Source organism: Rhodococcus sp. Z13_19A, from assembly GCF_058133575.1.
In genome coordinates this window covers 1-55838 of the sequence record NZ_JBYUNN010000002.1, presented here as the reverse complement: position 1 = coordinate 55838, position 55838 = coordinate 1, and the positions used below count along the sequence as shown (strand labels likewise).

Genomic DNA, 55838 nt, shown 5'->3' with positions numbered 1-55838 from the left:
GGCGCGCAGGTCGATGTCGTTGTCGGTGTACCAGTCGACGGGGTTGAGGTAGATCTCCGAGGTGTCGTCGGAGCCGGCCAGCACGTTGGACAGCAGGATGCGGTTGTAGTTGCCGTAGGGCTCGTCGCCGAAGACGGTGATGGCGAACTGCCCGGCACCGTCGCGGGCCAGGACCTCCTCCACGGCGCGCACCCCGGCCATCCCGTTGCCCACCACGACCAGGCGCGAGCGCGACGGCTCGTGGCCGTTGCGGGCGGCTGGGGCTTCCTCGAGCAGCGTCATCAGACCTCCACCAGCCCCAGGTCGACCACCACGGTCCCGCTGCACCCCTCCGGAGCGGCCACGTGGATCTCCAGCACGGTGTCGCCCAGCAGGTCCTCCACCACGCGCAGCGGCACGTGACAGGCGCCGGAGGCGGCGATCGGGAAGTAGCGCATGGGCGCTCCGTCGCGCACCAGCACCACGGTGATCATCTCCGGCGCGCTGTTGCCGCCGCGGAAGTAGACCGGTTGGGTGGTGGCTCCCGGCGGCACCGTGTAGCGCAGCTCGGGAGACAGCGGCAAGGGGCTGTCCAGGCCCTTGCCGTCGAAGGCGAAGACGCCCTGCAGGAATCGGGGAGTGCTGCTGTCAGGCATGGCTCGGCTCGCTCTCGGTGTCGGTGGGGCGGGCTGGGTCAGCAAGGTCGGCACGGTCCAGCGCGACGGCGCAGACCTTGAACTCGGGCATGCGGGAGTACGGGTCCAGGACCGGGTTGGTGAGCAGGTTGGCGTTGGACTCCCCGCCCCAGTGGAAGGGTGCGAAGACGGTGTCCGGGCGGATGCCCGCCACCACCTCCACTGCCATCACCGCCTTGCCCCGACGGGTGCGCAGCTGGACCAGGGCTCCGTCGCCCACGCCCAGGCGCTGGGCCAGGTCGCGGTGCAGCTGCACCGCGGCACCGGCCCCGTCGGCGGCCAGGGACGGCACTCGCCGGGTCTGGGTTCCCGACTGGTACTGCCGGGCCAGGCGGCCGGTGGTCAGGTAGTAGGGGTACTCCTCGTCGGGCACCTCCGCGGTGCCCTTGTGCTCCACCGGGTGCAGGTGGGCACGCCGGTCCGGCGTGGGGAAGTCCACCGTGAACAGCCGCGGGGTGCCGGGGTGCCGCGGGGAGGGACACGGCCAGAACACGCCCTGGTCCTGGGCGAGGCGCTGGTGGCTGAGCCCGGAGTAGTCGGCCTTGCCGCCGGCGCTGGCGCGGCCGAGCTCGGCGAACACCACCTCCGGGTCGTCGGAGAAGAACGGCCGGCCGAGGCGCTCGGCCAGCTCACGCATGATCCACAGGTCGGTGCGCGCACCGTCCGGGGCGTCGATGGCCTGCTGTCGCAGGATGACCCGGCCCTCCAGGTTGGTCATGGTGCCGGTCTCCTCGGCCCACTGGGTGGTGGGCAGCACCACGTCGGCCAGGGCCGCGGTCTCGGAGAGGAAGAAGTCCGACACCACCAGCAGGTCCAGCGCCCGCAGCCGCTCGGTGACGTGCGCGGCCCGCGGGGCGGACACCACGATGTTGGACGCGGTGACCAGCAGCGCCCGCACCCCGCCGTCGGTGCCCAGGGTGTCGAGCATCTCGTAGGCGGAGACCCCCGGCTGCGGCAGCTCGTCGGGGTGCACGCCCCACACCCCCGCCACGTGCGCCCGCGCCGCGGGGTCGTCCAGGCGGCGGTAGCCGGGCAGCTGGTCGGCCTTCTGTCCGTGCTCTCGACCGCCCTGCCCGTTGCCCTGGCCGGTGATGGTGCCGTAGCCGGAGTAGGGCCGTCCGGGCAGGCCCAGGGCCAGCGCCAGGTTGATGTAGGCCATCACCGTGTCCGAGCCGGAGCTGTGCTGCTCAGCACCGCGGGCGGTGAGGATCATCGCCCGCGGCGCCTCGGCCAGCAGGTGCACCGCCGCCACCAGGTCGGCCTCGGGGACGCCGGTGATGCGCTCCACCCGGTCGGGCCAGTACAGCCGCACCGCCCGGCGCACCGCCTCGAAGCCGGTGGTGCGCTCGGCGAGGTAGTCGTGGTCGACCAGGCCCTCGCGGATGGCGATGTTGAGCATGCCGTTGGCCAGGGCCAGGTCGGTGCCGGGCACCGGCTGCAGGTGCAGCTCGGCGCGACGGGCGGTGCCGGTCAGGCGGGGGTCGACGACGACGTGGCGGGCGCCGCGCTCGCGGCCGGCGTCGAAGAACTGCATGGCCGGGGGCATGGTGTCGGCTGGGTTGCTGCCCACCAGCAGCACGGCGTCGGCGTGGGCGACGTCGGCCAGCGGGAAGGGCAGGCCGCGGTCGATGCCGAAGGCCCGCCCGGCGGCGTTGGCGGCCGAGGACATGCAGAAGCGGCCGTTGTAGTCGATGGACGCCGTGCCCAGCGCCACCCGGGCGAACTTGCCCAGCTGGTAGGCCTTCTCGTTGGTGAGGCCGCCGCCGCCGAAGCAGCCCACGCTGTCGCGGCCGTGGACGTCCTGGCTGCGGCGGATGCCGGCCACCACCCGGTCGAGCGCGTCGTCCCAGGTGGTGGGGCGCAGTGGTTCGTGCCGGGAGTCACGCACCAGCGGCTGGGTGAGCCGCTCGGGGTGGGCCAGCAGCTCGGCGGAGGTCCAGCCCTTGGCGCACAGCCCGCCGAGGTTGGTGGGGAAGTCCTCCTGCGGCGCGACCGTGAGCGGCAGGGCGTCAGCCGGGGCGTCGGGAGCCGGGGCGGTGAGGGTCATGCCGCACTGCAGCGAGCAGTACGGGCAGTGCGTCTTGGTCGGCATGCTCCCCCTGCGTCGTGGCGACGACCTGGCCCCACGAACCTAGGAGGGCAAGGTTTCCTCGGTGTTGCTCCGAGGAGTCAGGGAGGAAGCCATGCGTTCACCGCCACCGCCCCGACACGCTGAGGTGCCGGGGCCAGCGGCTAGCCCGCGTCGGCGGCGAGCTTGCGGAACTTGCTGCCGTGGAAGACGATCGGCGCCACGTCCTGCAGCACCTCGAAGGAGTTGACCGCCATCAGCACGATGGCGTGGTCACCAGCGGGGACCTCCTCGGTGACGGTGGTGTCCAGCCACGTGGTCGCGCCCTCGATGAACACCGCACCGTCGTCGCTGGTGCGCAGGGTGAGCCCGGCGAAGCGGTCGCCGGTCTTGGCGGCCAGGGTGCGGGCGGCGCCGTCGTGGGCCTCCCCCAGCACGCTGATGCCGATGCGCTGACAGGCCCGCAGCCGCGGCCAGGTGGACGAGGTGTTCTGCACGCAGAAGGCCACCAGCGGCGGCTCCAGGGACACCGCGACGAAGCTGCTGGCGGCCATGCCCACGGGGGTGCCGTCGATCTCGGCGCACACCGCCACCACGCCGCTGGGGAACTGTCCGAAGGCGTTGCGCAGCTCGCCCTGGTCGAAGGTGCTGGGGGTGGTCATGAAGTCTCCGTTCGTGAGCTGGCGGCGGCGGTGAGCACAGCTCCCCACCGGGCCGCGTAGTCGGCGACTCGAGTATCGCTGCTGTACGTCGAGTCAAGCAGGAACAGTCCCGGTGCCGGCGCAGTGGCCCCCAGCTCGACCAGCACGTGCTTGAGGAACAGGTCCGGCGCCATCGCGTGCGTGGGTCCGGCCCCGAGCATCAGCGGGACCACCACCACGCCCCGCAGCCCGTCGCCGGTGGCGAACTGGTCGAGGAAGAGCTTGAGCACCCCGGTGTAGGTCGCCTTGAACGTCGGGCTGGCCACCACCACCAGATCCGCCGCCTGCACGGTCGCCACCGCCGCCTGCACCCCGGCGTCACCCCAGCCGAGCAGACCCGGCCCCAGGGTGATGACGTCGATGACCTCGGCGGGCTCCTCGCCGGTGAGCGCGCTGGCCACCATGGTTGCCGCCTCGAGCGTGCGTGAGCCCGGCTTCGGGTTGCCCGCGACCACCACTACCTTCATGTTCGTCCTCCGCGCTGCGTGTGTCGGTGTACCTGCCAGTGTTGCTCAGCGCACTGAACGCCACGCTGATGGCCGGATTGCTACCGGCGAGTGGCCGGAGTGTTTCGCCGGCGCCCGAACCACCCTCTTGTGGCGGCGATCACTCGGCGCATCGGCGTCGACGCGAGTGAGCGCACCGATCCCGTGGTCACCGGCACGTTCGCCGTGGCGCGCAACCCCATCTTCACCGCCATGAGCCTGACCGGGCTCGGCCTGGTGCTGCTCACCCCGAACGTCGTCGCCGTGGCCGGGCCGGTGCTGCTCCTCGTGGCCCTGCCAGCTGCAGGTCCGGGTCGTCGAGGAGCCGTACCTGCTGGCTGTGCACGGCAGCGCCTGTGCCGAGTACGTGGCCCGGGTCGGCCGGTTCGTCCCGGGGATCGGTCGCCTGGCCCGCCGCCAGGCTGCGCTGGACCGACCTGCGCTGGACTGACCTGGGCAGCCCTGTCCGGGTCAGACCGAGCCGGCTCCCACCTTCGGATAGGCCGAGCGCAGCTCCCCCTTGACGACCTTGCCGCTGGCGTTGCGCGGCAGCGCGTCCACCACCACCAGGTCCTTGGGGTGCTTGAAGCGCGCCAGCCGGGTGTCCAGCCACGCGCAGAGCTCGGCGATGGTCAGCTCACCGCCGGTGACCGCGGCCACCGCCACCGGGACCTCGCCCCAGCGCTCGTCGGGTCGGCCGATGACGGCGACCTCGGCGATCTGCGGGTGCTCGTAGAGCACGTTCTCCACCTCGGCGCAGTAGACGTTCTCCCCGCCGGAGATGATCATGTCCTTCTTGCGGTCGACGACGAAGACGAAGCCCTCCTCGTCCTGGCGCACCACGTCGCCGGAGTGGAACCAGCCGCCGTGGAACGCATCCGCGGTGCCCTGCGGGTTCTGCCAGTAGCCCTGCATGAGCGTGGGGCCGCGGTAGACGATCTCGCCGACCTCGCCGGGGCGGACGTCGTTCATCTCGTCGTCCACCACCCGGGCCTGGATGGTGGGGATGACCCGGCCCACCGAGCCCAGCTTGCGCAGCGCGTCCTCGCCGTCGAGCACGCAGGTGATCGGCGACATCTCGGTCTGGCCGAACACCGCGACGTTGAGCGCCTCCGGGAAGGTCTCCGCCATCGCTCGCAGCACCGTGTCCGAGGCCGGGGCCGCGCCCCAGGAGATCACCCGCAGCTGCAGCTGCCTGGGCCGGGCCGCCTGCTCGGCACACACCGCCTGCCACTGCACCGGCACCAGGAACAGCGTGGTCACGCCCTCGGCCTCCAGCACGTCCAGCAGCTGACCCGGGTCGAACGCGCCCGTCGGGTGCACCACGGTGGGCACCCCCAGCAGCAGCGACGGCGCCAGGCTGCCCAGCGCGGCGATGTGGAACATCGGCGCGGCGCAGAAGCCGACCTCGTCGGTGCCGTGCATCTGCAGGGCCCGGATGCAGGTGAAGGCCTGGGCCTGCAGGTTGGCGTGGGTGAGCACCGCACCCTTGGGCCGGCCGGTGGTGCCGGAGGTGTACATGATCAGCGCTGGGGTGTCGTCCGGGACGTCCACCGGGGCGTGCTGCGCACCGGTCTCGGTGAGCAGCTGCTCGTAGCCGAGCACGTCGCCCTCGGCGGGGCCACCGACGGTGATGCTGACCTCCAGCTCGCTCACCTGCTCGCGGACCTTGGCCACCAGCGGGGCCAGCAGGGCGTCGGCGACGACGGCCCGGGCACCGCTGTCCTGCACCAGGAAGGCGATCTCCGGTGGGGTCATCCGGAAGTTGACCGGCACCGCGATGGCCCCGAGCAGGTTGGTGGCCAGCACCACCTCGAGGTACTCGGGGCGGTTCAGCATCACGATGAGCACCCGGTCGCCGAAGCCCACGCCGCGGCGGCTGAGCGCGTCGGCGAAGGCGGTGACCCGGCCGTCGAGCTCGCTCCAGCTGGTGGCGGCACCCTCGAAGCGCAGCGCCACCGCAGCCGGGTTCATCAGGGCGTGCCGGCGGACCTGGTTGTTCCAGTTGCTGCGCCGCGACCGCAGCGGCTCGGCGGTGAGATCAGCAGCGGGGTCGGCAGTGAGGTCGGCAGTGGGGTCGGCGGAGACAGTCATCGAGGGGTTCCTCTCACCAGAGCTGACCGGCGCGAGAGCGAGCCCGCACCCGGCCGTGATTGTGACGAGTATTACACAACCATGACCACCGGGCGTCCGCTCTTGTTAACCATGATTCTTCGCACGAAGCGTGATCCTTCGCCGCGAGACGTGCTGAAGTTTGCCGCTGCTCGCTCAGGCGAACCGAGTGCGCCGGTGCTCGAGCACCGCGGCGATGCCCTCGGCGAAGTCCGGGGACCCCAGCAGCTCCCGCTGCCCCACCGACTCCCGCTCCAGCGCGTCCTCCAGCAGCGCCAGGGTGGACGCGGTGAGGGCGCGCTTGGTGAGCTCGAGGGCACGCCGTGGCCCGCGCGCCAGGCGGCGGGCCACCTTGTCCACCCGCTCAGCCAGCTCCGCCGCCGGGAGCACCTCGTTGATCAGTCCCGTCGCGCAGGCGTGCTCGGCCGTCATCGGCTCGGCCAGCAGCGCCATCGCGTTGGCCCGCGCCCGGCCGAGCGCTGCCGGCACCAGCAGGCTGGCGCCGCCGTCGGGCATCAGCCCGACGTTGGCGAAGGCCAGCAGGAAGTAGGCCTCCTCGGCCGCGTAGACCAGGTCGCAGGCCAGCGCCAGCGACACCCCGAGCCCGGCCGCGGGGCCGTTGACCGCCGCGACGACCGGCAGCGGCAGCTCGATGATGGCCCGCACCAGCCGGTTGGCGGTGTCCATCGTCTGCTGGGCGCGGGCGTCCGCCTCCGCCTGGTCGGCCGGGGGCTCGGCGCTGGCGATGGCCAGCACGTCCGCACCGGTGCAGAACGCGCCGCCGGTGCCGGCGATGACCACCACCCGCACGTCGGGCTGGACGGCGTCCTTGGTCAGGGCGTCGGCGAGCGCCAGGGCGGTGGGCCCGTCCAGGGCGTTCATCCGCTCCGGCCGGTCGATGGTCAGCCGCAGGACGCCGCCCTCCCGGCTCACCAGCAGCCCGCTCACGCGCGGCCGACCCACGTCAGCGCGCCCTGCACCTCGGGGCGGCACACCCTGAACCCCTGCGCGCACCGGGTGCTCAGCACGCCGAACCGCCCGCGGAGTCGAACGGGATCTCGGAGCGCCCCATGAATCGTCCTTTGCTCACGACGTCAGAATGGCGGTTAACATCCTCGCAACGCACGCTGTTGTCAACACCGGGCGGACAGGGTGCTCGTGGTGCACGCTCGCGCCCCCCGCCCAGCTGCGGGGAGCTCCGACGTCGGAACCAGCAGGTGCAGCCTCGGGTAACATCGCCGCACCGTGCCGCCTGCTCGACCCGCACCGAGCGCGCCCGCGCCCCGTGCTCCCGACCCGCACCGGGGAGTCCCGTGACCAGTGAGCCAGCGACCGGCGCGCCGCCAGCGGACGTGGCTCCGGTCCGCCGGCGGCCGAAGAACCGCAAGGCCCAGATCGCCGCGACGGCGGCCGAGGCGTTCAGCGAGAACGGCTACCACGCGGTCGGCGTGGCCGACATCGCGTCCCGGCTGGGGATCTCCGGGCCGGCCCTCTACCGGCACTTCCCCAACAAGTACGCACTGTTCCGGCACGCCGCCATGACCCTGGCCGACGCCCTCGTGGCTGCGACTGACGAGGCAGCGGAGCAACCGGCCGAGGACGCCGAGGAGCAGCTGCGCCACGCGCTGCTGGCCATCATCGCCACCACCCTGGACAACCGGCGCACCGGTGGGCTCTACCGCTGGGAGGGCCGGTACCTGCGGCCGGCGGACCGCGCGCGGCTGAGGGAGAAGATCACTCGCGTCAGTCGTCGGCTGGTGGACCCGTTGAGCCAGCTGCGCCCGGAGCTGACCGCCCGGGACGCCCACGTTCTCGGCGTGGCGGCGCTCAGCGTGATCGCCAGCACCACCGCGCACCGCGGCACCCTCTCCACGGACCGGGCGCGGGCGCTGCTGCTGCAGGCCTGCTGGTCGGTGCTGCGCTGCGAGCTGCCCAGCGAGCCGGGCGTCGAGGCCCCGCCGGCACGGGCGGGGCTGGCGGTGACGTCCAAGCGCGAGGTGCTGCTGCAGGAGTCGGTGGCGCTGTTCCACCGCCGGGGCTACCACGAGGTGAGCATCGAGGAGATCGGCGCCGCCGCGGGGATGAACGCCTCCGGGGTGTACCGGCACTTCGCCAGCAAGAGCGACCTGCTGGCCACCGCCTTCCACCGCGCCTCGGAAAGGCTCACCCAGGCGATCACCTCGTCGCTGGCGGCCTCGCGGAGTCCGGAGGAGGGGCTGGCCCGGCTGGTCGAGGTCTACGTGGAGCTCTCCTTCGCGCAGAGCGAGCTGATGTCGGTGTACTTCGCCGAGATCGGCAACCTGCCCGCCGACCAGCGCGCGACGCTGCGCACGATGCAGCGGCTCAACGTCGAGGAGTGGGTGCACCTGCTCGCCGAGGTGCGCCCGGACCTGGCTGCGGCCCAGGCCCGCTTCCTGGTGCACGCCGCCTTCGGCCTGGTGCTCGACGTCGGTCGCCTCCTGCGCTTCTCCCCCACCGCCGAGGCGCACCACCGGGTCGAGCAGCTGATGCTCACGACGATGCTGGGCCGGCCGGCCTCCCGCTCGTCCTGATCCACCTGACCCGTGCAGCCACCACGACCGCCGCGGGTGCCCGCAGGGAAAAGGGGTGGGAGCCCCCGCACGGGCGGGTGGTTCAATCGAGGGGTCGACCCGCCACGAGCGACGGGCCCGGACGAGAGCGGCGTGGCCCCACCTTGTTGATCCAGCTCCTGCGTTCCACCCTGGCGCCCTACCGTCGCGACATCAGCTGGGTGGTGGCGCTGCAGCTGCTGCAGACGCTGGCCACCCTGTACCTGCCCAGCCTCAACGCCGACATCATCAACAACGGCGTGGTCCTCGGCGACACCGGCTACATCGTCCGCATCGGCGGCTGGATGCTGGCGGTCACCCTGGTGCAGATCGCCTGCGCGGTGGCCGCGGTGTACCTCGGGGCGCGCACCGCGATGGCGGTGGGCCGCGACCTGCGCTCGGCGGTGTTCCGCCGGGTGCTCACCTTCTCCGCGCGGGAGATGGGCCGCTTCGGGGCGCCGTCGCTGATCACCCGCACCACCAACGACGTGCAGCAGGTGCAGATGCTGGCCCTGATGACGTTCACGCTGATGGTCACCGCGCCGATCATGTGCGTGGGCGGGATCCTGCTGGCCCTGGAGCAGGACGTGCCGCTGTCCGGCCTGCTCGTCCTCGCCGTACCGCTGCTCGGCGTCATCGTCACCATCATCGTCTCCCGGCTGCGACCGCTGTTCCGGGTGGTGCAGGACCGCATCGACACCACCAACCAGGTGCTGCGCGAGCAGATCACCGGGGTGCGGGTGATCCGGGCGTTCGTCCGCGACCGCGCCGAGCAGGAGCGCTTCGCCGAGGTCAACGGCGAGCTCTACGACGTCTCGCTCCGGGTGGGGCGGCTGATGGCGTACATGTTCCCGCTGGTGATGCTGGTGATGAACGTCTTCAGCGTGGCCGTCCTCTGGTTCGGCGGGCACCGCATCGACAGCGGCGCCATGGAGATCGGCGCGCTCACCGCCTTCCTCACCTACCTGATGCAGATCCTGATGGCCGTGATGATGGCGACCTTCATGTTCATGATGGTGCCGCGCGCGGAGGTCTGCGCCGAGCGGCTGCGCGAGGTCCTGGACACCGCCTCCAGCGTCGTGCTGCCCACCCGCCCGGTCACCCGCGGGCTGCAGCGCGGCCACCTGGAGCTGCGCGACGTGGAGTACCGGCTGCCGGGTGCGGAGCAGCCGGTGCTGCAGGGCATCACCCTGCGCACCGGACCCGGGGAGACCACCGCGATCATCGGGGCCACCGGCAGCGGCAAGACCACGCTGGTCAACCTGGTGGCCCGGCTGATGGACGCCACCGCGGGAGCGGTCCTGGTGGACGGGGTGGACGTGCGCGAGCTGGACGGCCCCACGCTGTCCACCGCCATCGGCCTGGTGCCGCAGAAGCCGTACCTGTTCAGCGGCACGGTCGCCTCCAACCTGCGCTACGGCAACCCCGACGCCACCGACGACGAGCTCTGGCACGCCCTGCGGGTGGCCCAGGCCAGCGACTTCGTGGCCCAGCTGGCCGACGGGCTGGACTCGCGGGTCGCCCAGGGCGGCTCCAACCTCTCCGGCGGGCAGCGCCAGCGGCTGGCCATCGCCCGCGCCCTGGCCCACCGCCCGGAGATCTACCTCTTCGACGACTCCTTCTCCGCGCTGGACTACGCCACCGACGCCGCGCTGCGCGCCGCGCTGGTGCAGGAGACGGCCGACGCCACGGTGGTGATCGTGGCGCAGCGGGTGAGCACCATTCGCGGCGCCGACCGCATCGTGGTGCTCGACGCCGGCCGGGTGGTCGGCTCGGGCACGCACGAGGAGCTGATGGCCGACAACGGCGTCTACCAGGAGATCGTGCTGTCCCAGCTCACCGCGGAGGAGGCGGCATGAGCCACCCTGGACCACGCCGCGGCCCCGGACCGGGCCCCGGCATGGGCGCGCCGGTGGAGAAGGCGATGAACTTCCGTGGCTCCGGCCTGCGGCTGCTGTCCACCCTGCGACCGCAGCGGGCGCTGGTGCTGGTGTCGCTGCTGCTGGCGGCGGGAAGCGTGGGCCTCACCGTGCTGGGTCCGCTGATCCTGGGCTGGGCCACCGACCTGATCTTCGCCGGCATCCTCGGCCGCTCCATCCCGGAGGGCACCAGCACCGACCAGGCGGTCCAGCGGCTGCGCTCCGACGGCGAGGGCAACCTCGCCGACATCGTGGCGCGGATGGACGTGGTGCCCGGCCAGGGCATCGACTTCCACGCCATGGGCCGGGTGCTGCTGCTCGCCGTGGCCGTCTACCTGGGCGCCTCGCTGCTGAGCCTGCTGCAGGGCCGGATCACCGCCACCGTGGTGCAGGGCAGCGTCTACCGGTTGCGCGAGGACGCCGAGCACAAGCTGTCCCGGCTGCCGCTGAGCTACTTCGACCGCCACCCGCGCGGGGAGCTGCTCAGCCGGGTGACCAACGACGTGGACAACATCGCCCAGTCGCTGCAGCAGACGCTGAGCCAGATCGTCAGCTCGCTGCTCAGCATCATCGGGGTGCTGGTGATGATGCTGGTGATCTCGCCGCTGCTGGCGCTGATCGCGGTGATCACCGTCCCGGTGTCGGTGGTGGTGGCCACCATGATCGGCAAGCGGGCCCAGCCGCAGTTCGTCAAGCAGTGGGCCAGCACCGGCCGGCTCAACGCGCACGTGGAGGAGATGTACACCGGCCACGCCCTGGTCAAGGTCTTCGGCCGTCAGGACCAGGCCATCGCCACCTTCGACGAGCACGACGACGCGCTGTACCAGGCCAGCTTCAAGGCCCAGTTCATCTCCGGCACCATCCAGCCGGCGATGACCTTCATCGGCAACCTCAGCTACGTGCTGGTGGCCGTGGTCGGCGGGCTGCGGGTGGCCACGGGTGCGCTGTCGCTGGGCGACGTGCAGGCCTTCATCCAGTACTCCCGCCAGTTCAGCCAGCCCATCACGCAGGTGGCCAGCATGGCCAACCTGCTGCAGTCCGGCGTCGCCTCGGCCGAGCGGGTCTTCGCCCTGCTCGACGCCGCGGAGCAGGAGCCCGACCCGAAGCTGCCGCAGCGCCCCGCCGAGCTGCACGGGCGGGTGGCCTTCCAGGACGTCTCCTTCCGCTACGACCCGCAGACCCCGCTGATCGAGCACCTCTCCCTCACCGTGCAGCCGGGCCAGACGGTGGCCATCGTGGGCCCGACCGGGGCCGGCAAGACCACGCTGGTGAACCTGCTGATGCGCTTCTACGAGGTGACCGGTGGTCGGATCACCCTGGACGGGGTGGACATCGCCGCCATGGCCCGCGAGGAGCTGCGCGCGTGCACCGGCATGGTGCTGCAGGACGCCTGGCTCTTCGGCGGCACCATCGCCGACAACATCGCCTACGGCGTGCCCGGTGCCACCCGAGCGCAGGTGGAGGCGGCTGCGGAGGCCACCCACGTGGACCGCTTCGTGCGGGCGCTGCCGCTGGGCTACGAGACGGTGCTGGACGAGGAGGGCTCCAGCGTCAGCGTGGGCGAGAAGCAGCTGATCACCATCGCCCGGGCCTTCCTGGTGCAGCCGACCATCCTGATCCTGGACGAGGCGACCAGCTCGGTGGACACCCGCACCGAGGTGCTCATCCAGCGGGCCATGAGCTCGCTGCGCCAGGGCCGCACCAGCTTCGTCATCGCCCACCGGCTGTCCACCATCCGCGACGCCGACGTCATCCTGGTGATGGAGTCCGGCAGCATCGTGGAGCAGGGCACGCACACCGAGCTGCTGGCCGCCGACGGCGCCTACGCGCAGCTGTATGCCGCGCAGTTCGCCCAGGCGGTCGCCGAGGTGGACTGAGCCTGGGTCGACCAGACCGGTCTACCCGGTGTGCACCTCGTCCCAGAAGGCCAGCTCGAAGCTGACCACCTGGGCGAAGGCCTGCTCTTGCTGCGGTGTCGGGGCGCCCTGGCCCAGCAGGGCGCCGAGGTCGTCGGCGTAGGCACCGAAGGCCGGGGCCGACCAGTTGTCGATGAACCCGCGGTAGGGCGAGCTGGTCAGCGCCGCCCGCTCGCGCACCGCGGTCCAGGCGTCGAAGTACGCCTTCTCCACCCCGTAGAGCACCGCGGCGGCCACGCCGTAACCGTCGGCCAGGCTGGCCAGCAGGAAGGACGTGTAGGCCAGCGCGGCCCCCGTGGGCCGGTAGGTGTGCGGCGCCAGCCCGCGCTCGGCCAGCTGCTCCCGGAACAGCGCCAGCTCCGGGGTGAGGGCGGTGATGCCGCCGGCGAGCACGTCCCGGGCGGGCTCGTCCGGAGCCTGGGCGAGCACCCCGGCCAGGAAGCGGCGGAACTGCACCACGAAGTGGTGGTCGGCCAGCAGCCAGCGGTCGAAGGCGCCGGGGGGCAGCGAGTCCTCCGCGGTGGCCAGCACGAACGGGTGGGTCAGGCAATCGTGCCACAGCTGAGCCTGACCGGCCACCAGCTGCTCGGCGGTGCTGGTGCTGGCGGCGGGGGCGGCGCTCACCGGGCGTCCCAGAAGTCGAGCTCGTGGCGCATCGCCTGCAGGAACGCCGCCTCGGCACGGACCGGGTCGGGATCGGCCTCGTCCAGCATCTGCCCGCACCGGCGGGCCAGCTCCGCGAACCCGGGGTCGGCGTAGGTGTCCACCCACTGCCGGTACTGCGGGTCCGCCGGCGGGTGCTGGGCCAGGCGCTGTCCGAGCTGGGAGTAGCCCCACATGCAGGGCAGCAGCGCGGCCAGGCCGGTGCCGTAGTCGGCGGCCGAGCTGAGCAGGAAGCCCGTGTACGCCGCGCACTGCGGGCTCTTGGTGGCGGTGTCCAGCTGCGCGCCGAAGGGTGCGGCCAGCGCGCGGTGCAGGTCCAGCTCCTGGTGCCAGGTGCTGTGCGCCAGGTCCACCAGCTCCCCCAGGTGCTCCTCCGGCGCCTGCCAGGCCAGCCGGCTGAACACCCGCACGTAGTCGAGCAGGTAGAGGTAGTCCTGCTCCAGCCAGCGGCCGAACTCGTCGCGGTCCAGGTCACCGCTGCCGATGCCGACCACCGTGGGGTGCGCCAGCTGCTGCTGCAGCAGCGGCTCCCCCAGCCGGTACAGGCGCTGCGACAGCGTGCTCATTCCCGCACCGTCCGGCGCACGCGCTGCGACACCAGCCCCACCGCCACGGTGAGCCCACCGGCCACGGCCAGTGACACCAGCGAGGCCGACCAGCCGCTGCCGGAGAGCCCGACGTCGGCCTGGCGGGCGGTCCACCAGCTGGTCCAGCCCTGCGCCCAGCCGGTGAGCGCGGTGGGCGCCACCAGCTGGTAGGCCACGAATCCGGCAGCCCAGGGCAGCAGCATCTCCCACCGCGCGGGGGCACCGGCGGAGACGTTCCACCCGGCGCGGGAGTGGCGGGCCAGCAGGTAGTAGGCGACCAGAAAGGTGGCGGTCAGCGGGACGAACACGGCGCCGAGCAGGAACAGGAAGGGCTCGTAGCCGGTGGCGTCCACCGTGAGCGCCAGCACGGTGGCCAGCGCCCCCACCCCCAGCACCAGGTGGCGACGGTCCCAGCCCGGTCGCAGGTTCTGCGCGCTGACGGCCGTGGAGTACAGGTTGGCGAAGGCCTCGTCCAGCTCGTCGAGCACCAGGATGAGCACCGCGACCACGGCCACCGGCAGCAGCAGCAGCTGGGCCACCACGTCGAAGCCGGTGACGCCGTAGACCTTGACGGCCAGCACGCCGAGGGCGAAGAACAGGATGGTGGCGGTGCCGTAGCCGACGCTGGCCCCGAGGAACGACGCCGTGGCCGAGCGGGAGTGCCGGGCGTAGTCCGCGGCCAGCGGCACCCAGGACACCGGCAGCGCGATCACCAGGTCGACGCTGAGCCAGAAGCCGCCGAAGCCGCCCTCGGTGAGACCGGGCAGTGGCTCGCGCAGCACCTGCACCAGCAGGTACGCGGTCGAGGCGACCGCCGCCCACACCGCGTAGCGGGCCAGCAGGTGCACCACGCCCAGCGGGTGGAGCGCCATCACCGTGGCCAGCACTCCGCCGACGAGCACGAACACCCAGCGCGGGCCGTCGGTGAGCTGGGTGGCCACCTCGGCGATCACGAAGATCTCGAAGGTCGCCCAGCCCACGCACTGCACCAGGTTGGCCGCGGTGGGCAGGCTGGACAGCCGGGTGCCCAGCAGGCCGCGCATGAGCACCATCGCCGGGGCGCCGGTGCGTGCACCCGCGGCGGCGGCCAGGCCGAGCAGGGTGCTGCCGATGACCGCTCCCACCACCACCGCCAGCAGGGTGGCGAGCAGGGACTGTCCGCTGAGGACGATGTAGGTGGCGGCGACGGGCAGCAGCAGGGAGATGCCCAGGTTGCCCCACAGGCCCAGCTGTGAGCGCAGCCCGAGGGTGCGCACCGGCGTGGCGGTGAGCGTGGCGGCGGGCTCGGCGTTGGTCTCGGTGCCGGTCACGGGCCGGTCACGGGGTCGGCCACCAGGCGTGGAAGTGGTGCTGGGGGCCGTGGCCGGTGCCCACGTCCAGCCGGTCGGCGGCGTGGAAGGCCGCGGAGAGGTACTCCTTGGCCTCGGTGACCGTGCTGGACCAGTCCGGGCGCTGCGGGCGCAGGGCGGTGATGGCCGCGGACAGGGTGCAGCCGCTGCCGTGGGTGTTGCGGGTGTGCACCCGGGGGGCCGACAGCCGGGTGACCTCGCCGTCGAGCAGCAGCAGGTCCACGCTGTCGTCGCCGTCGAGGTGGCCGCCCTTGAGCAGCACTGCCGGGCCCAGCTCGCCGAGCCGGTGCAGCTGCTCGAGCATGGTCGCCTCGTCGGTGGCCTCGTCCTCGCCGAGCAGGTCGGCAGCCTCGGGCAGGTTGGGGGTGATCAGGTCGGCCAGCGGCAGCAGCTGGGTGCGCACCGCGTGCACCGCGTCGGCGGCCAGCAGCCGGTGGCCGCTGGTGGACACCATCACCGGGTCGACCACCAGGTAGCCGTGCGCGTGCCGACGCAGGCCGTCGACCACCACCTCCACCACCTCGGCGGTGCCGAGCATGCCGGTCTTGGTCGCGGCGATCCGCACGTCGGCGAGGAGGTTGTCCAGCTGGTCGGTGATGAAGGCCGCGGGCGGCTGGTGCACCGAGTGCACGCCGTGGGTGTTCTGCGCGACCAGCGAGGTGATCACCGTGGTGCCGTAGGCCCCGAGCGCGGAGAACGCCTTGAGGTCGGCCTGGATGCCCGCGCCGCCGCTGGGGTCGGTGCCGGCGATGCTGAGCACGTTGGGCGGCGGCACGGCCTGGCTCATGCGTCCTTCCCCGGCAGGGTGGGTGAGGACGCCTGCGCCCAGAAGCGGCGCGGGATGCGACCCGCCCGGCGGGCGGCGTGGCCGGCGATGACGGCCGCGGCCATGGCCTGCGCCATCAGCTCCGGGTGCTGGGCCCGGGTGACCGCGGTGGCCAGCAGCACCGCGTCGCAGCCCAGCTCCATGGCGAGCGCAGCGTCGCTGGCGGTGCCGATGCCCGCGTCCAGGATCACCGGAACCTCGGCGGCGTCCACGATCATCTCGATGTTGTGGGGGTTGGCGATGCCCAGGCCGGTGCCGATGGGCGAGCCCAGCGGCATGACGGCGGCACACCCCACGTCCTGCAGCCGGCGGGCCAGCACCGGGTCGTCGGTGGTGTAGGGCAGCACGGTGAAGCCGTCGTCCACCAGCCGCTCGGCGGCGTCGAGCAGCTCCACCGCGTCGGGCAGCAGCGTGCGCTCGTCGGCCACCACCTCCAGCTTCACCCAGCTGGTCTCCAGCGCCTCGCGGCCGAGCTGGGCGGTGAGCACCGCCTCCGCCGAGCCACGGCAGCCAGCAGTGTTGGGGAGCACGTCGATGTTGTTGCGTCGCAGCAGCTCCAGCACGCCGCTGCCGCCGGCGGCGTCGACGCGGCGCATGGCCACCGTGGTCAGCTCGGTGCCGGAGGCGAGCAGCGCCCGCTCCAGCACCGACTGGTTGGCCGCACCGCCGGTGCCCATGATCAGCCGGGACCGGTAGGTGCGGTCGGCGATGCGCAGCCCGGTGTCAGCCGGCTGGTGCTGGTCCCGGCTAGCCACCCTGCACCGCCGTCACGATCTCCACCACGGCGCCGGCCGGCACCTCTGCGGTCCACCGGCCTCGGGGGACGACGGTGCCGTTGAGGGCCACCGCGATCCCCTTCTCCGGTGCGCCCTCGGCGAGCAGCAGCTCGGCCACGGTGCAGCCGGCGGCCAGCTCGCGGGCTGAGCCGTTCACGGTCACGGTCATGAGAACCTCCTGGGGTGGGCGGGCGCCGCCTCCGGCAGCGGGCTGCCGTCGAGCTCGGCCAGCACGGCGTCAGCGGTGAGCGGGAGCAGCAGCAGGCCGTTGCGGCCGTGGCCGGTGGCGACCACGGTGCGCTCGTCGAGACGGCCGATCAGCGGCAGGTTGTCCGGAGTCATCGGCCGCAGCCCGGCGATGGCCTCGGTGAGCTCGTACTCGGCGATGCTGGGCAGCACCGCCTCGGCGTCGGCGATGAGGTCGCGCACCCCACCCACGGTGACGTCGCGGTCCTCGCCCACCTCGTGCTGGGTGGCCCCCACGACGATGCCGTCCGAGCGGGGCACCAGGTAGACGTGCCGGCCGTGGACCACGCCGCGCACCGTGCAGCCGGGCGCGGGCAGCACGCTGCGGCGGTGGCGCAGGCGCAGGATCTCGCCCTTCACCGCGCGCACCGGCAGGCTGGGCACCAGGGCGGGTGAGCCGGCACCGGCGGCGAGCACCACCTGGTCGGCGGGCAGTGCGGCCAGGTCGGTGACGGCCTCGTGCACCAGCTCCACCCCGGCCGCCAGGCAGGCCGCCTGCAGCGCCGCGAGCAGTGCCCGGTTGTCCACGAAGAGGTCACCGGGAACGTCCAAGCCGCGCCGAATGCCTTGGGCCAGTGCGGGTACGCGCTCGCGCAGCTCGCGGCGGCCGAGCTCGGTGACGGTGCGCCCGCGCGCGGCCAGCCACTCCGCGAGCACCGCCAGCTCACCGACGTCGGCGCTGTCCAGGCCCACCACCAGGGTTCCCGCGGTACCCAGGCCCGCGTCCGTCCCAGCGCCGGCGCTCAGCTCGGCGGCGAAGTCGGGCCAGCGGTGCAGCGAGTCGGTGTTGAGGACGAGGGCGTCCTCCTCGCCCGGCCAGCCCTCGGTGAGCGGGGCGAGCATCCCGCCCGCCACCCAGGAGGCGCCGCGGGCGGGAAGGGGGTCGTGCAGCCGTACGCGCCAACCCGCGCAGGCGGCCCGCCAGGCCACGGACAGACCCACGCCACCAGCCCCGACGACGCTCAGGCGTCCACGGTCGTGCACACGCATCTGTTCTCCTCGCTCCCTGCGCCGGCATGATCCGGATCAGGTTCGACGGTCGGAGCTCCCAGCTCCCTCTCAGCCCCCTGTGCGGGACTCCCGTGCGTACCGAGAGCCACCGTAGTCGCTAGCCTCGGCAACATGCACATCCGCCAGCGACTCGCCACTGCCCGGCTCTACCTGTGCACTGACGCGCGTCGGGAGAAGGGTGACCTCGCCGCCTTCGCCGACGCCGCCCTCGCCGGTGGGGTGGACATCATCCAGCTGCGCGACAAGGACTCCGCCGGTGAGCAGCAGCTCGGTCCGCTCGAGGCTCGCGAGGAGCTGGCGGCCCTGGCGGTGCTCTCCGCAGCCTGCCGTCGGCACGGCGCGCTGCTGGCGGTCAACGACCGCGCCGACCTCGCCGCCGCGGCCCGGGCCGACGTGCTGCACCTGGGCCAGGACGACCTGCCGGTGGCCATGGCGCGGGAGATCGTGGGCGAGGACATGATCATCGGCCGCTCCACCCACACCCTGGAGCAGGCCCAGGACGCGGTCCTGGCACCGGGCGTGGACTACTTCGCCACCGGACCGTGCTGGCCCACGCCCACCAAGCCCGGCCGTGAGGTGCCGGGCCTGGACCTGGTGCGGGCCACCGCCGCCCATGGCACGCAGCGGCCGTGGTTTGCCATCGGCGGCATCGACGCCGCCCGGCTGCCGGAGGTGCAGGCTGCCGGCGCCACCCGGGTTGCGGTGGTGCGAGCGATCACCACGGCCGCCGACCCCCGCGCCGCCGCCGCCGAGCTGGCCGCGGCCCTGCGCGACTGACCCAGAGCTCGCGCCGGCCCGGTCGGGCGGTGCTGGCTGTCGGGAGGAGCTAGCTGCCGACTCGCAGGCTCAGCTCGTAGGCGTCCAGCACCGGGCCGAGCGGCTGGAAGTACGTGGTGCCGTTGGTCGCGCAGTCGCCGACTCCGCCGGAGACGACCCCCTGGGCCTGGTTGCCGCTGATGAAGGCGCCGCCGGAGTCGCCGGCGTCGGAGCAGATCGAGGTGGCCGTCAACCCGCTGACCAGTCCCTGGTCGTACTGCACGGTCTGGTCCAGCGCCACGATCTCGCCGCAGTGCCAGCCTGAGGCCTGCCCGGACATGCACACCGGGTCGCCGACCGCGGCGGGCGCGGCGCCTCGCACCGGGACGGTGGTGCCGTCGTGCTGGCTGACCGTGCCGGTGCCGGTGAAGCCGGGCAGCGTGACCACCCAGCCGAAGTCGGTCTCCGGGAAGCTGGTGGCCGCGATGCTGCCCAGCTCGGCCCCGCCGGCGGTCTGCACCGCGTTGCCGGCCCGGCCACAGTGCCCGGCGGTGATGAACCCCTCGGCTCCGCTGCGGGCGGTGACGGCGAAGCCGGTGCTGCACACCTCGTCGTTCTCCACGACGTACTGTTCGCCAGCCACCACGGGGAGGCCGGCAGGGGCGACGACCACCGGACCCTCGGCCGCAGGAACGGTCACGCTGGCCACCGGCGCAGCCACCCCGCTGGGGACCGGCTCGACCGTCAGCTCGGATGCTCCGGCCGTGGTGATGGCAACCAGGCCACTGGCGACGAGGGCCAGCCCGACGAGCGTCGCTCGCACCGCGTGAAAAGTGCGCTTCCGCGAGGGGACGCTACTGCGCATGTGACACCTCAAATCTCACCACTGCAACACTCACAACCAGGCCCCGACGACCTTTGCCAACAGTACCTGGACGTGGGCAGCGTCCTGCGGGTGTGCACTGTGGAGCGGCCGACAGCCCGGTTTCGCCGAAGCGAAACCGGGCCATCGTGCCTTGCGTGAACCAGAGCTTTAGCTAGCCTCTACACCTTTGCGAGGATTGACCGTCGCCGCACCGTCACCGCTGCTGCGGGCCGCGCCGGGCATCGTCTCGGCCCGGCGGCGGGCGCGGAGCTGGTCCTTGCGCTCCTCGGCCGACAAGCCGCCCCAGATGCCGTAGGGCTCGTGCACCTGGAGGGCGTGCTCCCGGCACCGGTCGATGACCGGGCAACGCCGGCAGACGGCCTTGGCCTCTTGCTCCCGGCGCAGCCGCGTCGGGCCGCGCTCGTACTCGGGATGAAAGAACATCGTGGTCTGCAGGCCTCGGCACGCGCCTTGCGCCTGCCACTGCCAATGATCTTCCACCGGACCTGGAAGTCGACTGTAATCCGCCACTGGGCACCACCCTCGATAATCCTTCGAGATGGCATCAACCCGCTGTCTGGAGTATCCGCGTCGTGGAATGACGTTATCGCAGCGTGCGCCAGGACACCAAGTTCTTGATCAATTCGGGTCAGCGCAGCAGAAGGTTAGCCACGATCGCCGCTGCATAAAGGGCGATTGCTCCGGACAGTGCCAATATGACCACTGTGCGTGGACCAGGAGGATCATCTCGGTGTGCGGCGATCTGTCGTGATCGCACTCGGCCAAAACATACCGTGAGTGCCGCTATAACTACAGAGAGTGCGGCTAAGGCTATGTCCGCTCGGCCCACCTCGCCCTCCTGCGGATAGCGCAGCAGCAACAGTGCGCCGTTGACCAGCACCGCCAGCGAGGTGCGGCTCCAGGCCAGCTGGGTGCGCTCAGCGACGCCCTGCCCGCCGCCTGGCGCGCGCACGGCGGTCGCAGCCCGCCGGACCGGCACCGTCAGTGCTCGCCGAGCAGGAGCACCACGGCCAGCGCCGCCACCAGCATCAGCCCGCCCCCGAGGATCCAGGTGAGCCAGGTGCGCGGCAGCGGGTGGCCGCGCCGCATGGCCCGCTGCGTGGCGTACCAGCGCCAGGTGCCGCCCACCGACATCACCACGCTCAGCACGCCGAGGGTGACGCCGACGCCGATCCGCACTGCGGCCACGGAGAACTGCGGAACCAGCTGGACCACGGCGACGCCCGCAGCGAGGAGGGCGAGGGCGGTGCGCATCCAGGCCAGGAAGGTGCGCTCGTTGGCCAGGGTGAACCGGTAGTCCGGCTCCTCCTCCGGCACTGCGGTGCGGGAGGAGGACGAGCTCATCCGAACCACGCCGTCAGGGCCGCCGGCTCCACCGCCAGGACCTCCGGGGGCAGCTGCGCGTGCAGCCCGCGGTCGGCGGTGACCACCACCACCAGGCCCGACCGCCCGTGCGCGGCCGTGGCCGGGTCCGGGCACACCTGGATCTCGCTGACCCAGCCGAACGTGCGGTCAGGCAGCTCGACCGTCCGCTGCGCGGCCAGCCCGTCGGGCAGGCCCGGGAGGCGGGAGTCGAGCACCAGCAGCAGCGGCCGGGCGCGCAACAGCGACCAGCTGCCCGCCAGCCCAGGGTGCAGCTCCAGCTCGGGCACCGCGTCCTCGGCCACCCAGCGCAGCTCGGCACTCTCGCCGTTGCGCTCGGTGGCCAGCTCGTGGGCGGCATCGGCCACCACGGTGGTGTAGCTCCACCCCTCGGGCACCGACGAGGTCACCCGCTCCGCGCGCACCGTGACGTCCTCGCTGCGCACCCCGGTCTCCTCCGCGGCCTCCCGCAGGGCCGCCTGGGCCGCCGACTCGTGGCTGTCTCGAGCACCCCCCGGCAGCCCCCAGGTGCCGCCGTGGTGGCTCCAGACGGCCCGGTGCTGCAGCAGCACGGCGGCCACCCCGGCCCGGGGCGCGCGCAGCAGCAGCCCGGCCGCGCCGTGGCGGCCCCACCGCTTGGCGCCGTCCGGCCCCACGGCCCAGCCATCACCGTCACCGCGCACGACAAGTCCTCGCGCCCGGCCACGTACCGCGGGCTGGGCGCCCAGGCGAGTGGATCACTGCGGAGTGATCGCCTCCAGCACGAACACCGGGATGTCCCGGTCGGTCTTGCGCTGGTAGTCGGCGTAGTCGGGGTACGCCGCCACGGCCCGCTCCCACCACACCTGCTTCTCCTCGCCGGTCACCTCACGGGCGGTCATGTCCCGCACCGTGGTGCCGTCCCGGAGCTCCACCACCGGGTTGGCCTTGATGTTGTAGTACCAGACGGGGTGCTTGGGGGCTCCGCCCAGCGAGGCCACCACCGCGTAGACACCGTCGTGCTCCACCCGCATCAGCGGGATCTTGCGCAGCTTGCCCGACTTGGCGCCCTTGGTGGTGAGCACCACCACCGGCATGCCGTTCAGCAAGTTGCCGCGGGTGCCGCCGGACTCCTCGATCTCCTCGACCTGCTTGCGGACCCATTCCTGGGTGCTGGGCTCGTACTCTCCTTCAAGGGGCATGGCTCCATCCAACACTGGCGGAGCGACGCTCGCCAGGCACCGTCCCCGCACCCGGGACGTACCCTCGCCAGGTGCCCTCCACCGCAGCCACCTCGGCGCGGGAGCTGTCCGCCAGGGACGCGCTGCGCCGCGCGGTCGACGTCCTCGCCGGGCTCCGCGTCACGGCCCTGACCGGGGCCGGGTTGTCCACCGACTCCGGCATCCCGGACTACCGCGGGCCCGGCTCGCCGCCGCGCAACCCCATCACCTACCAGCAGTTCATCGGCGATCCGGTGTTCCGCCGGCACTACTGGGCGCGCAACCACGTCGGGTGGCTGCAGCTGCGGGCCAAGCGGCCCAACGCCGGGCACCGCGCGCTGACCCAGCTGGAGCGCTGCGGGGTGCTGACCGGGGTGATCACCCAGAACGTGGACCTGCTGCACAGCGCCGCCGGCAGCCGCCGGGTGATCGACCTGCACGGCACCTACGCGCGGGTGGTGTGCCTCGGGTGTGGCGAGCTGACCAGCCGTGCCCAGCTGGCCGGGCGCCTCACCGCGCTCAACCCCGGCTTCACCGAGGGGGTGCTCGAGCTCGGTGACGTGGAGGTGGCTCCGGACGCCGACGCGGTGGTCTCGGCCACCGCCGGCTTCCGGGTGGCCGACTGCCTGGCCTGCGGCGGGCTGCTCAAGCCCTACATCGTGTTCTTCGGCGAGAGCGTGGCCAAGGAGCGGGTGGCGCGGGCCTTCGCGCTGGTGGAGGAGAGCGAGGCCCTGCTGGTGGCCGGCTCGTCCCTCACCGTGATGTCCGGCCTGCGCTTCGTCCGGCACGCGGCGAGGACCGGGCGCCCGGTGGTGGTGGTCAACCGTGGTGCCACCCGGGGCGACCCGCTGGCCGCGGTGAGGGTGGAGCTCGGGTGCAGCGAGGCCCTCACCGGGCTGGCCGAGGAGCTGGGGGCGCGCCCGCCGGGGCAGGAGCCAGGGGTGGAGCCGAGTGTCGGGTTCGAACCGACGACAACCGCTTTACAAGAGCGGTGCTCTACCAGCTGAGCTAACCCGGCGCGAGTGTGCGGCGTGATGCTATCCGACGGCGGCGCTACGGTCAGAAGGGTGAGCACCTCGGAGATCGCCACCGTCCTGGCCTGGCACGACGCCCTCACGGGGCACGACCTGGACACCCTGCTGAACCTGTCCAGCGACGACGTCGAGCTCGCCACCCCCACCGGCGCCAGCCAAGGGATCGCGGCGCTGCGCGAGTGGGCCGAGCGCTTCCGCGGCACCGTGTCCCCCGGACGGATGTTCGTCCACCACGGGGTGGTCGTGGTGGAGGAGGAGCTCTCCGGCGCCGAGCAGGAGCAGCGCCAGGCCGTGGCCACCGCCTTCCGCGTGGTGCACGACCAGGTCACCTCGGTCTTCCGGCACGACAGCCTGGCCGAGGCGCTGGCCGACACCGGCCTGCTGGCCAGCGACGAGGTCACCGACGGCTGAGCAAGGGGCCGCACGCGCTCGCGACCGGTGCACCGAGCTGGTTGTGAGGCAACTCATGGCTGAGAGGCTTGGTCCGCGGGACGCAGGCGGGACCATGGGGGGAAGGCCCCGCAGCGGTGGGCCGTCGTCGGCGAGAACACGAGGTGTTGGTAGTGCAGTGGGTCAGGGGCAACGAGCCCATCCGGGGCAGCGGCGCCGGGAGCGGGTTGCACCCGTCCTCCGTCCCCCCACCTCGGCGCCCCCCGCGCGCGCCCGTGGTGCGGCAGAAGGACCCGAGCACGGTGCAGTTCGCCGCGCCGGCCCAGTACCCCACCGGCCCCGCGCCCGCCTTCACCGGCGAGGCGGCCATCGCCGAGGTGCTCGACCTGGCGCTGCGGGTCGGCGAGGTGCTGCTCTCCAGCGGAGCGGCCACCGCTGACGTCACCGCCGACATCCTCACCCTCACCTCGGCCTACGGACTGCCCCGGTGCGAGGTGGACATCACCTACACGGCCATCACCATCAGCGCGCACCGCGGGCTGTCCAGCCCGCCGGTGAACACCATGCGGGTGGTCAACTACCGCTCGCTGGACTACACCCGCCTGGCCGACGTCGACCGGGTGATCTGCGACGCCGAGGCCGGCGCGCTCAGCGCCCGCGAGGCGCACCAGGCCCTGGACAAGATCACCACTGCGCCGCACCCCTACCCGCGGTGGGTCTCCACCCTGGCGTGGGCCGGCATGGCCGCCAGCATCGCGGTGCTGGTCGGTGGTGAGTGGCTGGTGGCGCTGGTGGCGCTGCTGTCGGCCGTGGTCATCGACCGCACCCGACGGGTGCTCAACCGCACCGGTCTGCCCGGCTTCTTCCAGCAGGTGGTGGGCGGTTTCATCGCCACCCTGCCCGCGGCTCTGCTCTACGCGGTGCAGGATCCCCTGCACCTCACCGTGCGCCCCTCCCAGGTGGCGGCGGCCGGAGTGATCGTGCTGCTGTCCGGGCTGTCGCTGGTGGGTTCCATGCAGGACGCCATCACCGGCGCGATGGTCACCGCCGCGGCGCGCTTCACCGAGGTGCTGATGCTCACCGCCGGCATCATCGTCGGCGTCGGCCTGGCGCTGAAGTTCGCCTCGGGCGTGGGCGTCGACCTGCCTCCGCTGCTCGCCAGCACCACCAGCCTGTCCCGGCTGCCGGTGCAGGTGCTCGGGGCTGCGGCGGCAGCGGGCTTCTTCGCGCTGGCCTGCTACGCCGAGCGCCGGGCCCTGGCCTTCGCAGCGGCGGCGGGGGCGGTCGGCTTCCTGGCCTTCGGCCTGTTGTCCAACCTGGCCGGCGGCACCCTGATGGCCTCCGGCGCGGCGGCCGCCTTCGTCGGCTTCGCCGGCGGGGTGCTCTCCCGGCGCTACCGGGTCCCGCCGCTGGTGATTGCCGTCTCAGGCATCACCCCGCTCCTGCCGGGCCTGGCGGTGTACCGCGGGCTGTATGCGATGACCAACGACGACGCGGTCATGGGCCTGTCGGAGATGAGCGCGGCACTGGCCACCGGAGCCGCGCTCGCGGCCGGCGTGGTGTTCGGCGAGTGGCTCGCCAAGCGGTTCCGCACCACCCTCGCGCCGAGGCTGCGCACGAGGTCAGCCGCATGAACCCTTGATCGTTGGGCCACAGTGCTTCTACGCTTAGCCCACACTTCACCGCGCAGCGCCTCCGACACCCCGTCGCCGGCCGGCCGGCGGCCGTCGTGGGGGGACTCAGCTGAGGAGGCGTGGCCGAGACATGACGACTGTGGCGCGGCTCGCCCTGCCCCTGGTGGAAGACTGGCAGTGGCAGCAGCACGGCGCGTGCGGCGGCCTCGAGGAGTCCCGCTTCTTCCACCCCGAGAACGAGCGCGGATCCGAGCGTGCCCGCCGAGAGGCGGAGGCCAAGCAAGTGTGCAGACGGTGCCCGGTGGTCGTACAGTGCCGCGAGCACGCGTTGCTCGTCGGCGAGCCTTACGGAGTATGGGGTGGGCTCGGTGAGGGCGAGCGTCGGGCGATTCTCGGCCAGCGCCGTCGCGCGAACCGGGAGGTGCTGGTCGAGGACTGAGAAAGAGATGAAGGAGGGTGCCGCAACATGGCACAGGTGAACGGAACCAAGTCTGCTGGCGAGACCAGTGACGTCGCTACCAACTTGGAAGATGGTGAGGTCGTGGAGACCGTCACTCAGGAAACCGCACGCAAGGCCCAGCGCGTGATCGCGGCGCACTCGAACGACACTGCCGAGTGCATCATGCTGCTCGACATGCTCGGCGTGGGCCCGCACTCCAACAGCTAGACCCGTCCCATGGCCGCCCGCGCTCGGCCCCGTGCCGGCCGCGGGCGCACCTGGGGCACAAGCCGTCTCGGCGTCGACCGAGACGGAATGCCCTTGTCTCGACCAGCACCTCGAGTCCCCGGCCAACTAGGCTGATCGCGTGACCGAGACGAGCACGCCCGAGACCCAGGAACACGGCCAGTCCGAATTCGTCGTGGTCGCCAACCGGCTTCCGGTGGACCTCGAGCGTGTCGAGGGTGGTCCCGACCGGTGGAAGCGCAGCCCCGGCGGGCTGGTCACCGCGCTGGAGCCGGTGCTGCGCAGCCAGGACGGCGCGTGGGTCGGCTGGACCGGCGTGGCCGACGTGGACGTCGAACCCTTCGAGGAGGGCGGCCTGCGGCTGCACCCGGTGCGCCTGAGCGCCGACGAGGTCGCCGAGTACTACGAGGGGTTCTCCAACGCCACCCTGTGGCCGCTGTACCACGACGTGATCGTGCACCCGGACTTCAACCGCACCTGGTGGGACACCTACGTCCGGGTCAACCGGCGCTTCGCCGAGGAGACCGCGCGCACCGCCGCGCACGGTGCCACCGTGTGGGTGCAGGACTACCAGCTCCAGCTGGTGCCGCAGTACCTGCGAGAGCTGCGGCCGGACCTGCTCATCGGCTTCTTCCTGCACATCCCGTTCCCGCCCGTCGAGCTGTTCATGCAGCTGCCGTGGCGCCGGGAGATCGTGCAGGGCCTGCTGGGCGCCGACCTGATCGGCTTCCACCTGCCCGGCGGCGCGCAGAACTTCCTCTACCTGTCCCGCCGGCTGGCTGGCCAGAACGCGTCCCGGGCCTCGGTGGGTGTGCGCTCGCGGATGGGCACGGTGCAGATCGACGACCGCACCGCCCACGTGGGCGCCTTCCCCATCTCCATCGACTCCGCGGAGATCTCCAAGCTGGCCAGCAGCCCCCGCGTGCAGGCTCGGGCCAAGGAGATCCGCCGCGACCTCGGCCACCCGCGCCGCATCATGCTGGGTGTGGACCGGCTGGACTACACCAAGGGCATCGACGTGCGCCTCTTCGCGCTGCGCGAGCTGCTGGCCGAGGGCCGGGTGGACGCCGACGACACCGTGATGATCCAGCTGGCCACCCCCAGCCGGGAGCGGGTGGACAGCTACATCAAGATGCGCGGCGACATCGAGCGCGAGGTCGGCGGCATCAACGGCGAGTACTCCAAGGTGGGCCACCCCGCCGTGCACTACCTGCACCGGCCGGTCCCCCGTGAGGAGCTCATCGCCTTCTACGTGGCCGCCGACGTCATGCTGGTGACCCCCATGCGCGACGGCATGAACCTGGTGGCCAAGGAGTACGTGGCCTGCCGCAGCGACCTCGGCGGCGCGCTGGTGCTCAGCGAGTTCACCGGGGCAGCCTCCGAGCTGCGCTCGGCGTACCTGGTCAACCCGCACGACCTCGACGGGGTGAAGGCGGCCCTGGTCGAGGCGCTGGACCAGACCGAGGACGAGGGCCGCCGACGGATGCGAGCGATGCGCCGCCAGGTGATGACCTTCGACGTCGACCGCTGGGCCCGGTCCTTCCTCAGCGCGCTCGGCCGGCCCGACCTCGCGGAGGAGACCACCGCCTGAGCCGGGGAGCCGCCGCCACGGCAGGCTCCCCGACCCGGGTGCGGGTCGCTAGCCGGCGAAGTTGAACGCGTGGGTGGCGGTGGCGCCACCGTCGGCCACGAACTCGGCCCCCGTGCAGTACGAGCTCTTGTCGCTGGCCAGGAACACCAGCACCTCGGCGATCTCCTCCGGGCGGCCCACCCGGCGCAGCGCCACCTTCCGCCCAGCCGGCGAGAGGTCCACCTCGCCACCCCCGGCCGCGGTGGACACCATGTTGGTGTCGATCATCCCGGGGTGCACCGAGTTCACCCGGATGCCGACCTCGCCCAGCTCCATCGCCGCCACCTTGCTCATCCCCCGGATGGCGAACTTGCTGGAGGAGTAGGCGACCAGCAGCGGCACCGCGGCCAGGCCCTCGATGGAGGAGGTGTTGATGATCGACCCGCCGCCGGCGGCGGTCATCGGCTTGACCACCGACCGCATGCCCAGGAACGTGCCCACCTGGTTGATCCGGATGACCCGCTCGTACTGCTCCAGCGTGGTGTCGGCCAGCGCGGAGAACATCAGGATGCCGGCGTTGTTCACCAGCACGTCCACCTTGCCGAGCAGCGCCACGGTCTCCTCGACCAGGTCGGCCCACTGCTCCTCGTTGCCCACGTCCAGGTGCCGGTAGTGGGCGTGCTCCCCCAGCTCGTCGGCGAGGGCGGCACCCTTGACGTCGTCGATGTCGGCGATCATCACCTGGGCGCCCTCCTCGACGAACCGCCGCGCCGCTGCGGCGCCCTGCCCGCCCGCGGCACCGGTGATGATGGCGACCTTGCCGGCCAGGTCGGCCATCACATCACCTCGTCGGTCAGCGGCAGCAGCACCGTCTTGAGCTCGGTGTAGGCCTCGATGGCGCTCTGCCCGCCCTCACGTCCCATGCCCGACTCCTTGAAGCCACCGAAGGGCAGGTGCGGCTCGATGGTGAAGCCGTTGATGCCCACGGTGCCGGCCCGCACCGAGCGGGCCATGCGCATGGCCCGGCTGACGTCGCTGGTGTAGACCCCGGCGCCGAGGCCGTACTGGGTGTCGTTGGCCAGCCGGATCGCCTCCTCCTCGGTGTCGAAGGGCACGACGGCCAGCACCGGCCCGAAGATCTCCTCCTGGGCCAGGCTGGAGCGGTTGTCCACGTCGGCGAAGATCGTGGGCTGCACGAAGTTGCCGGCGCTGAGGTCGCCGTCCACCCGCGACCCCCCGGTGACCAGGCGGCTGCCCTCGCCGGCGCCGCGATCGAGGTAGCCCAGCACCCGCTGCAGCTGCTTGTCGTTGATCAGCGGCGCGGCCAGCACCGCCGGGTCGAACGGGTCGCCGTAGGTGATGGCACCGGCCATCATCTCCGCGCCGGCGAGGAACTCCTCCATCGCGTCGCGGTGCACCAGCGCCCGGCTGTGCGCCACGCAGGCCTGCCCGGACAGCCCCATCGACACGGTGCCCATGGTGGTCATGCCGGCCATGGTGATGTTGGGCGCGTCCGGGAAGACGATGGCGGGGCTCTTGCCGCCCAGCTCCAGCGAGACCCGCTTGAGGGTGCCCGCCGACGCCCGCAAGATGTGCTGGCCGATGGTCCGGCTGCCGGTGAAGCTGATCTTGTCCACCGCGTCGTGGGTGATCATCGCCTCGCCGACGGTCTCGCCCGGGCCGGTCACCACGTTCAGCACGCCGTCGGGCAGGCCCGCCTCCACCAGCAGCTCCACCATGCGCAGCACGGCGAAGGAGGCGTACTCCGAGGGCTTGAGCACCACCGTGCAGCCGGCGGCGAGCGCCGGGGCCACCTTCTGCGCGTAGAGCAGGAACGGCGCGTTCCACGGCAGGATCGCCGCGACCACGCCGATCGGCTCGCGGAAGGTCATCGCCACGTGGTCGCCACCCTGGTACGCGGGCAGGGTCTGGCCGCCGATCTTGTCGATCCACCCCGCGTGGTGGTCGAACACGTCGGCCGCCACGTCGATGGAGGCGGCGTAGATGCCACCGAAGGACAGCGGCACGCTGTTGTCCAGCGCCAGCAGCCCGGCGAGCTCCTCGCCGTTGGCGCGCAGCAGGTCGGCGTAGCGGTGGATCAGCTTGATCCGCTCGCCCGCCCGCATCCGGGGCCAGGCCCCGTCGTCGAACGCGGTGCGCGCCGCCTGCACGGCCTCCTCCACGTCGGCGGTGGTGGCGACGGCGAACTCGCCGACCGCCTCGCCGGTGGCCGGGTGGTGGTGGGTCCAGGTGGCTCCGTCGGCGGAGTCGCGCCACTGGCCGTTGACCAGGAGCTGGCCGGTCTTGAGCCCGAGCGCGTCGATCCGGGGCTGCATGGTGAGTGTCATGGTGGTGCGGCCTCCTCAGGCGAGGTGTGCGAGGTCGGTGTTGACGAACATCCGCGCAGGATCGCGGTCGGCGAAGTACCCGCCGATGGAGCGCTCGATGTCCTCGGGGGTCCACATCGCACCCGCCGAGGAGAACTTCTGCTCGATGGTCGGCGGCGCCATCAGCGCCACCTTCCCGCCGTAGACCACGAACACCTGGCCGTTGACGGCCGCGGCGGCGGGCGAGGCCAGGTAGGCCACCAGCGGGGCCACGTTGTCCACCGAGAGCGGGTCGGGCCCGTCGGACGGTGGGGCGTCGAAGACCGCCTCGGTCATCGCGGTGCGGGCCCGCGGGCAGATGGCGTTGGCCCGCACCCCGTAGCGGCTCAGCGCCTTGGCGGCGGTCATGGTCAGGGTGGTGATGCCGGCCTTGGCCGCGCCGTAGTTCGCCTGCCCGGCGGGGCCGAAGAAGGCTGCCTCGGACGAGGTGTTCACCAGCGAGGCGTACACCGGGGCGCCGGCCTGCTTGGACTGCTCGCGCCAGTACGCGCCGGCGTTGCGGGTGAGCAGGAAGTGCCCCCGCAGGTGCACCCGCACCACCAGGTCGAAGTCGGCGTCGCTCATGTTGAACAGCATCTGGTCGCGGGTGACGCCGGCGTTGTTGACCACCACGTGCAGCCCGCCGAGGTCCTCCACCGCGGTGCGGACCAGCTCGTCGGCGGTGGTGCGCTCACCCACGTCGCCCTGCACCAGGGCCGCCCGCACGCCGAGCGCCTTGATCTCGTCCACCACGTCGGTGTCGGCCATGTCGTTGACCACCACGTCGGCACCCTGGGCGGCGAGCGCGAGCGCTTCCGCCCGGCCCAGCCCGGCGCCGGCTCCGGTGACCACGGCGACCTTGCCGGCCAGTGGCTTCTCGCTCACCGGCGGCACGCCCGACCGGTCGGACCTGATCTGCGGGCAAAGCTCATCGGTGCTCCTCGAGTCGGCTGGGCGGCGGGACTTTCGACGCTAGAACGTGTTCTCGTCCGGCTCGACAGCACCAAGACGGACGGGCCTCACTCCTCGAGGGCGAGTGCGCTCTTGGGGCAGCGCTCCACGGCCTTGCGCACCCGCGCCTGCAGCTCCTCCGGCGGCTCCGGCTGCAAGATCGTCAGCTGCTCGTCGTCGTCGAGGTCGAAGACCTTGGGCGCCAGGCCGGCACAGACTCCGTTAGCCTCGCACAGGTCGAAGTCGACAGTGACCTTCATCGGAATGCCTCCACTGCGAACGATCGGTGACCGACTCGGCCCGGCCGCCTCGCGAGCAGGCCCTGACCGACACTAGAACCGGTTCTACCGAGAAGCAATGTTCCGCGCTAGTGTCGCAAGAACCTGTTCCAGCCAGGAGGGCCCATGCGGATCAGCTACACCCCCGAGCAGGAGGAGCTGCGGCGTGAGCTGCGCAGCTACTTCGCGCGCCTGATGACCCCGGAGCGCCGCGAGGCGATGAGCTCCACGCAGGGCGAGTACGGCACCGGCGACACCTACAAGGAGATCGTCCGCCAGATGGGCGCCGACGGGTGGCTGGCCCTGGGTTGGCCGACCGAGCACGGCGGGCAGGCCCGCCCGATGATGGACCAGCTGATCTTCACCGACGAGGCGGCGGTGGCCGGGGCGCCGGTGCCGTTCCTGACGGTGAACAGCGTGGCCCCGACGATCATGCGGTACGGCACCGAGGAGCAGAAGGCCTTCTTCCTGCCCCGCATCGCCGCCGGTGAGCTGCACTTCGCCATCGGCTACTCCGAGCCCGAGGCCGGCACCGACCTGGCCTCGCTGCGCACCCGGGCGGTGCGCGACGGCGACGACTACGTGGTCAACGGGCAGAAGATGTGGACCAGCCTCATCCAGTACGCCGACTACGTGTGGCTGGCCTGCCGCACCGATGCCGAGGCACCCAAGCACAAGGGCATCAGCATGCTCATCGTGCCCACGGACGCGCCCGGGTTCTCCTGGACGCCGGTGCACACCATGGCCGGGCCCGGCACCAGCGCCACCTACTACGAGGACGTCCGCGTCCCCGTGACCTCCCGGGTCGGGGCGGAGAACGCGGGCTGGCCGCTGGTCACCAACCAGCTGAACCACGAGCGGGTCGCCCTGACCTCCTCCGCCCCGGTGCGCACCGCCCTGCGCGAGGTGCGGGAGTGGGCCCAGCAGACCAAGCTGCCCGACGGCACCCGGGTGATCGACCAGGAGTGGGTGCAGCTGCACCTGGCCCGGGTGCACGCCAAGGCCGACTTCCTCAAGCTGATCAACTGGAAGATCGCCTGGAGCGTGGGCCAGGCCCCCACCCCCGCCGACGCCTCGGCCACCAAGGTCTTCGGCACCGAGCTCGCCACCGAGGCGTACCGGCTGCTGATGGAGGTGCTGGGCAACAGCGCGGTGGTCCGGCACGGCTCGGCCGGGGCCCTGCTGCAGGGCCGCGTCGAACGGATGCACCGCTCCTCACTGATCCTCACCTTCGGTGGCGGCACCAACGAGGTCCAGCGCGACATCGTGTCCATGCTCGCCCTCGGCCTGCCCGCCGCCAAGCGCTAGGAGCTCGACGTGGACTTCTCCCTGACCGATGCCCAGCAGGACCTCGGCGGCCTGGCTCGCCAGATCCTCACCGACAAGGTGACCCAGGAGCGGCTGCGCGCCGTGGAGACCGGGCCGCGCTGGGACCAGCAGCTGTGGGCCGACCTGGCCACCGCGGGCGTGCTCTCCGCCGCCCTCCCCGAGCAGGTGGGTGGCGGTGGCTTCGGCCTGCTCGAGCAGTGCAGCGTGCTGGTGGAGCTGGGCCGGGCGGTGGCGCCCGTGCCGTACCTGCAGTCGGTGGTGATGGCCGCCGCGGCCATCGCCGAGCTGGGCACGGACAGCCAGCGCGAGCGGTGGGCGGCACCGGCCGCGGCGGGTGAGCTGGTGCTCACCGTGGCGCTGGTGGACGAGCCCGGCACCGGTGGCACCCGGGCACAGCGCAGCGGCGACGGCTGGGTGCTCAACGGCGCCAAGTCCGCGGTGTCCTGGGCGCCGGTGGCCGATGCCGTGCTGGTCGCGGCCGCCACCGACGCCGGCCCGGTGGTGCTGCTGGTGCGCAGCGACGATCCCGGCGTGCAGGTGCAGGACCAGCAGCTGGTGGACGGGGGCAGCGCCGGCCTGGTGGAGCTGACCGACGTGCGCCTGGACGCCGACCGGGTCCTCGGCACCGACGGCGAGGCGGCACTGACCTGGCTGGTGGACCGCGGCACCGTCGGGATCTGTGCGCTGCAGCTGGGCGTCACCGAGCGGGCGCTGGAGCTGACCGCGGAGTACGCCAGGGAGCGGGTGCAGTTCGGCCGTCCCATCGGCAGCTTCCAGGCAGTGGCCCAGCGCCTGGCGGACGCCTACATCGACGTGGAAGCCATCCGGCTCACGCTCTGGCAGGCGGCGTGGCGGCTGGCGGAGGACCTGCCCAGCACCGCGGAGGTGGCCACCGCCAAGTTCTGGGCTGCCGACGCCGGGCACCGGGTGAGCCACACCGCGGTGCACGTGCACGGCGGCGTGGGGATCGACACCGACCACGCCATGCACCGGTACTTCACCGCGGCCAAGCGCAACGAGTTCGAGCTGGGGGCGGCGACGGCGCAGCTGCTGCGCCTGGGCGCCACCCTGGCCGCGGAGCCCGCCTAGCCACCGCCCTCCGGCCGTCCACGCAGACAGCACAGGACCCCGCACACCGTTGCCGGTGGCGGGGTCCTGTGCTGGTTCAGCTGGCTCAGCCGAGGCCGAGCCGGTGAGCAGGATCAGGCGAGGGTCAGGGTCTGGCCCGCGAAGATCATGTTCGGGTTGCTGATCTTGCCCTTGTTGATGCTGAACAGCGCCTGGTAGCCGCCGCTCACACCCTGGGTGGAGGCGATGGACGACAGGGTGTCGCCCGACTTCACCGTGTAGGTCTTGCCGCTGGACTTGGCTGCCTTCGCCTTGGTGGTGGCCTTGGCGGAGCTGGCCTTGGGGGCCTGCGCCTTGGCAGCCGAAGCCTTGGGCGCCTGTGCCTTGGCGGTGCTGGCCTTGGGGGCCTGCGCCTTGGCGGTGCTGGCCTTGGGCGCCTGCGCCTTCTGCGTGGTCGCAGCCTTGGGGGCCTGCGCCTTGGGGGCCGACTTGGTGGTGGCCTTCGCGGTGGAGCTGCTGGCGGAGGCGTTGCCCGAACCGAGGTTCTTGCCGCACACCGGCCACGCACCCTTGCCCTGGCCGGCGAGCACGCGCTCGGCGACCGCGATCTGCTCGGACTTGGAGGCGTTGTGGGCCGAGCCCGAGCCGCCGAAGGCCTTCCAGGTGCTCGGGGTGAACTGCAGGCCACCGGAGAAGCCGTTGCCCGAGTTGATGGACCAGTTGCCGGTGCTCTCGCACTGCGCGACCGCGTCCCAGTCGTTGCCGGCGGCGGAGGCCGGCGAGGCGAAGATCGCCATCGGGGCACCGACGACGAGGCCGGCGATGACGACCTTGGCGGCGTTGCGGGCGCCGGTGGAGTGCTTGGAGGCGGTGGTGGTCTTGCGAGTCATATGGGTAGATCCTCTCCCTGCGCCTGCGGAGTCAGCTGTCGGGTTCGGGCTGAGAGGTTGCCCGGCCACCAGGTCCACGAGCTGGGCCTGCTGGCTTCACCCCAAGGTCAGAGCCGCTGATCAGCGGTTCCGGCCGGCATCCCGGGTGTGCCCTGGATGTGGGTCCTCCGTCCCTGTCCCTGGTTAGATCGGAGGTTCCGGATGCCCGCGGGACAGGATTGAGCGCGGCGGGCCCGGTGTCGGCCGGTTGTTCCCGGCCACAAACGAACGTACGGACCGAGCACGGGTGCGTCGAGGCCCCGCAGCGCCAAGGTCTCGGGTAGGTAACGCCTCCCCGGCGACCCGCGACGTCACTGTTTCCGCAGGTCAGCTGGCATGTCCGCAAAAAGGGACGCTTTTGTCAGCAGCCCAGGATCGGTGACTCGGATCACAAGCTGGACCCCCGAAATCAGCCCCGGAAAGCGGCCTGCGTCACGCCCTGAGAGGCGACAAGTCCCAGGTCACAGGCAGTTTTCCTGGTCCACGACACCACCTGGTGATGCCCCGGTGGCAACGGGGCGGCGGGGATCGCTGCTGTACTGCGACCACGACCCCGGGTAGAGGCGACCGGCACCCAGCCCGCTGAGCTCCAGAGCCAGCAGGCTGTGGCAGGCGGTCACTCCCGAGCCGCAGTAGGCGGTCACCGGCGCACCCTCCCGCACGCCCGCCGCGGTGAAGCGACGGCGCAGCTCGGCCGCCGGGAGGAAGGTGCCGTCCTCGGCCAGCGTGGCCTGGGTGGGCAGGTTCTTCGCCCCGGGGACGTGGCCGGCCCGGGCGTCCACCGGCTCGTGCTCGCCGCGGTAGCGCTCGGGGGCCCGGGCGTCGAGCACCACGCCGGCGCCACCGCCCGCCTGCGCCACCACCTCGTCCAGGTCCGCCAGCCGCTCCCGCGGCCAGGGCCGGGCGGTGAAGGTGGTGGGCGCGCGGTCGACGGGCGCCGTCTCCAGCGGACCCCGGTAGGCCGCCAGCCCGCCGTCGAGCAGCGCAGCCTGGTGGCCGGTGGCCCGCAGCAGCCACACCAGGCGGGCAGCGCTGCGCCCCCCGGCGTCGTCGTAGGCCACGACCGTGTCGTCGTCGCCGATGCCCAGCCGGCCCAGCTCGGCGGCGAACACCTCGGGGTCGGGCAGCGGGTGGCGGCCCTGCTCCGGGCTCGGCGGGGCGGCCAGGCACCGGTCGAGGTCGACGAACACCGCTCCCGGCAGGTGGCCCGCCTCGTGGGCGGCCCGGCCGGAGCGGCCGTCGAGGTACCACCGCACGTCGGCGAGCACGACGTCGGTGCGGTGGGCGTCCCACCAGGCGGGGCTGACGACGGGGGCGATCATCCCGTCACCCTAGAAGCCCCACCCGGTGGGAAGCGCTCAGCCAAGGGTCGTCAGCGCAGCGTGTCCAGCCGCGACACCGTGGCGTCGAACTCGCCCACCAGGTCGGCCATCACCTCGGCCACCGGCCTGATCTCGTTCATCCGGCCCACGATCTGCCCGATCGGCATGGAGACCACCTCGGGGTCGGTGGAGCGAGCGATGCGCTGGTGCGCCTCCCCCACCAGGACGTTCTGCAGCGGCATGGGCAGCGGGGAGGGGGCACCCTCGGCGCTCCACGCCTCGGTCCAGCGGGTCTTGAGCAGCCGGGCGGGCTTGCCCGAGTAGCTGCGCATCCGCACGGTGTCGCTGGAGGTGGCCGCCAGCAGCGCCCGCTGCATCGTGGAGGGCCCACCGTCGTCGGCGGGCATCTCACCGAGCTTGTACTCCGCGGTGGTCAGCCAGTAGGAGCCCATCCAGACCCCGGAGGCACCCAGCGCCAGCGCGGCGGCGACCTGCCGGCCGGAGCCGATGCCGCCGGCCGCCAGCACCGAGGCGCGGTCGCCGATGGCGTCCACGATCTCCGGGAGCAGCACCATGGAGGCGATCTCCCCGGTGTGCCCGCCGGCCTCGTAGCCCTGGGCGATGACGATGTCCACGCCGTTGTCCACGTGCCGCACCGCGTGCTCGGCCTTGCCGGCCAGCGCCGCCACCGGCACGCCCTTCTCGTGCGCCAGGTCGATGACGTCCTTGGGCGGGGACCCCAGCGCGTTGGCGATCAGCTTGATCGGGTGGCGCAGCGCCACGTCGACGTGCGCGCGGGCGATGGAGTGCAGCCAGCCCAGCACCCCTTCGTTGCGCTCCTCGTCCTCGTCCAGCGGCGGGACGCCGAGCTCGTCCAGCGTGCGGTTGACGAAGGCCCGGTGCTCGTCGGGGATGAGCTTCTGCAGGTCCATGGACGCGGCTTCCTGCGGAATCTTCGCCGGCATCACGATGTCCACCCCGTAGGGCTTGCCGTCGGTGTTCTCGTCCATCCAGGTCAGCACCGCGTCCAGCTCCTCGGCGTCGTTGAACCGCACGCAGCCGAGCACCCCCAGACCGCCGGCGCGGCTGATGGCCGCGGCGACGTGCTCGGACGGGGTGAAGCCGAAGATCGGGTGCTCTATGCCGAACTGTTCGCTGAGCGCGGTGCGCACAGGTCCTCCTCAGGTCGTTGCTCGGCGTGCTGCCGAGCCCACTTGTAGTCCGCCTTGCCGGTGGACAGGCGCTCAATCTCCTCGACCAGCCAGAGGCTGCGCGGGGCCTTGTAGCCGGCGAGCTGACCACGGACGTGGCGGTCCAGGTCGTCGAACGCCGGAGAGGTGCCGGGGCGGGGCTGGACGAGGGCGGCCACCCGCTGGCCCCACGTCTCGTCGGGCACGCCGATCACCAGTGCGTCGAACACGTCGGGGTGCCCCTTGAGCGCACCCTCCACCTCCTCGGGGAACACCTTCTCACCACCGGTGTTCACGCAGGTGTTGCCGCGGCCGAGCAGGGTCATGGTGCCGTCGGCCTCGATGCGCGCCAGGTCCCCGGGGACGGCGTAGCGCTTGCCGTCCACCTCGGTGAAGAGCGTGGCGGTCTTCTCCGGGTCCTTGTAGTAGCCCATCGGGATGTAGCCGCCCCGGGCGAGCCGGCCGATCTCGCCGGAGCCGGGCTCCACCTGCTTGCCCTCGTCGTTGACGACGATGGCGTTGGGGATGAGCTTGACGCGGGGGCCCTCGGTCCACTTCTCCGAGTCCTTGGTCAGCATGCCGATCCCGCTGAAGCCGGTCTCGGAGGAGCCGACGGCGTCGGTGATGACCACGTTGGGCAGCGCGTCCAGGTACTGGTCCTTGACGGTGGGCGAGAACAGCGCCGCGCTGCTGGAGATGGCAAACACCGACGATGCGTCGTAGTCACCGCGCAGGTACTCCTCGATCATCGGGCGGGCCATGGCGTCACCGATGAGCACCACCACGTTCACCTTGTGCTGGGCGATGGAGTGCCAGATGGCGACCGGGTCGAACTTGGGCACCAGCACCACGGTGTCGCCGGCGAAGAGCGCCTGCATCGCCGCCCACTGGGCGTTGCCGTGAATCAGCGGAGCCAGGCACAGCCGGGTCATGCCTCCGGAGGCCTCTCCCTCGCGCGCCTGGGCCCACTCGTCGGCCATCGCCTCGCCGGTGACGAAGCTGACGCCGCCGCCGAGCACCCGCCAGACGTCCTCGTGCCGCCACATCACGCCCTTGGGCGGACCGGTGGTGCCGCCGGTGTAGAGGATGTAGAGGTCGTCGGAGCTGCGCTCGCCGAAGTCGCGCTCCGCGGACTCCCCGGCCATCGCGGCCTCGAAGTCGGTGCCCGCCGCGGCGCCGTCGGCGTTGTCCAGCACCAGCACGTGCTGCAGCGTCGGGGTCTCCGGACGCACCGCGGCCACCTTGTCGGCAAACTCCCGCTCGGTGAGCAGCGCGACCATGTCGGAGTTCTGCACCACGTAGCGCAGCTCCTGCTCGCCGTAGCGGTAGTTCACGTTGATGATCACGCCGCGCAGCTTGTAGACCGCCATCATCCAGATGATGGCCTCTACCCGGTTGTGGGTGTAGAGCCCGACGTGCGAGCCGGTGCCGACACCGTGCGCGGCGAGGTGGTGCGCCAGGCGGTTGGCGCGCTCCTCGAGCTCGCGGTAGCTGACGACGATGTCCTCGCAGGCCAGGGCCTTGCGGTCCGGAAACAGGTCGACCGCGTGTTCGAACAGGTCCGCTATGTTGTAGGCCACATTTTCAAACTAGAACCTGTTACTGTTCGGCGCAATAGCAGACCGCGTTCCCACCGCCAGGAGGCCCATCGTGACTTCGACCGAAGCGACCACCGCAGAGGCGCCGCACTGCCTCGTCGAGCTGCAGGGGTCCACCCTCGTCGTCACGATGAACCGGCCCCAGGCCAAGAACGCGCTGTCCGGCCCGATGATGCAGATCATGCGCGAGGCCTGGGACCGGGTGGACGAGGACCCCGCGATCCGCGCTTGCATCCTCACCGGGGCGGGCGGGGCGTTCTGCGCCGGCGCCGACCTCAAGGCCATGAGCAGCGCACACCCCGGTGACAACGGCGGCGCGGACTTCTCGGTCATCGAGCCGCTGCTCAAGGGGCGCCGGCTCACCAAGCCGCTCATCGCCGCGGTGGAGGGGCCCGCCATCGCCGGCGGCACCGAGATCCTGCAGGCCACCGACATCCGCGTGGCCGGCGAGAGCGCGCGCTTCGGCGTCTCCGAGCCCCGCTGGGGCCTGTTCCCGCTGGGCGGCTCCGCGGTGCGCCTGCCCCGCCAGATCCCCTACACCGTCGCCGCCGACCTGCTGCTGACCGGACGCCACGTGCGTGCGCCCGAGGCCAAGGAGATCGGCCTGATCGGCCACGTCGTGCCGGACGGGCAGGCGCTGGCCAAGGCCCACGAGCTGGCCGACATGATCGCGGCCAACGGCCCGCTCGCCGTGCAGGCCATCCTGCGCACCATCCGGGAGACCGAGGGCCTGCACGAGAACGACGCCTTCAAGATCGACGCCAAGCTGGGCCTGTCGGTGTTCCAGAGCGAGGACGCCAAGGAAGGCCCCCGGGCGTTCGCGGAGAAGCGCACGCCGCAGTTCAAGGGCCGCTAGGCCGGCGCCGGCCCGGGCCCCGCCTCGGCAGGGTCCGGGTTGACCAGCGTCTCGCCCAGCACCTGGATGCTGGCGGTGTCGCGGCATCCGACCACCAGGCTGGTGACTCCCGCCTGCTCCCACTGCCGCACCTGGGCGCGGACGTGCTCGGCGTCGCCGATGATCGCGGTCTCGGCCACCAGCTCGTCCGGAACCGCCGCCACCGCCTCCTCCTTGCGCCCGGAGAGGAACAGCCGGGTGACGTCGTCGACCACCTCCCCGTAGCCCATCCGACGGAACAGCTCGGCGTGGAAGTTCATCTCCGGCGCGCCCATGCCGCCCACGTACAGCGCCATCGTCGGCTTGAGGCGGGCGAGCTCGGCAGCGGCGTCGTCGGTCACCACCACGGTGCAGGTGGCCGCGATCTCGAAGTCCACCCGGCTGCGTCGCGCGCCGGCCCGGGCGAAGCCCTCGTCCAGCCACTCGTCGTACATGCCCGCCAGCGACAGCGAGTAGAAGACGGCCAGCCACCCGTCGGCGATCTCCGCCGTCATCGCCACGTTGCGCGGCCCTTCGGCGCCCAGCCAGATGGGCAGGTCCGCGCGCAGCGGGTGGGTGATGGGCTTGAGCGACTTGCCCAGCCCCGTCGAGCCGGGCCCGCGGTAGGGCAGCGGGTAGTGCGGTGCGTCGTTGACCACGGGAGCCTGCCGCTGCAGCACCTGCCGCACGATGGACACGTACTCGCGGGTGCGCGCCAGCGGCTTGGCGAAGGGTTGGCCGTACCAGCCCTCCACCACCTGGGGGCCGGAGACGCCGAGGCCCAGGATGAAGCGCCCGCCGGTGAGGTGGTCCATGGTGAGGGCGTGCATCGCGCAGCCGGCGGGGCTGCGGGCGGACAGCTGCGCCACCGAGGTGCCCAGCCGCACCCGTGAGGTCTGCGAGCCCCACCAGGCGAGCGGGGTGAACGCGTCGGAGCCCCACGACTCGGCCGCGAACACCGAGGTGAAGCCGGCGTCCTCGGCCGCGAGCACCAGCTCGCCGGTGTTCTCCGGCGGCTGTGCGCCCCAGTACCCGAGCTGTAGTCCCAGCTGCATGTCCACACCCTCCGTCGCAGTTGCTGCATCGTAAGGTCTTGTGAAACAAAGTTGTAACGTGTTCTACTCCGGTTGTGGAGAACCTGAGCGCACCACTGGACATCGCGTTCGACTACACCCGATCCCTCGGCGCCACTCTCGGCCCGTTCATGACGGCGCTGCGGTCGCGCCACGTCATCGGGGTCCGCGGCTCGGACGGCACGGTGCACGTACCCCCCGTGGAGTACGACCCGATCACTGCCGCTGCGCTCACCGACTTCGTGGACGTGGCCGACACCGGCACGGTGCTGAGCTGGTCGTGGGCCCCGCAGCCGCTGGAGGGGCAGCCGCTGAGCACGCCCTTCGCCTGGGCGCTGGTGCAGCTGGACGGGGCGGACACCGCCCTGCTGCACGCCGTGGACGTGGGCGGCGACCCCGGACGGGTGAGCACCGGCATGCGGGTGCGGGCCCGGTGGGCGGCCCAGCCGCTGGGGCGCATCCAGGACATCGTCTGCTTCGAGCCCGCAGGTGACGCTCCGGCAGCCGGCGCTCCCGCGGCGAGCGCGGACGGTGCGCAGGTCACCATGCTGACCACACCGTTCTCGCTCAGCCTCACCCACTCCGCCTCCCCGGAGGAGAGCGCCTACCTGCGTGGCCTGGCCGAGGGCAAGCTGCTCGGCCAGCGCTGCCCGGTCTGCGAGAAGGTCTACATCCCGCCCCGTGGCGCCTGCCCCACCGACGGCGTGCCCACCGAGGAGGAGGTGCAGCTGCCCGACACCGGGACGGTCACCACCTTCTGCATCGTGAACGTGCCGTTCGCCGGGCAGCGGATCAAGCCGCCCTACGTCGCCGCGTACGTCCTGCTCGACGGCGCCGACATCGCCTTCCTGCACCTCATCCTCGGCTGCGACGCCGAGGAGGTCCGGATGGGCATGCGGGTGCGAGCCGTGTGGAAGCCCGCCGAGGAGTGGGGCTACACGCTGGAGAACATCCGTCACTTCGAGCCGAGCGGCGAGCCCGACGCTGCGTACGAGACCTACTCCCACCACCTGTAGACCCGAGAGGAGGCCGACCAGTGGGAGACGTTGCCGTTGTCGGCTTTGCCCAGGCGCCGAACGTGCGCCGCACCCATGGCACCACCAATGGTGTCGAGATGTTGGTGCCCATCTTCCAAGAGCTCTACGCAGCCACCGGGCTGACCAACCGAGACATCAGCTTCTGGTGCTCGGGGTCGTCGGACTACCTGGCCGGCCGCGCCTTCTCGTTCATCTCCGCCATCGACGCGATCGGGGCCTTTCCGCCCATCACCGAGTCGCACGTGGAGATGGACGCCGCCTGGGCCTTGTACGAGGCCTGGGTGAAGATCAAGCTCGGCGAGGCCGACACCGCCCTGGTGTACGGCTTCGGCAAGTCCTCCGCGGGCGACCTGCGCCGGGTGCTGGCCATGCAGCTAGACCCGTACGTGGCCGCGCCGCTGTGGCCGGACTCCGTGGCGCTGGCCGGCCTGCAGGCCCGGCTGGGCATCGAGAGCGGTCGCTGGAGCGAGCGGGAGATGGCCGAGGTGGCCGCCCGCAGCCGCAGCGACGCGATGAACAACCCGCACGCGCAGCTGTCCGGCCACGTCGACGTGGACGAGCTGCTCGCGGCGCCCTACCTGGCTGACCCGCTGCGCATGCACGACTGCGCCCCGATCACCGACGGGGCCTCAGCCGTCATCCTGGCCTCGGCCGAGCGGGCCAGGGAGCTGTGCGAGAACCCGGCGTGGATCACCGGCATCGAGCACCGGGTGGACTCCCCGGCCATCGGCACTCGCGACCTGCTGGCGTCGGCCTCCACCACCGCCTCCGCCCGCGCCGCCGGCGGGGTGGACGGCGTCACCGCAGCTGAGCTGCACGCCCCGTTCAGCCATCAGCAGATCCTGCTGCGCGAGGCCATCGGCCTCAACGGCCAGACCACCGTCAACCCCTCCGGGGGGGTGCTGGCGGGCAACCCGATGTTCTCCGCCGGGCTCAGCCGCATCGGCGAGGCCGCGTCGCGGGTGATGCGCGGGCAGGACCAGAAGGTGCTCGGCCACGCCACCAGCGGGCCGCTGCTGCAACAGAACCTGATCTGCGTGATGGAGGGCCGGGACTCATGAGCAAGCAGCCAGCCGCCGTGCTCGGCGTCGGACAGACCAACCACACCGCCAAGCGCCTGGACGTGTCCATGGCCGGGCTGTGCCGCGAGGCCATCGACCGCGCGATGATCGACGCCGGCGTGGGTTGGGACGACATCGACGCCGTGGTCATCGGCAAGGCGCCCGACCTGTTCGAGGGCGTGATGATGCCCGAGCTGTACCTGGCTGACGCCCTGGGCGCGCGGGGCAAGCCGCTGCTGCGGGTGCACACCGCCGGCTCCGTCGGTGGCTCCACCGCCAACGTCGCGGCCAGCCTGGTGCAGGCCGGGCTGCACAAGCGGGTGCTGGCGGTGGCGTGGGAGAAGCAGTCGGAGTCCAACGCCATGTGGGCGCTGTCCATCGCCGTGCCCTTCTCCATGCCGGTCGGTGCGGGCGCGGGCGGGTACTTCGCCCCGCACGTCCGCTCCTACATCCGCCGCTCGGGCGCGCCGCTGCACATCGGCGCCATGGTGGCGGCCAAGGACCGGCGCAACGGCGCCACCAACCCCTACGCGCACCTGCACCAGCCCGACATCACGGTGGAGTCGGTGCAGGCGTCGAAGATGCTGTGGGACCCCATCCGCTACGACGAGACGTGCCCGTCCTCCGACGGTGCCTGCGCCATGGTGATCGGCGACGAGTCTGCGGCGGCGGCCACCGGCAAGCAGGTGGCCTGGATCCACGCCACGGCGATGCGCTCGGAGCCCACCACCTTCGCCGGTCGCGACCAGGTGAACCCGAAGGCCGGCCGGGACGCCGCAGCCGCGCTGTGGAAGCAGGCCGGCATCACCGACCCGCTGCGCGAGATCGACGCCGCGGAGATCTACGTGCCGTTCTCCTGGTTCGAGCCGATGTGGCTGGAGAACCTCGGGTTCGCCGAGGAGGGCGCGGGGTGGAAGCTCACCGAGGCCGGTGAGACTGAGCAGGACGGGCGCTTGCCGGTCAACGCCAGCGGTGGTGTGCTGTCGTCGAACCCGATCGGCGCCTCCGGCATGCTGCGGTTCGCCGAGGCGGCCCGTCAGGTGATGGGCACCGCCGACGATCACCAGGTGGACGGGGTGCGCACCGCGCTCGGTCACGCCTACGGTGGCGGCTCCCAGTTCTACGCCATGTGGGTGCTCGGGCAGGACAAGACTCCCGACGATCGAAAGCGAGCTGCACGGTGAAGTTCACCCTGGCCATTGCCATGAGTCCCCTCGACCAGCTTCCCGAGCTGGCCAGGACCGCGGAGGAGTGCGGGTTCACCTCCGTCTCCCTGCCCGACTCCCTCTTCTACGCGGAGAAGGTGGCGGCCAAGTACCCGTACACCCCCGACGGTGGCCGGATGTGGACCGAGGAGACACCCTGGGTCGACCCGTTCGTCGCCGCTGCCTCCATGGGTGCGGTCACCAGCACCCTCCGCTTCTACACCGCGGTGCTCAAGCTGGGCTCGCGCAACCCGCTGCTGCTGGCCCGCCAGATCGGCTCGGTCGCCAACATGACCGGGAACCGGTTCGGTCTCGGCGTCGGCCTGGGCTGGTCGCCGGAGGAGTTCGAGTGGTGCGGCGTCCCCTTCGAGCGCAAGGGCGCCCGGGCGAACGAGTCCATCGAGGTCATCAAGCTCGCCCTGGGCGGCGGCATGGTGGAGTACCACGGGGAGTTCTTCGACTTCGACCGGCTGCAGATCAGCCCCGCTCCCACCGAGCCGGTGCCCATCTACGTCGGCGGCCACGTCGACGCCGCGCTGCGCCGGGCTGCCCGGCTCAGTGACGGCTGGACCTCGGCGATGATGAAGATCGCCGAGCTGGAGCGGGTCATCGGCCGCCTCGGTGAGCTGCGCGCAGAGTACGACCGCGCCGACGAGCCCTTCGAGATCCAGGCGGTGTGCATCGACCGCTTCGGCCTGGAGGGCTACCAGGAGCAGGCGGCCATCGGTGTCACCGACGCCATCGTGGTGCCGTGGTCCTTCGACGGCATCCCCTTCGACGGCGAGCTCGAGGCCAAGAAGGACTCCATCCGCAAGTTCGCCGAGACCGTCATCGAGAAGGTGTGACGCCATGACCGCTCCGGACGCCGCTGCCTCCCACACCGTCGGGCACCAGCCCGAGGAGCATCCTGCGCGGGTGGCGTCCCGGCGGTCGATGGACGCCGTCGGGCGCCGCGCCAAGGACGAGTGGGTGGCCCTGTTCGCCGAGGACGCGGTGATCGAGGACCCTGTGGGGCCCTCGCACTTCTCCCCCGACGGCAGCGGCCAGCGGGGCAAGCAGGCCATCGCCGACTTCTGGGACGCCTCGGTGGGCACCGCGCAGAAGGTGGCCTTCACCATCGCCGACTCCTTCGCCTGCGGCGACGAGGTGGCCAACGTCGGCGTCATCACCACCACGGTGGACGAGAACGTGCAGGTCGACGCCGAGGGCGTGTTCATCTACCGGGTGAACGCCGAGGGCCTCATCGTCTCCCTGCGGGCGTTCTGGGAGACCGATCGGGCGATGGCCACGCTGCGCCGCCCGTCCTGACCGGCCCGGCCTCGTGCTCGACCCCGTACGCGTGTACGGGGTTCAGCGGTCGGCCGGGTAGTCGGCCACCTTGCCGCCGCGCTGCAGGATCTCCAGCACCTCCGCCGGCGGCACCGGCTTGCTGAACAGGTAGCCCTGGGCGTTGCCGCAGCCCAGCTCCAGCAGCATCTCGGCTGCCTGCACGGTCTCCACCCCCTCGGCCACCACGTCCAGGCCGAAGGAGTCGGCGAGGCTGATGATGGACTTGACGATGGCCAGGTCGTCGCTGCTGTTGCCGAGGTTGTGCACGAAGCCGCGGTCGATCTTGAGGGTGTCCACCGGCAGCTGCTTGAGCTGACCGAGCGAGCTGCGCCCCGTGCCGAAGTCGTCGATGGCCACGTGCACGCCCAGCTCGTTGAGTCCCCGCAACGTCACCAGCACGCGGTCGAGGTCATGGATCACCGCGTGCTCGGTGATCTCCAGGCACAGGTCCACCCCGCTGAGCTCGTACTCCTCCAGCACCCGCGCCACGGTCTCCACGAAGTCGGTAGAGATGAGCTGGGCGGGCGAGATGTTCACCCGCAGCTTCAGCGACAGCTCGGGCAGGGACTCCTGCCAGTCGTGCATCTGCCGGCACGCCTCCCACAGCACCCAGCGGCCCAGCTCACCGGCGAGGTTGGTGGACTCGGCGATGCCGATGAAGGAGTCCGGCAGCAGCAGGCCCCGGATCGGGTGCTGCCAGCGCACCAGCGCCTCCACCCCGATGATCTGCCCCGACGCCAGGTCCACCTCAGGCTGGTAGTACAGCACCAGCTCGTCGCCGTGGATGGCCGAGCGCAGGTGCATCTCGATGTCGTTGCGCTCCTGGGCGCGGGTGCGCATCTCGTCGGTGAAGCCGACGACGGCGTTGCCGCCCTGCGCCTTGGCCGCCAGCGCCGACTGGTCGGCGAACCCGACCAGCTCCGCCACCGAGCTGCGCCCGGGCACCCCGAGGGCGATGCCGATGCTGACGCTGCGGCTGACCTCCTCGGTCTGCAGCTGGACGGGCTCCGCGGCCACCACCTGCGCCTGCTTGGCCAGCTGGTGCGCACCGTCCATCGTGGTCGGCGCCTGCACCACGATGATGAACTCGTCGCCGCCCATCCGGACCACCAGGTCAGCGGCGAACGCCGCCTCCAGCCGGCCACCGATCGCCCGCAGGTAGGCGTCGCCGGCGGCGTGGCCCAGCGCGTCGTTGACCACCTTGAGCCGGTCGACGTCCAGGAACAGCACGGCCACCGGGCCAGGTCGTCCCGGCTCCAGCCGGTGCTCCAGCTCGCTGAGCAGGCTGCGGCGGTTGGCCAGCCCGGTGAGGGCGTCGTGCTCGGCGAGGTAGCGCAACCGGTCCTCGGCGGCGATGCGCGCCTGCAGCTGGGCGAGAAAGGCGGCGATGGCCTTGAGCGCGTTGATCTCCGAGACCAGCCACTCGCGGTCCCCGTGCTTGACGAAGCCGAGCACGCCGGTGGTGACCGATCCGGACAGCAGCGGCACGGCCGCCATGGACGTCTGGTCCACACCGGACCCGTCCTTGACGCGGCGCTGGTAGTCGTCGGCGTGCGGCCGCACGATCTTCACCTCGGTGGCGTGCTTGGCCGCGGCGAAGATGGGGTCGGCGTCGCGGAAGAACACCACGGCGAGCGGGTCCGGGGTGGGCACGTTGGTCCGTGGTGGCCACTCCGCGACGAGGACGGTGGCGTCCAGCTCCTCGTCGTTGCGGCGCAGGAAGCAGACGTCCACGTCGAGGTACTCGACCAGGTCGCGCAGCACGGCGGTGCAGGCCTCGACGACGGTGCGGGAGTCCACTGCCATGAGGCGGGCGGCGACACCCGTGACCAGCTCCTCCAAGGTCCGCCGCTGGTGCATCGGTCTCCGCTCCGTCGTGTCAGTCACCGGGGCTGCCCGGAGCCGCTGCACCGTCCTGGTGGCCCAGCTGAGCCACCGACAGTCGTTGACTGCGAACAGTAACTGCAGCAGCGCTGCTGAGTCGAAGGACCAGCGCGACACCGTGGTTGGGCGGCAGCTCCACCAGGCTGTGGAAGGCCTTCTGCAGCTGCTCCAGCTCGGCGAGGAACGGCTCGGAGAGCTCACGGAGCTCGGCACTGTCCACGGCGTACAGGAACACCGGTGAGGTCGGGTGCACCGCCAGCCCCAGCTCGTGGGCGCGCAGCCACACCGACTGCACGGCCTCCCCACCCCGCACGTAGCTCGCGGCATCGGTGCCCGCCACGGTGACCACCGCCAGCGCCGAGCTGGACAGCACGCGGGCACGGGTGTCGCGGCCCAGCGGTCGCCCCGCGTTCCAGGCGGCGAGCTCGGCCATGACGTCGGCCCGCCGGACCACGTCCAGGGTGGCCAGGTCTGGCGCGGCCAGCCCCAGGGTGCGCACGTCCAGCCCGGACGCCACCGAGTCACGGCCGGGCCAGCGCAGCTCACCGACCATCTCCGCGTGCAGGCGCGGGGTGAGGTAGCGGATGCGGTCGGCCGCGGCGAGCAGCTCGGCTGCCTCCGCCAGGTCCGTCCGGTCGGTGACCAGGCGCAGCCGCCCGCCCTGGTCGGCGGCGGCCTGCGTGAGCGACTCGGCCACCTCGGGCTCCAGCGGCGCGCCGTCCCCGGTGGCCCGGTTGGTCACCCGCTGCAGCACCAGCCCAGCGCGCCCGCGCAGCTGCTCGTCGGTTCCGGTGCCGAACGACAGCTCCGCCACCACGTCGCTGCTCGGCCCCTCGGGGAAGAGCTGCACGGGCCCGAGCACGCCGAGCGAGGCCGCCGCGACCCTGGCGTTGTACAGCGCAGCACCCAGCGCCACGTGCCCTGCCCGGTGGGCGACGTCCATGGCGGTGGTGCGCTCGCGCACCAGGTGCAGCCGGGCCCCCGTGGCGTCGGCGGAGACCGACCACGGCTGGATGTTGCCGCCCGACGGCGCCCAGCGCACCGCCTGCACCACCGCCAGCGCCGGGTCGGTGCCAAGCCCGGCCGGGTTCTCGGCGCCCGGGTCCTGGCCGTCGGCGGGCGCGGGATCCTGCCGGTCCAGCTCCAGCGGGTCGGTGAGATGGGCGACCTGACCATCGATGTCGATGCGCACCCGCCCGGACGGCATGGGCTCGCCCGTGCCGATCCGCCGCACCACGGCGGCCACCGTGGCCGCACCCAGCAGCACGTCCTCCCCCAGCTGCGGCCAGGTGGACAGGGTGCTGCCGGTCTCCACCAGCGAGGCGCCCATCTTCGCCGACACCTGGGTGGCGTCGACCACGCGGAGCACGTAGGGGATCTTCTCCTGCTGGCTCAGTCCGGCCAGCTCCGCGGAGGTGAGCCCACCGAGCCGGCCGTGGAAGAGCGGGCGGGACGGGTCCACGTCGAAGCGCTCCACGTCCAGCAGGCCGCGGTCGCTGGTCTCCATCACCACCGGGACGCCACGCGCGCGGGCCAGCTCGCGCACCAGCACCTTCACGTCCAGGGAGTCGCACTCCTCCACCACCAGGTCGAGCCCGTCGAAGAACTCCTCGGCGTTGTCGGCGGTGAGCCCCTCGGTGCACACGGTCACCGGGAGGTAGGGGTCCAGCTCAGCGATGCGACGCGCGGCCAGCACCGCCTTGTTCAGGCCCAGGTCGAGCAGCGTGGCCGGGATGCGGTTGAGGTTGGACAGCGCGAGGGTGTCGAAGTCGGCCAGCCGCAGCTGCCCGCACAGGCCCTCCAGGGCGAGCGCGTGCGCCACCGCGTGCCCGACGCTGAGCCCCACCACGCCCACGGTGCGGCTGCGCAGCGCCAGCTGCTGCGACCGGGTGATCTTGTTGCGGTTGCGGTCCAGGCGCAGCAGGTCGAACGACCGGGGGCCGACCACCCCGACGAGGGTGTTGCGCCACGGGTAGTGCACCCAGCGGTCGGGCTCGGTCAGCGGCTCCGCACCGACCAGGCTCTGCACCCGGGCCAGGTCCGCGTGCTGCTCCGCGCGCAGGTCGAGCACCCGGGTGCCCGTCGAGCGCAGCCGCTCGAGGGTGGCTCCATCCTCGGCAGTCCGCTCGTCCAGAACCTGCGCGCGCCACTCCTGGTCCTCGGTCACAGCTGGGTGGCCCCGCGCCCGTGCGCCGCGGCGTAGCGGCGGCCGACGCCCCCCTGCTCGGCCAGCGCGGCACTCTCCCGCAGGATGTGGACCACTTGGTCCTGCTTGGCCAGCTCGCCGTAGGTGAGACGGTCGAACCACATCAGCTTCGTCTCGTAGCGGTCGTCGGGGTAGGGCACCGCCGGCACGTCGTCGGCGATCACGCCCCCGCAGGTCGACCACCGGTCCAGCACGTAGCCGGCCGCGGTCGCGTGGGCGTGGCGCACGTCCAGCAAGCCCAGAGCGTGGATGACCGTGCGCGACAGCGCCGCGGTGAGGGCGCTGCGGGAGGCGACCCGATCGGACACCCAGGCGGTCTTCAGCTCGATCACCCCCTCCGGCAGTCGGCTGGCCACCATCTCGTGGATCTGCTGGTAGCCGGGCTGGCCGGCCCACTCGGTGAGGGCGTGGGACTGCGCGGGGCTGGTGTAGGGGCCCTGCACGCGCACGCCGCCGGCAAGCTCACCCGCCGGGGAGGTGATGGCGAAGAACATCGAGGTGCTCCGGCCGTCCCGGACGCTGTCCAGGTCGATGGCGCTCTGCACGCCGAACTTCCGGTAGTTGTCGACGGCCCCCGCCAGGTACTCCTGCCAGGTGTCCGGCGCCCCGTCCGGAGTGAGGGCGGTGAACCGGCAGCCCGTTGCCGCGTCCACATAGCTCTGCCCCCCGACGAGCGCCGGCTGCCGCTCGTGCCCGTTCATCAGCCGACCCATGTTTCCCCATCCCCGACCGTGTGCAGCTGACGCCGTGTGCGCCCACTGCTGAGAGGAACAAACTGCCTTCCCGTCTGCCATGCGAACGTCACCGCTGCGGGAGCACCACCAATCTCTCAATGGCTTGCCGGCTCAGTGAAACACAACTGGCACAAGAACACCGACGATTTCCCTGGCCAATTCTGCACCGCGCTCCGTTGTGGGCAATTCCCGTACGGCGGCGCTGCCGACCGCTCCCGCAACGCCCGGAGGGCACCACGCTGTGACCAGCGCAGTGCCCTCGTGGAACCCTAGAGCGGAACCGGTCGTCCCGGCCCGCCCGTCGATCAGGCGTACTTGACCTGAAGCTCCTTGATGCCGTTCAGCCAGCCCGAGCGCAGCCGGCGCGGCTCGGCCACCTTGGTGATGTTGGGCATGTGGTCGGCAATGGCGTTGAACATCAGGTTGACCTCGAGCCGCGCAAGGTTGGCGCCGAGGCAGTAGTGCGCACCGGTGCCGCCGAAAGCGAGGTGGGGGTTGTTCTCCCGGGTGATGTCGAACTTCATCGGGTCGTCGAAGACCGTCTCGTCGAAGTTGCCCGAGCTGTAGAACATCACCACTCGGTCGCCCTTCTTGATCTGCTGGCCGCCGAGGACGGTGTCCTCCAGCGCAGTGCGCTGGAAGTTGATGATCGGCGTGGCCCACCGGATGATCTCGTCGGCCGCAGTCTCCGGGCGCTCCTTCTTGAACAGCTCCCACTGCTCGGGGTGCTCCATGAACGCGATCATCCCGTGGGTGATGGCGTTGCGGGTGGTCTCGTTGCCGGCCACCGCCAGCAGGATCACGAAGAAGCCGAACTCCTCCGAGGACAGCACCTCGCCGTCGATGTCCGCCTCGACGAGCTTGGTGACGATGTCGTCCATCGGACAACCCTTGCGCTGCTCCGCCAGCTCGTAGGCGTAGCCGAGCAGACCCATGGATGCCTGGATCTCGTCCGTCTCCATCTCCGGGTCGTCGTAGGCCGTCATCTGGTTGGACCAGTCGAAGACCTTCATGCGGTCCTCCTGCGGCACGCCCAGCATCTCCGCGATGGCCTGCAGCGGCAGCTCGCACGCCACCTGGGTGACGAAGTCGCCCTGGCCGGTGGCCGCGGCCTCCTCGACGATCCGCTTGGCCCGTGCGTTCAGGGCCTCCTGCAGGCTGTTGATGGCCCGGGGGGTGAAGCCACGGGAGACCAGGCGACGCAGCTTGGTGTGCTCCGGAGCGTCCTTGTTCAGCAGGATCACCCGCTGCAGCTCGATCTGCTCGCGCTCGATGTCGTCGCGGAAGCGGGTGATGGCGGTGTTCTCCTCCGAGGAGAACACGTCGCTGCGGCGGGACACCTCCTTGATGTCGGCGTGGGTGGACACCACCCAGTAGCCACCGTCGTGGAACCCGCCACCGGTCCCCTCCTGCTGGTCCATCCAGAAGACTGGAGCGGTCTTGCGCGCCTCGGCGAACTTCTCCATCGGGATGCGGTCGAGATACAAGTCCGGGTCAGTGAAGTCGAAACCCGGCGGGAAGCCGGGTCGTGTCCGAGTCTCGTCCTGGCTTGTGGTCACGCTGCACTCCTGACGTGGGGGGCTTGGCTCTCCGTTGCGCTGCATTACGGCCAGTGTGGCCCGTAACACGTTCTAGCCCATTCAAGCACGAGAAGCGCCGCCCGGCTAGGGGAGAGCGTGGCGCCTGTTGCCCGCCCGGTGAACCTGTTCTAGGTTGGCGGCAGGCCAGGAGAGGAGCCCCCCAGTGGGTAGTCCAGTCATCGTCGAGGCAGCGCGGACCCCGATCGGCAAGCGCGGAGGCTGGTTGTCCGGCCTGCACGCCGCGGAGCTGCTCGGCAAGGCGCAGCAGGCGGTCATCGACCGGTCCGGGATCAGCCCGGAGGTGGTGGAGCAGGTGATCGGCGGTTGCGTGACGCAGGCCGGCGAGCAGTCCAACAACGTCACTCGCACCGCCTGGCTCAACGCGGGCCTGCCCTGGCAGACCGGCACCACCACCGTCGACTGCCAGTGCGGCTCGGCCCAGCAGGCCACCCACCTCGTGGCGGGACTCATCGCCACCGGCGCCATCGACGTCGGCATCTCCTGCGGCATCGAGGCGATGAGCCGCGTGCCCTTGGGCTCACACCTGAGCGTGGACGTCGGGACCCCGCGCCCGGACTCCTGGGACATCGACATGCCGGGGCAGTTCCTGGCCGCCGAGCGGATCGCCGAGCGTCGCGGCCTCACCCGGGACGACGTCGAGGCGCTCGGGGTGTCCTCGCAGCAGCGCGCCCGCCAGGCCTGGGACGAGGGCCGGTTCGACCGCGAGGTCGTGCCGGTGCAGACCGCGGACGGGTTGGTGAGCCGCGACCAGGGACTGCGGGAGACCACCAGGGAGGGCCTGGCCAAGCTCAACCCCGTGATGCCCGACGGCATCCACACCGCCGGCACCTCCTCGCAGATCTCCGACGGCGCCGCCGCCGTGCTGCTGATGGACTCCGACCGCGCCGAGGCGCTGGGCCTGCGGCCCCGTGCTCGCATCGTCACCCAGGCGCTGGTGGGCGCCGAGCCGTTCTACCACCTGGACGGACCGGTGCAGGCCACCGAGCGGGTGCTCGAGCGCAGCGGCATGAAGATGGGCGACATCGACCTCTTCGAGGTGAACGAGGCCTTCGCGTCCGTCCTGCTGTCCTGGGCCCAGGTGCACAAGGCCGACATGGACAAGGTGAACGTCAACGGCGGCGCACTGGCCCTGGGCCACCCGGTGGGATCCACCGGCGCGCGGCTGATCACCACCGCGCTGCACGAGCTGGAGCGTCGGGACGCCTCCACCGCGCTGATCACCATGTGTGCCGGCGGAGCCCTGTCCACGGGCACCATCATCGAGCGGCTCTGAGCGAGATGAGCACTCCGACCAGGCCCCGCGGGCTGGACTCCCCGTGGACCGTCAAGGTCATCAAGGCGATGTCCGCGGTCAACGTCCGGCTCTACCAGCTGACCGGGGGCCGGGTGGGCAGCAAGTGGCGCGTGGGCAGCGCCTTCCCACGGGGCATCCCGGTCTGCCTGGTCACCACCACCGGCCGCAAGACCGGCCAGCCCCGCGTCTCCCCGCTGCTGTTCCTGCCCGACGGTGACCGCATCGTGCTGGTGGCCTCCCAGGGTGGCCTGCCCAAGAACCCGATGTGGTTCCTGAACATGCTGGCCACCCCGGAGGTCACCGTGCAGATCCGCTCGGACGTGCGCACGATGCGGGCACGGGTCGCCGCTCCCGACGAGCGCGCCGAGCTGTGGCCCAAGCTGGTGGCGATGTACGCCGACTTCGACAGCTACCAGTCCTGGACCGAGCGCGAGATTCCGGTGGTGATCTGCGAGCCGGCCTGACGGCTCGGGCTAGCGGGCGCCGTAGACCGGCGACGGCTTCGGCGCCTCGCCGAGGATCTCCCGCACCACCGGGCCCAGCTCGGCCGGGTCCCAGCGTGCACCCTTGTCACGCTGCGCGCTGCGCTGCCAGCCGTCGGCGACCGCGACCATGCCACCCTCGACCTCGAAGACCCGCCCGGTGACGTCGCCGGACTCCTCGGAGCCCAGCCAGACCACCAGCGGGGAGATGTTCGCCGGGTCCATCGCGTCGAAGGCGTCGCCCTCCGGCTTGGCCATGGTGTCGGCGAAGACCGCCTCGGTCATCCGGGTGCGGGCAGAGGGGGCGATGGCGTTGACCGTCACGCCGTACGAGGCCATCTCCGAGGCCGCCTGGATGGTCAGCAGGGCGATGCCGGCCTTGGCGGCGGCGTAGTTGCCCTGGCCGATCGAGCCCAGCAGGCCTGCGCCGGAGGAGGTGTTGATGACGCGGGCCTGGCGGGGACGCCCGGCCTTGGACTCCGCGCGCCAGTAGGCGGCCGCGTGACGCAGGGTGGCGAAGTGGCCCTTGAGGTGCACCCGGATCACCGAGTCCCAGTCCTGCTCGCTCATCCCCACGAGCATCTTGTCGCGGAGGAAGCCGGCGTTGTTCACCAGCACGTCCAGGCCACCGAAGGTGTCGATGGCGGTGCGCACGAGGTTCTCCGCGCCGGCCCAGTCGGCCACGTCGTCGCCGTTGACCACGGCTTCGCCACCGGCGGCCTTGATCTCGGCCACCACCTGCTCGGCGGGCGACTCACCGGTCGCCGACCCGTCCAGGCCGGCCCCGATGTCGTTGACGACAACCTTGGCACCCGCGGCGGCGAAAGCCAGCGCGTGCTCGCGACCGATGCCCCGGCCTGCTCCGGTGACGATGACGACGCGTCCGTCCAACAACGTGCTCACGTGTTCTCCTTCTCGATGTGTCCCGGAGTCAGCTCCCGGACAGTGAACCTAACAAGCACTCGCTTGGCTAGGGAGTCAGTACCGCTCAGGCCGGAGCCGAGATGCCGTGCAGGACGATCCCCAGGTACTCCTGAGCCACCACCTCGCTGCTCATCGCCAGGCCCGGCCGGTACCAGCGCACGGCCACCCACACCGTGTCGCGGATGAAGCGGTAGGCCACGTCGATGTCCAGGTCCGCCCGAAAGCTCCCGTCGGCGACGCCGCGCTGCAGCACACCGATCCAGAGGTCCCGGAACTCGGTGTTGCGATCAGCGATGAAGCGGAACTGGGGAAGCGCCACCAGGTGCTTGGCCTCGTCCTGGTAGATCGCCACCGCGGAGTGCCTGCGGTCGATCGCGTCGAACGAGGTGGCCACCAGCGCCTCGAGCGTGTGGCGGGGATCGAGGCCCGCTGCGACGATGGACCGGTAGCTGTCGAAGAGCTCGTCCAGGAACTCCCGGAGGATCTCCTCGACCATCGCCTCCTTGGAGCGGAAGTGGTGGTAGAGGCTGCCGGAGAGGATGCCTGCGCTGTCGGCGATGTCGCGCACAGTGGTCGCGCGCAGGCCCTGCTTGGCGAACAGCTCAGCCGCGAGCTGCAGCAGCTCGGCCCGCCGGCCAGAAGTCTCGGTCACCCCGGCAGCATACCAACCAAGCACTTGCTAGGGTGCCGCCATGGAGAACACGTGCGCGCTGGTCACCGGCGGTACCGGCGGTCTCGGCGCCGAGACGGCGCGTCGCCTGTCCGCCCAGGGGCACCCCGTCGCCCTGGCCTACCGGTCCAACCACACGGCGGCGGACGCCCTGGTCGCCGAGCTCACCGCCGGCGGTGGTCGTGCTCGGGCCTGGCCCATCGACCTCACTGACGTCCAGGAGTGCGCCGCGCTCGCCCGGCAGGCGGAGGCGGACTTCGGTCCGGTGGCCGTCCTGGTGCACGCCGCGGGGCCGCACGTGCCGATGGTGCACCTGTCGCGCGTGGCACCGGAGACCTACGCGCAGCACCTGCGCGAGGAGGCGCTGGCCTTCTTCACCATCGTGAGCGCGTGCTTGGACCAGCTGCGTCGCACCCGCGGCTCGGTCGTGGCGGTGACCACCGCGGCCACCGCCCGCTACCCCGTCCGAGACGGGCTCTCCGCCGGAACCAAGGGAGCCGTGGAACAGCTGGTGCGCGGGTATGCGGCCGAGGAGGGCCGGTTCGGGGTGCGCTTCAACGCCGTAGGTCCGGGAATGCTCACCGACGGCATGGCCGCCCGCCTCATCGGCACCGGCGAGCTGGACGAGCGAGCGCTGGAGGTCACCCGCGCGAACATTCCGCTCGGGCGGTTCGGATCAGCAGGCGACATCGCCGAGGCCGTGTGCTTCCTGGCCAGCGAGCGAGCCGGTTTCATCACCGGACAAAAGCTCGACGTGGACGGCGGTTACTCGGTCTGACCATTCAGCCCGCAGCCGGGAACGCACTGCTGAAATGGTCGTGAACGCACGAAAGAGGATCCCCGCAAGGGGATCCTCTTTCGTGGTGGTGCAAATGATGTTCGGCGGCGTCCTACTCTCCCACACCCTGTCGGGTGCAGTACCATCGGCGCTGGAGGACTTAGCTTCCGGGTTCGGGATGGGACCGGGCGTTTCCCCTCCGCTATGACCGCCGTAACTCTGTGAAACAGCCACCT

55 protein-coding genes, 1 tRNA gene, 1 rRNA gene, 1 pseudogene and 2 riboswitches (1 of these 60 running past the window's edge) are annotated in these 55838 nt (G+C 71.7%); of the genes and pseudogenes, 21 read left to right on the top strand and 37 right to left on the bottom strand.

The window, feature by feature from the left end; all coding sequences use genetic code 11:
* The 7 genes from nirB to AC3YNX_RS06925 all read right to left on the bottom strand — a co-directional run.
* Positions 1-282, bottom strand: partial view of a nitrite reductase large subunit NirB gene (gene nirB, locus AC3YNX_RS06955; protein WP_489995014.1) — the 5' portion only. It extends 2232 nt beyond the left edge of the window; 282 of the gene's 2514 nt are visible here — the first part of the coding sequence; it begins with the start codon at positions 280-282; its stop codon lies off the left edge, out of view.
* Positions 282-635 carry a molybdopterin oxidoreductase gene (locus tag AC3YNX_RS06950; RefSeq protein WP_489983519.1) on the bottom strand — a complete coding sequence of 118 codons (354 nt, stop codon included), beginning with the start codon at positions 633-635 and terminating at the stop codon, positions 282-284. The genes nirB and AC3YNX_RS06950 overlap by 1 nt, the downstream gene beginning before the upstream one ends.
* Complete coding sequence (locus tag AC3YNX_RS06945; protein ID WP_489995013.1) at positions 628-2766, bottom strand: molybdopterin oxidoreductase family protein; 2139 nt, start codon at positions 2764-2766, stop codon at positions 628-630. The genes AC3YNX_RS06950 and AC3YNX_RS06945 overlap by 8 nt, the downstream gene beginning before the upstream one ends.
* Positions 2767-2906: 140 nt before the next feature.
* The gene (locus AC3YNX_RS06940; protein ID WP_127781942.1) at positions 2907-3404 is read right to left on the bottom strand and encodes a flavin reductase family protein; all 498 of its coding nucleotides are present in this window, start codon (positions 3402-3404) and stop codon (positions 2907-2909) included.
* The gene (locus tag AC3YNX_RS06935) at positions 3401-3910 is read right to left on the bottom strand and encodes an NAD(P)H-dependent oxidoreductase (protein WP_489995012.1); all 510 of its coding nucleotides are present in this window, start codon (positions 3908-3910) and stop codon (positions 3401-3403) included. The genes AC3YNX_RS06940 and AC3YNX_RS06935 overlap by 4 nt, the downstream gene beginning before the upstream one ends.
* A gap of 489 nt (positions 3911-4399) precedes the next feature.
* Positions 4400-6022 carry a fatty-acid--CoA ligase FadD5 gene (fadD5, locus tag AC3YNX_RS06930; RefSeq protein ID WP_489995011.1) on the bottom strand — a complete coding sequence of 541 codons (1623 nt, stop codon included), beginning with the start codon at positions 6020-6022 and terminating at the stop codon, positions 4400-4402.
* A 174-nt stretch (positions 6023-6196) separates the two neighbouring features.
* On the bottom strand, positions 6197-7003 hold the full coding sequence (locus AC3YNX_RS06925; protein ID WP_489995010.1) for an enoyl-CoA hydratase: 807 nt from the start codon (positions 7001-7003) through the stop codon (positions 6197-6199).
* Positions 7004-7353: 350 nt separating this feature from the next.
* Between AC3YNX_RS06925 and AC3YNX_RS06920 the strand changes: the two genes are divergently transcribed.
* The 3 genes from AC3YNX_RS06920 to AC3YNX_RS06910 all read left to right on the top strand — a co-directional run bounded on the left by AC3YNX_RS06920 (position 7354) and on the right by AC3YNX_RS06910 (position 12406).
* The gene (locus AC3YNX_RS06920; RefSeq protein ID WP_489995009.1) at positions 7354-8592 is read left to right on the top strand and encodes a TetR/AcrR family transcriptional regulator; all 1239 of its coding nucleotides are present in this window, start codon (positions 7354-7356) and stop codon (positions 8590-8592) included.
* A gap of 143 nt (positions 8593-8735) precedes the next feature.
* The gene (locus AC3YNX_RS06915; RefSeq protein ID WP_489983514.1) at positions 8736-10469 is read left to right on the top strand and encodes an ABC transporter ATP-binding protein; all 1734 of its coding nucleotides are present in this window, start codon (positions 8736-8738) and stop codon (positions 10467-10469) included.
* Entirely contained in the window at positions 10466-12406 is a 1941-nt protein-coding gene (locus AC3YNX_RS06910) for an ABC transporter ATP-binding protein (protein WP_164860552.1), read from the top strand. Before AC3YNX_RS06915 ends, AC3YNX_RS06910 begins: the two co-directional genes overlap by 4 nt.
* Before the next feature lie 21 nt (positions 12407-12427).
* Here the strand turns inward: AC3YNX_RS06910 and AC3YNX_RS06905 are convergent, their stop codons facing one another.
* The 7 genes from AC3YNX_RS06905 to thiO all read right to left on the bottom strand — a co-directional run bounded on the left by AC3YNX_RS06905 (position 12428) and on the right by thiO (position 17882).
* Complete coding sequence (locus tag AC3YNX_RS06905) at positions 12428-13069, bottom strand: TenA family protein (protein WP_489995008.1); 642 nt, start codon at positions 13067-13069, stop codon at positions 12428-12430.
* The gene (locus tag AC3YNX_RS06900) at positions 13066-13674 is read right to left on the bottom strand and encodes a TenA family protein (RefSeq protein WP_489995007.1); all 609 of its coding nucleotides are present in this window, start codon (positions 13672-13674) and stop codon (positions 13066-13068) included. The genes AC3YNX_RS06905 and AC3YNX_RS06900 overlap by 4 nt, the downstream gene beginning before the upstream one ends.
* Positions 13671-15005, bottom strand: a complete 1335-nt coding sequence (locus AC3YNX_RS06895) for a purine-cytosine permease family protein (RefSeq protein WP_489995006.1) — start codon at positions 15003-15005, stop codon at positions 13671-13673. The genes AC3YNX_RS06900 and AC3YNX_RS06895 overlap by 4 nt, the downstream gene beginning before the upstream one ends.
* A gap of 7 nt (positions 15006-15012) precedes the next feature.
* A complete protein-coding gene (gene thiD / locus AC3YNX_RS06890; RefSeq protein ID WP_489995005.1) occupies positions 15013-15831 on the bottom strand; it encodes a bifunctional hydroxymethylpyrimidine kinase/phosphomethylpyrimidine kinase in 819 nt (272 codons plus the stop codon).
* Positions 15828-16586 (bottom strand): thiazole synthase, encoded by a 759-nt coding sequence (locus tag AC3YNX_RS06885; protein ID WP_489984054.1) that lies wholly within the window; start codon positions 16584-16586, stop codon positions 15828-15830. The genes thiD and AC3YNX_RS06885 overlap by 4 nt, the downstream gene beginning before the upstream one ends.
* A gap of 31 nt (positions 16587-16617) precedes the next feature.
* On the bottom strand, positions 16618-16815 hold the full coding sequence (thiS, locus tag AC3YNX_RS06880; protein ID WP_127781935.1) for a sulfur carrier protein ThiS: 198 nt from the start codon (positions 16813-16815) through the stop codon (positions 16618-16620).
* Entirely contained in the window at positions 16812-17882 is a 1071-nt protein-coding gene (thiO, locus tag AC3YNX_RS06875; protein WP_489995004.1) for a glycine oxidase ThiO, read from the bottom strand. The genes thiS and thiO overlap by 4 nt, the downstream gene beginning before the upstream one ends.
* Positions 17879-17986: riboswitch (TPP riboswitch) on the bottom strand. (Overlaps the previous gene by 4 nt.)
* 28 nt (positions 17987-18014) lie before the next feature.
* Between thiO and thiE the strand changes: the two genes are divergently transcribed.
* A complete protein-coding gene (gene thiE, locus AC3YNX_RS06870; RefSeq protein ID WP_489995003.1) occupies positions 18015-18680 on the top strand; it encodes a thiamine phosphate synthase in 666 nt (221 codons plus the stop codon).
* Between the two features lie 49 nt (positions 18681-18729).
* On the opposite strand, the gene AC3YNX_RS06865 is transcribed toward thiE, so the two are convergent.
* The 6 genes from AC3YNX_RS06865 to AC3YNX_RS06840 form a co-directional block, all read right to left on the bottom strand.
* The gene (locus AC3YNX_RS06865) at positions 18730-19524 is read right to left on the bottom strand and encodes a S1 family peptidase (RefSeq protein WP_489995002.1); all 795 of its coding nucleotides are present in this window, start codon (positions 19522-19524) and stop codon (positions 18730-18732) included.
* Between the two features lie 168 nt (positions 19525-19692).
* Positions 19693-20055 carry a WhiB family transcriptional regulator gene (locus AC3YNX_RS06860; RefSeq protein WP_127781931.1) on the bottom strand — a complete coding sequence of 121 codons (363 nt, stop codon included), beginning with the start codon at positions 20053-20055 and terminating at the stop codon, positions 19693-19695.
* Between the two features lie 118 nt (positions 20056-20173).
* On the bottom strand, positions 20174-20497 hold the full coding sequence (locus AC3YNX_RS06855) for a DUF202 domain-containing protein (RefSeq protein ID WP_206518073.1): 324 nt from the start codon (positions 20495-20497) through the stop codon (positions 20174-20176).
* A gap of 29 nt (positions 20498-20526) precedes the next feature.
* Positions 20527-20889: a YidH family protein gene (locus AC3YNX_RS06850; RefSeq protein ID WP_489995001.1), complete on the bottom strand. Its 363-nt coding sequence runs from the start codon at positions 20887-20889 to the stop codon at positions 20527-20529.
* Positions 20886-21590, bottom strand: coding sequence for an NUDIX domain-containing protein (locus tag AC3YNX_RS06845; protein WP_127781928.1), 705 nt, complete (start codon positions 21588-21590; stop codon positions 20886-20888). Before AC3YNX_RS06845 ends, AC3YNX_RS06850 begins: the two co-directional genes overlap by 4 nt.
* A gap of 54 nt (positions 21591-21644) precedes the next feature.
* A complete protein-coding gene (locus AC3YNX_RS06840; RefSeq protein WP_127781927.1) occupies positions 21645-22088 on the bottom strand; it encodes a nitroreductase family deazaflavin-dependent oxidoreductase in 444 nt (147 codons plus the stop codon).
* A 122-nt stretch (positions 22089-22210) separates the two neighbouring features.
* Here AC3YNX_RS06840 and AC3YNX_RS06835 point away from each other — a divergent pair.
* Positions 22211-23029: pseudogene (locus AC3YNX_RS06835) on the top strand (Sir2 family NAD-dependent protein deacetylase); the annotation flags it as partial.
* A 19-nt stretch (positions 23030-23048) separates the two neighbouring features.
* Here AC3YNX_RS06835 and AC3YNX_RS06830 read toward each other — a convergent pair.
* Positions 23049-23124, bottom strand: a tRNA-Thr gene (locus AC3YNX_RS06830).
* Between the two features lie 49 nt (positions 23125-23173).
* On the opposite strand from AC3YNX_RS06830, the gene AC3YNX_RS06825 reads away from it, so the two are divergent.
* The 5 genes from AC3YNX_RS06825 to AC3YNX_RS06805 all read left to right on the top strand — a co-directional run bounded on the left by AC3YNX_RS06825 (position 23174) and on the right by AC3YNX_RS06805 (position 27440).
* Positions 23174-23551 carry a nuclear transport factor 2 family protein gene (locus tag AC3YNX_RS06825; protein ID WP_127781926.1) on the top strand — a complete coding sequence of 126 codons (378 nt, stop codon included), beginning with the start codon at positions 23174-23176 and terminating at the stop codon, positions 23549-23551.
* Positions 23552-23832: 281 nt separating this feature from the next.
* Positions 23833-25164 carry a threonine/serine exporter family protein gene (locus tag AC3YNX_RS06820; RefSeq protein ID WP_489983503.1) on the top strand — a complete coding sequence of 444 codons (1332 nt, stop codon included), beginning with the start codon at positions 23833-23835 and terminating at the stop codon, positions 25162-25164.
* A gap of 130 nt (positions 25165-25294) precedes the next feature.
* Complete coding sequence (locus tag AC3YNX_RS06815; protein WP_127781924.1) at positions 25295-25603, top strand: WhiB family transcriptional regulator; 309 nt, start codon at positions 25295-25297, stop codon at positions 25601-25603.
* A gap of 27 nt (positions 25604-25630) precedes the next feature.
* A complete protein-coding gene (locus AC3YNX_RS06810; protein ID WP_127781923.1) occupies positions 25631-25831 on the top strand; it encodes a hypothetical protein in 201 nt (66 codons plus the stop codon).
* A gap of 139 nt (positions 25832-25970) precedes the next feature.
* Complete coding sequence (locus AC3YNX_RS06805) at positions 25971-27440, top strand: alpha,alpha-trehalose-phosphate synthase (UDP-forming) (protein WP_127781922.1); 1470 nt, start codon at positions 25971-25973, stop codon at positions 27438-27440.
* Between the two features lie 48 nt (positions 27441-27488).
* Here AC3YNX_RS06805 and AC3YNX_RS06800 read toward each other — a convergent pair whose 3' ends face one another.
* The 4 genes from AC3YNX_RS06800 to AC3YNX_RS06785 form a co-directional block, all read right to left on the bottom strand.
* Positions 27489-28256, bottom strand: a complete 768-nt coding sequence (locus tag AC3YNX_RS06800) for a glucose 1-dehydrogenase (protein ID WP_489983502.1) — start codon at positions 28254-28256, stop codon at positions 27489-27491.
* Positions 28256-29767, bottom strand: coding sequence for an aldehyde dehydrogenase family protein (locus AC3YNX_RS06795; protein WP_127781920.1), 1512 nt, complete (start codon positions 29765-29767; stop codon positions 28256-28258). Before AC3YNX_RS06795 ends, AC3YNX_RS06800 begins: the two co-directional genes overlap by 1 nt.
* A 15-nt stretch (positions 29768-29782) precedes the next feature.
* Complete coding sequence (locus tag AC3YNX_RS06790; protein ID WP_489983501.1) at positions 29783-30670, bottom strand: 3-oxoacyl-ACP reductase; 888 nt, start codon at positions 30668-30670, stop codon at positions 29783-29785.
* Positions 30671-30804: 134 nt separating this feature from the next.
* Positions 30805-30996, bottom strand: a complete 192-nt coding sequence (locus tag AC3YNX_RS06785; protein WP_127781918.1) for a ferredoxin — start codon at positions 30994-30996, stop codon at positions 30805-30807.
* A gap of 144 nt (positions 30997-31140) precedes the next feature.
* Here AC3YNX_RS06785 and AC3YNX_RS06780 point away from each other — a divergent pair, with 144 nt between their 5' ends.
* Both AC3YNX_RS06780 and AC3YNX_RS06775 read left to right on the top strand, forming a co-directional pair.
* Positions 31141-32322: an acyl-CoA dehydrogenase family protein gene (locus tag AC3YNX_RS06780; protein ID WP_127781917.1), complete on the top strand. Its 1182-nt coding sequence runs from the start codon at positions 31141-31143 to the stop codon at positions 32320-32322.
* 9 nt (positions 32323-32331) lie between these two features.
* Complete coding sequence (locus tag AC3YNX_RS06775; RefSeq protein ID WP_489995000.1) at positions 32332-33432, top strand: acyl-CoA dehydrogenase family protein; 1101 nt, start codon at positions 32332-32334, stop codon at positions 33430-33432.
* Between the two features lie 113 nt (positions 33433-33545).
* On the opposite strand, the gene AC3YNX_RS06770 is transcribed toward AC3YNX_RS06775, so the two are convergent.
* The 4 genes from AC3YNX_RS06770 to AC3YNX_RS06755 all read right to left on the bottom strand — a co-directional run bounded on the left by AC3YNX_RS06770 (position 33546) and on the right by AC3YNX_RS06755 (position 38432).
* On the bottom strand, positions 33546-34301 hold the full coding sequence (locus AC3YNX_RS06770; protein ID WP_489983500.1) for a transglycosylase family protein: 756 nt from the start codon (positions 34299-34301) through the stop codon (positions 33546-33548).
* Between the two features lie 6 nt (positions 34302-34307).
* Positions 34308-34505: riboswitch (cyclic di-AMP (ydaO/yuaA leader) on the bottom strand.
* A 296-nt stretch (positions 34506-34801) separates the two neighbouring features.
* Positions 34802-35659 (bottom strand): sulfurtransferase, encoded by an 858-nt coding sequence (locus tag AC3YNX_RS06765; protein WP_489995483.1) that lies wholly within the window; start codon positions 35657-35659, stop codon positions 34802-34804.
* Between the two features lie 53 nt (positions 35660-35712).
* On the bottom strand, positions 35713-36834 hold the full coding sequence (locus tag AC3YNX_RS06760; protein ID WP_489994999.1) for an NAD(P)H-dependent flavin oxidoreductase: 1122 nt from the start codon (positions 36832-36834) through the stop codon (positions 35713-35715).
* On the bottom strand, positions 36801-38432 hold the full coding sequence (locus AC3YNX_RS06755; RefSeq protein ID WP_127781913.1) for an acyl-CoA synthetase: 1632 nt from the start codon (positions 38430-38432) through the stop codon (positions 36801-36803). Before AC3YNX_RS06755 ends, AC3YNX_RS06760 begins: the two co-directional genes overlap by 34 nt.
* Before the next feature lie 70 nt (positions 38433-38502).
* Between AC3YNX_RS06755 and AC3YNX_RS06750 the strand changes: the two genes are divergently transcribed.
* On the top strand, positions 38503-39306 hold the full coding sequence (locus AC3YNX_RS06750; RefSeq protein ID WP_127781912.1) for a crotonase/enoyl-CoA hydratase family protein: 804 nt from the start codon (positions 38503-38505) through the stop codon (positions 39304-39306).
* Here the strand turns inward: AC3YNX_RS06750 and AC3YNX_RS06745 are convergent.
* Complete coding sequence (locus tag AC3YNX_RS06745) at positions 39303-40379, bottom strand: LLM class F420-dependent oxidoreductase (RefSeq protein ID WP_489994998.1); 1077 nt, start codon at positions 40377-40379, stop codon at positions 39303-39305. The genes AC3YNX_RS06750 and AC3YNX_RS06745 overlap by 4 nt on opposite strands.
* A 74-nt stretch (positions 40380-40453) precedes the next feature.
* Between AC3YNX_RS06745 and AC3YNX_RS06740 the strand changes: the two genes are divergently transcribed.
* Genes AC3YNX_RS06740 through AC3YNX_RS06720 form a run of 5 tightly spaced genes read left to right on the top strand, consistent with a single transcriptional unit; the run spans position 40454 to position 45008 of the window.
* A complete protein-coding gene (locus AC3YNX_RS06740) occupies positions 40454-41413 on the top strand; it encodes a Zn-ribbon domain-containing OB-fold protein (protein ID WP_241249637.1) in 960 nt (319 codons plus the stop codon).
* A 20-nt stretch (positions 41414-41433) separates the two neighbouring features.
* The gene (locus AC3YNX_RS06735; RefSeq protein WP_127781910.1) at positions 41434-42495 is read left to right on the top strand and encodes a thiolase family protein; all 1062 of its coding nucleotides are present in this window, start codon (positions 41434-41436) and stop codon (positions 42493-42495) included.
* Complete coding sequence (locus AC3YNX_RS06730) at positions 42492-43679, top strand: thiolase domain-containing protein (protein WP_127781909.1); 1188 nt, start codon at positions 42492-42494, stop codon at positions 43677-43679. The genes AC3YNX_RS06735 and AC3YNX_RS06730 overlap by 4 nt, the downstream gene beginning before the upstream one ends.
* On the top strand, positions 43676-44545 hold the full coding sequence (locus AC3YNX_RS06725; protein WP_127781908.1) for a TIGR03619 family F420-dependent LLM class oxidoreductase: 870 nt from the start codon (positions 43676-43678) through the stop codon (positions 44543-44545). The genes AC3YNX_RS06730 and AC3YNX_RS06725 overlap by 4 nt, the downstream gene beginning before the upstream one ends.
* 4 nt (positions 44546-44549) lie before the next feature.
* Positions 44550-45008, top strand: coding sequence for a nuclear transport factor 2 family protein (locus AC3YNX_RS06720; RefSeq protein WP_489983496.1), 459 nt, complete (start codon positions 44550-44552; stop codon positions 45006-45008).
* Between the two features lie 42 nt (positions 45009-45050).
* Here the strand turns inward: AC3YNX_RS06720 and AC3YNX_RS06715 are convergent, their stop codons facing one another.
* The 4 genes from AC3YNX_RS06715 to AC3YNX_RS06700 all read right to left on the bottom strand — a co-directional run bounded on the left by AC3YNX_RS06715 (position 45051) and on the right by AC3YNX_RS06700 (position 51412).
* Positions 45051-46889, bottom strand: coding sequence for a putative bifunctional diguanylate cyclase/phosphodiesterase (locus AC3YNX_RS06715; protein WP_489994997.1), 1839 nt, complete (start codon positions 46887-46889; stop codon positions 45051-45053).
* Positions 46890-46908: 19 nt separating this feature from the next.
* Positions 46909-49080: an Rv1355c family protein gene (locus tag AC3YNX_RS06710; RefSeq protein WP_489994996.1), complete on the bottom strand. Its 2172-nt coding sequence runs from the start codon at positions 49078-49080 to the stop codon at positions 46909-46911.
* A complete protein-coding gene (locus AC3YNX_RS06705; RefSeq protein ID WP_127781904.1) occupies positions 49077-49832 on the bottom strand; it encodes a hypothetical protein in 756 nt (251 codons plus the stop codon). The genes AC3YNX_RS06710 and AC3YNX_RS06705 overlap by 4 nt, the downstream gene beginning before the upstream one ends.
* A gap of 326 nt (positions 49833-50158) precedes the next feature.
* On the bottom strand, positions 50159-51412 hold the full coding sequence (locus AC3YNX_RS06700) for a cytochrome P450 (RefSeq protein ID WP_241249628.1): 1254 nt from the start codon (positions 51410-51412) through the stop codon (positions 50159-50161).
* Positions 51413-51596: 184 nt separating this feature from the next.
* On the opposite strand from AC3YNX_RS06700, the gene AC3YNX_RS06695 reads away from it, so the two are divergent.
* Together AC3YNX_RS06695 and AC3YNX_RS06690 are read left to right on the top strand one after the other, a co-directional pair.
* Positions 51597-52727: a steroid 3-ketoacyl-CoA thiolase gene (locus AC3YNX_RS06695; RefSeq protein WP_489983494.1), complete on the top strand. Its 1131-nt coding sequence runs from the start codon at positions 51597-51599 to the stop codon at positions 52725-52727.
* Between the two features lie 5 nt (positions 52728-52732).
* Positions 52733-53212, top strand: a complete 480-nt coding sequence (locus AC3YNX_RS06690) for a nitroreductase family deazaflavin-dependent oxidoreductase (RefSeq protein ID WP_489983493.1) — start codon at positions 52733-52735, stop codon at positions 53210-53212.
* 9 nt (positions 53213-53221) lie between these two features.
* Here the strand turns inward: AC3YNX_RS06690 and AC3YNX_RS06685 are convergent, their stop codons facing one another.
* Together AC3YNX_RS06685 and AC3YNX_RS06680 are read right to left on the bottom strand one after the other, a co-directional pair.
* On the bottom strand, positions 53222-54133 hold the full coding sequence (locus AC3YNX_RS06685) for an SDR family oxidoreductase (protein WP_489994995.1): 912 nt from the start codon (positions 54131-54133) through the stop codon (positions 53222-53224).
* Between the two features lie 85 nt (positions 54134-54218).
* Positions 54219-54806 carry a TetR/AcrR family transcriptional regulator gene (locus AC3YNX_RS06680; RefSeq protein ID WP_164860550.1) on the bottom strand — a complete coding sequence of 196 codons (588 nt, stop codon included), beginning with the start codon at positions 54804-54806 and terminating at the stop codon, positions 54219-54221.
* Between the two features lie 40 nt (positions 54807-54846).
* Here AC3YNX_RS06680 and AC3YNX_RS06675 point away from each other — a divergent pair, with 40 nt between their 5' ends.
* The gene (locus AC3YNX_RS06675; RefSeq protein WP_489994994.1) at positions 54847-55602 is read left to right on the top strand and encodes an SDR family NAD(P)-dependent oxidoreductase; all 756 of its coding nucleotides are present in this window, start codon (positions 54847-54849) and stop codon (positions 55600-55602) included.
* A gap of 99 nt (positions 55603-55701) precedes the next feature.
* On the opposite strand, the gene rrf is transcribed toward AC3YNX_RS06675, so the two are convergent.
* Positions 55702-55818 (bottom strand): 5S ribosomal RNA (gene rrf, locus AC3YNX_RS06670).
* Between the last annotated feature and the right edge of the window lie 20 nt (positions 55819-55838).

Bases quoted from the DNA above. Each gene is read 5' to 3' on its own strand.
- AC3YNX_RS06780 (WP_127781917.1), top strand. From the start codon at position 31,141: ATGCGGATCAGCTACACCCCCGAGCAGGAGGAGCTGCGGCGTGAGCTG.
- fadD5 (WP_489995011.1), bottom strand. From the start codon at position 6,022: ATGACTGTCTCCGCCGACCCCACTGCCGACCTCACTGCCGACCCCGCT.
- AC3YNX_RS06800 (WP_489983502.1), bottom strand. From the start codon at position 28,256: ATGGCCGACCTGGCCGGCAAGGTCGCCATCATCACCGGTGCCGCGGGC.
- AC3YNX_RS06690 (WP_489983493.1), top strand. From the start codon at position 52,733: ATGAGCACTCCGACCAGGCCCCGCGGGCTGGACTCCCCGTGGACCGTC.
- AC3YNX_RS06840 (WP_127781927.1), bottom strand. From the start codon at position 22,088: ATGCCCCTTGAAGGAGAGTACGAGCCCAGCACCCAGGAATGGGTCCGC.
- AC3YNX_RS06810 (WP_127781923.1), top strand. From the start codon at position 25,631: ATGGCACAGGTGAACGGAACCAAGTCTGCTGGCGAGACCAGTGACGTC.
- AC3YNX_RS06720 (WP_489983496.1), top strand. From the start codon at position 44,550: ATGACCGCTCCGGACGCCGCTGCCTCCCACACCGTCGGGCACCAGCCC.
- thiD (WP_489995005.1), bottom strand. From the start codon at position 15,831: ATGAGCCAGGCCGTGCCGCCGCCCAACGTGCTCAGCATCGCCGGCACC.
- AC3YNX_RS06675 (WP_489994994.1), top strand. From the start codon at position 54,847: ATGGAGAACACGTGCGCGCTGGTCACCGGCGGTACCGGCGGTCTCGGC.
- AC3YNX_RS06795 (WP_127781920.1), bottom strand. From the start codon at position 29,767: ATGACACTCACCATGCAGCCCCGGATCGACGCGCTCGGGCTCAAGACC.
- AC3YNX_RS06730 (WP_127781909.1), top strand. From the start codon at position 42,492: ATGAGCAAGCAGCCAGCCGCCGTGCTCGGCGTCGGACAGACCAACCAC.
- AC3YNX_RS06745 (WP_489994998.1), bottom strand. From the start codon at position 40,379: ATGCAGCTGGGACTACAGCTCGGGTACTGGGGCGCACAGCCGCCGGAG.
- AC3YNX_RS06850 (WP_489995001.1), bottom strand. From the start codon at position 20,889: ATGAGCTCGTCCTCCTCCCGCACCGCAGTGCCGGAGGAGGAGCCGGAC.
- AC3YNX_RS06785 (WP_127781918.1), bottom strand. From the start codon at position 30,996: ATGAAGGTCACTGTCGACTTCGACCTGTGCGAGGCTAACGGAGTCTGT.
- thiO (WP_489995004.1), bottom strand. From the start codon at position 17,882: ATGCGTGTGCACGACCGTGGACGCCTGAGCGTCGTCGGGGCTGGTGGC.
- AC3YNX_RS06935 (WP_489995012.1), bottom strand. From the start codon at position 3,910: ATGAAGGTAGTGGTGGTCGCGGGCAACCCGAAGCCGGGCTCACGCACG.
- AC3YNX_RS06715 (WP_489994997.1), bottom strand. From the start codon at position 46,889: ATGCACCAGCGGCGGACCTTGGAGGAGCTGGTCACGGGTGTCGCCGCC.
- AC3YNX_RS06945 (WP_489995013.1), bottom strand. From the start codon at position 2,766: ATGCCGACCAAGACGCACTGCCCGTACTGCTCGCTGCAGTGCGGCATG.
- AC3YNX_RS06950 (WP_489983519.1), bottom strand. From the start codon at position 635: ATGCCTGACAGCAGCACTCCCCGATTCCTGCAGGGCGTCTTCGCCTTC.
- AC3YNX_RS06815 (WP_127781924.1), top strand. From the start codon at position 25,295: ATGACGACTGTGGCGCGGCTCGCCCTGCCCCTGGTGGAAGACTGGCAG.
- AC3YNX_RS06940 (WP_127781942.1), bottom strand. From the start codon at position 3,404: ATGACCACCCCCAGCACCTTCGACCAGGGCGAGCTGCGCAACGCCTTC.
- AC3YNX_RS06910 (WP_164860552.1), top strand. From the start codon at position 10,466: ATGAGCCACCCTGGACCACGCCGCGGCCCCGGACCGGGCCCCGGCATG.
- AC3YNX_RS06865 (WP_489995002.1), bottom strand. From the start codon at position 19,524: ATGCGCAGTAGCGTCCCCTCGCGGAAGCGCACTTTTCACGCGGTGCGA.
- AC3YNX_RS06705 (WP_127781904.1), bottom strand. From the start codon at position 49,832: ATGGGTCGGCTGATGAACGGGCACGAGCGGCAGCCGGCGCTCGTCGGG.
- thiS (WP_127781935.1), bottom strand. From the start codon at position 16,815: ATGACCGTGACCGTGAACGGCTCAGCCCGCGAGCTGGCCGCCGGCTGC.
- AC3YNX_RS06900 (WP_489995007.1), bottom strand. From the start codon at position 13,674: ATGAGCACGCTGTCGCAGCGCCTGTACCGGCTGGGGGAGCCGCTGCTG.
- AC3YNX_RS06770 (WP_489983500.1), bottom strand. From the start codon at position 34,301: ATGACTCGCAAGACCACCACCGCCTCCAAGCACTCCACCGGCGCCCGC.
- thiE (WP_489995003.1), top strand. From the start codon at position 18,015: ATGCACATCCGCCAGCGACTCGCCACTGCCCGGCTCTACCTGTGCACT.